The 50,666-nt window shown below is 69.0% G+C and carries 46 protein-coding genes and 1 pseudogene (1 of these 47 running past the window's edge); 45 read left to right on the forward strand and 2 right to left on the reverse strand.

Annotated elements, in window-relative coordinates:
• The 19 genes from OXU32_03660 to OXU32_03750 form a co-directional block, all read left to right on the forward strand.
• A protein-coding gene (locus OXU32_03660; protein MDE0073064.1) for a bifunctional (p)ppGpp synthetase/guanosine-3',5'-bis(diphosphate) 3'-pyrophosphohydrolase crosses the window boundary here: on the forward strand, positions 1 to 1,955 show its 3' portion. 256 nt of this gene lie to the left of the window's left edge; only the last 1,955 of its 2,211 coding nucleotides appear in the window; the start codon falls outside the window, past its left edge; its stop codon occupies positions 1,953 to 1,955.
• Between the two features lie 4 nt (positions 1,956 to 1,959).
• Positions 1,960 to 3,966: an excinuclease ABC subunit UvrB gene (uvrB, locus tag OXU32_03665; protein ID MDE0073065.1), complete on the forward strand. Its 2,007-nt coding sequence runs from the start codon at positions 1,960 to 1,962 to the stop codon at positions 3,964 to 3,966.
• A gap of 36 nt (positions 3,967 to 4,002) precedes the next feature.
• The gene (gene tsaE / locus OXU32_03670; GenBank protein MDE0073066.1) at positions 4,003 to 4,458 is read left to right on the forward strand and encodes a tRNA (adenosine(37)-N6)-threonylcarbamoyltransferase complex ATPase subunit type 1 TsaE; all 456 of its coding nucleotides are present in this window, start codon (positions 4,003 to 4,005) and stop codon (positions 4,456 to 4,458) included.
• Positions 4,455 to 5,216: a tRNA (adenosine(37)-N6)-threonylcarbamoyltransferase complex dimerization subunit type 1 TsaB gene (gene tsaB / locus OXU32_03675; GenBank protein MDE0073067.1), complete on the forward strand. Its 762-nt coding sequence runs from the start codon at positions 4,455 to 4,457 to the stop codon at positions 5,214 to 5,216. The genes tsaE and tsaB overlap by 4 nt, the downstream gene beginning before the upstream one ends.
• Positions 5,217 to 5,345: 129 nt before the next feature.
• Positions 5,346 to 6,068, forward strand: coding sequence for a MotA/TolQ/ExbB proton channel family protein (locus OXU32_03680; protein MDE0073068.1), 723 nt, complete (start codon positions 5,346 to 5,348; stop codon positions 6,066 to 6,068).
• Positions 6,065 to 6,502 carry a biopolymer transporter ExbD gene (locus OXU32_03685; protein MDE0073069.1) on the forward strand — a complete coding sequence of 146 codons (438 nt, stop codon included), beginning with the start codon at positions 6,065 to 6,067 and terminating at the stop codon, positions 6,500 to 6,502. The genes OXU32_03680 and OXU32_03685 overlap by 4 nt, the downstream gene beginning before the upstream one ends.
• A gap of 16 nt (positions 6,503 to 6,518) precedes the next feature.
• Positions 6,519 to 7,277, forward strand: a complete 759-nt coding sequence (locus OXU32_03690) for a TonB C-terminal domain-containing protein (GenBank protein MDE0073070.1) — start codon at positions 6,519 to 6,521, stop codon at positions 7,275 to 7,277.
• A gap of 13 nt (positions 7,278 to 7,290) precedes the next feature.
• Positions 7,291 to 8,721 (forward strand): hypothetical protein, encoded by a 1,431-nt coding sequence (locus OXU32_03695; protein MDE0073071.1) that lies wholly within the window; start codon positions 7,291 to 7,293, stop codon positions 8,719 to 8,721.
• Between the two features lie 128 nt (positions 8,722 to 8,849).
• A complete protein-coding gene (locus OXU32_03700; GenBank protein ID MDE0073072.1) occupies positions 8,850 to 9,434 on the forward strand; it encodes an OmpA family protein in 585 nt (194 codons plus the stop codon).
• A 53-nt stretch (positions 9,435 to 9,487) separates the two neighbouring features.
• Complete coding sequence (locus OXU32_03705; protein ID MDE0073073.1) at positions 9,488 to 10,243, forward strand: tetratricopeptide repeat protein; 756 nt, start codon at positions 9,488 to 9,490, stop codon at positions 10,241 to 10,243.
• A gap of 97 nt (positions 10,244 to 10,340) precedes the next feature.
• Positions 10,341 to 10,838, forward strand: a complete 498-nt coding sequence (gene nrdR / locus OXU32_03710; GenBank protein MDE0073074.1) for a transcriptional regulator NrdR — start codon at positions 10,341 to 10,343, stop codon at positions 10,836 to 10,838.
• Between the two features lie 110 nt (positions 10,839 to 10,948).
• On the forward strand, positions 10,949 to 11,749 hold the full coding sequence (gene tatC, locus OXU32_03715; protein MDE0073075.1) for a twin-arginine translocase subunit TatC: 801 nt from the start codon (positions 10,949 to 10,951) through the stop codon (positions 11,747 to 11,749).
• Between the two features lie 2 nt (positions 11,750 to 11,751).
• Positions 11,752 to 14,706 carry a putative LPS assembly protein LptD gene (locus tag OXU32_03720; protein ID MDE0073076.1) on the forward strand — a complete coding sequence of 985 codons (2,955 nt, stop codon included), beginning with the start codon at positions 11,752 to 11,754 and terminating at the stop codon, positions 14,704 to 14,706.
• Positions 14,707 to 14,908: 202 nt separating this feature from the next.
• Complete coding sequence (locus tag OXU32_03725) at positions 14,909 to 16,033, forward strand: hypothetical protein (GenBank protein MDE0073077.1); 1,125 nt, start codon at positions 14,909 to 14,911, stop codon at positions 16,031 to 16,033.
• A 93-nt stretch (positions 16,034 to 16,126) separates the two neighbouring features.
• On the forward strand, positions 16,127 to 17,029 hold the full coding sequence (locus tag OXU32_03730) for a glutamate formiminotransferase (GenBank protein ID MDE0073078.1): 903 nt from the start codon (positions 16,127 to 16,129) through the stop codon (positions 17,027 to 17,029).
• Positions 17,026 to 17,694, forward strand: coding sequence for a tetratricopeptide repeat protein (locus OXU32_03735; GenBank protein MDE0073079.1), 669 nt, complete (start codon positions 17,026 to 17,028; stop codon positions 17,692 to 17,694). The genes OXU32_03730 and OXU32_03735 overlap by 4 nt, the downstream gene beginning before the upstream one ends.
• A gap of 71 nt (positions 17,695 to 17,765) precedes the next feature.
• Positions 17,766 to 18,764 carry a polyprenyl synthetase family protein gene (locus OXU32_03740; protein ID MDE0073080.1) on the forward strand — a complete coding sequence of 333 codons (999 nt, stop codon included), beginning with the start codon at positions 17,766 to 17,768 and terminating at the stop codon, positions 18,762 to 18,764.
• Between the two features lie 87 nt (positions 18,765 to 18,851).
• Entirely contained in the window at positions 18,852 to 19,133 is a 282-nt protein-coding gene (locus tag OXU32_03745; GenBank protein ID MDE0073081.1) for a hypothetical protein, read from the forward strand.
• A 116-nt stretch (positions 19,134 to 19,249) separates the two neighbouring features.
• The gene (locus OXU32_03750) at positions 19,250 to 19,528 is read left to right on the forward strand and encodes a twin-arginine translocase TatA/TatE family subunit (GenBank protein ID MDE0073082.1); all 279 of its coding nucleotides are present in this window, start codon (positions 19,250 to 19,252) and stop codon (positions 19,526 to 19,528) included.
• 43 nt (positions 19,529 to 19,571) lie between these two features.
• On the opposite strand, the gene OXU32_03755 is transcribed toward OXU32_03750, so the two are convergent.
• On the reverse strand, positions 19,572 to 21,398 hold the full coding sequence (locus tag OXU32_03755; GenBank protein MDE0073083.1) for a peptidyl-prolyl cis-trans isomerase: 1,827 nt from the start codon (positions 21,396 to 21,398) through the stop codon (positions 19,572 to 19,574).
• Positions 21,399 to 21,644: 246 nt separating this feature from the next.
• On the opposite strand from OXU32_03755, the gene OXU32_03760 reads away from it, so the two are divergent.
• The 26 genes and pseudogenes from OXU32_03760 to OXU32_03885 all read left to right on the forward strand — a co-directional run bounded on the left by OXU32_03760 (position 21,645) and on the right by OXU32_03885 (position 50,038).
• Positions 21,645 to 22,580: a tetratricopeptide repeat protein gene (locus OXU32_03760; GenBank protein MDE0073084.1), complete on the forward strand. Its 936-nt coding sequence runs from the start codon at positions 21,645 to 21,647 to the stop codon at positions 22,578 to 22,580.
• Positions 22,577 to 23,014 carry a type II 3-dehydroquinate dehydratase gene (aroQ, locus tag OXU32_03765; GenBank protein MDE0073085.1) on the forward strand — a complete coding sequence of 146 codons (438 nt, stop codon included), beginning with the start codon at positions 22,577 to 22,579 and terminating at the stop codon, positions 23,012 to 23,014. The genes OXU32_03760 and aroQ overlap by 4 nt, the downstream gene beginning before the upstream one ends.
• A gap of 43 nt (positions 23,015 to 23,057) precedes the next feature.
• Entirely contained in the window at positions 23,058 to 23,624 is a 567-nt protein-coding gene (efp, locus tag OXU32_03770; GenBank protein MDE0073086.1) for an elongation factor P, read from the forward strand.
• Positions 23,624 to 24,118 (forward strand): acetyl-CoA carboxylase biotin carboxyl carrier protein, encoded by a 495-nt coding sequence (gene accB, locus OXU32_03775; GenBank protein ID MDE0073087.1) that lies wholly within the window; start codon positions 23,624 to 23,626, stop codon positions 24,116 to 24,118. The genes efp and accB overlap by 1 nt, the downstream gene beginning before the upstream one ends.
• A gap of 69 nt (positions 24,119 to 24,187) precedes the next feature.
• Positions 24,188 to 25,537, forward strand: coding sequence for an acetyl-CoA carboxylase biotin carboxylase subunit (accC, locus tag OXU32_03780; protein ID MDE0073088.1), 1,350 nt, complete (start codon positions 24,188 to 24,190; stop codon positions 25,535 to 25,537).
• A 3-nt stretch (positions 25,538 to 25,540) separates the two neighbouring features.
• Positions 25,541 to 27,946, forward strand: a complete 2,406-nt coding sequence (locus tag OXU32_03785) for a DNA translocase FtsK 4TM domain-containing protein (protein MDE0073089.1) — start codon at positions 25,541 to 25,543, stop codon at positions 27,944 to 27,946.
• Between the two features lie 81 nt (positions 27,947 to 28,027).
• On the forward strand, positions 28,028 to 28,696 hold the full coding sequence (locus tag OXU32_03790) for an outer membrane lipoprotein carrier protein LolA (GenBank protein MDE0073090.1): 669 nt from the start codon (positions 28,028 to 28,030) through the stop codon (positions 28,694 to 28,696).
• Between the two features lie 44 nt (positions 28,697 to 28,740).
• Positions 28,741 to 29,439 (forward strand): hypothetical protein, encoded by a 699-nt coding sequence (locus tag OXU32_03795; GenBank protein ID MDE0073091.1) that lies wholly within the window; start codon positions 28,741 to 28,743, stop codon positions 29,437 to 29,439.
• Positions 29,440 to 29,505: 66 nt separating this feature from the next.
• Positions 29,506 to 30,993 (forward strand): annotated as a pseudogene (gene lnt / locus OXU32_03800) (apolipoprotein N-acyltransferase).
• Between the two features lie 279 nt (positions 30,994 to 31,272).
• Positions 31,273 to 32,388, forward strand: coding sequence for a peptide chain release factor 1 (prfA, locus tag OXU32_03805; protein MDE0073092.1), 1,116 nt, complete (start codon positions 31,273 to 31,275; stop codon positions 32,386 to 32,388).
• A complete protein-coding gene (gene prmC / locus OXU32_03810) occupies positions 32,385 to 33,314 on the forward strand; it encodes a peptide chain release factor N(5)-glutamine methyltransferase (protein MDE0073093.1) in 930 nt (309 codons plus the stop codon). Before prfA ends, prmC begins: the two co-directional genes overlap by 4 nt.
• Positions 33,315 to 33,325: 11 nt before the next feature.
• Entirely contained in the window at positions 33,326 to 33,685 is a 360-nt protein-coding gene (locus tag OXU32_03815) for a YlbF family regulator (GenBank protein MDE0073094.1), read from the forward strand.
• A gap of 61 nt (positions 33,686 to 33,746) precedes the next feature.
• Positions 33,747 to 35,063 (forward strand): inositol-3-phosphate synthase, encoded by a 1,317-nt coding sequence (locus OXU32_03820; protein MDE0073095.1) that lies wholly within the window; start codon positions 33,747 to 33,749, stop codon positions 35,061 to 35,063.
• A 79-nt stretch (positions 35,064 to 35,142) separates the two neighbouring features.
• Complete coding sequence (gene tmk, locus OXU32_03825) at positions 35,143 to 35,790, forward strand: dTMP kinase (protein ID MDE0073096.1); 648 nt, start codon at positions 35,143 to 35,145, stop codon at positions 35,788 to 35,790.
• 13 nt (positions 35,791 to 35,803) lie between these two features.
• The gene (locus OXU32_03830; GenBank protein MDE0073097.1) at positions 35,804 to 37,423 is read left to right on the forward strand and encodes a hypothetical protein; all 1,620 of its coding nucleotides are present in this window, start codon (positions 35,804 to 35,806) and stop codon (positions 37,421 to 37,423) included.
• A 34-nt stretch (positions 37,424 to 37,457) separates the two neighbouring features.
• On the forward strand, positions 37,458 to 38,696 hold the full coding sequence (locus OXU32_03835; GenBank protein ID MDE0073098.1) for a dicarboxylate/amino acid:cation symporter: 1,239 nt from the start codon (positions 37,458 to 37,460) through the stop codon (positions 38,694 to 38,696).
• Entirely contained in the window at positions 38,693 to 39,871 is a 1,179-nt protein-coding gene (locus tag OXU32_03840) for an aminotransferase class V-fold PLP-dependent enzyme (GenBank protein ID MDE0073099.1), read from the forward strand. The genes OXU32_03835 and OXU32_03840 overlap by 4 nt, the downstream gene beginning before the upstream one ends.
• Before the next feature lie 168 nt (positions 39,872 to 40,039).
• The gene (locus tag OXU32_03845; protein ID MDE0073100.1) at positions 40,040 to 41,722 is read left to right on the forward strand and encodes a S41 family peptidase; all 1,683 of its coding nucleotides are present in this window, start codon (positions 40,040 to 40,042) and stop codon (positions 41,720 to 41,722) included.
• A gap of 121 nt (positions 41,723 to 41,843) precedes the next feature.
• Positions 41,844 to 42,863, forward strand: a complete 1,020-nt coding sequence (locus tag OXU32_03850; GenBank protein MDE0073101.1) for an asparaginase — start codon at positions 41,844 to 41,846, stop codon at positions 42,861 to 42,863.
• A gap of 23 nt (positions 42,864 to 42,886) precedes the next feature.
• Complete coding sequence (locus tag OXU32_03855; protein ID MDE0073102.1) at positions 42,887 to 43,507, forward strand: carboxymuconolactone decarboxylase family protein; 621 nt, start codon at positions 42,887 to 42,889, stop codon at positions 43,505 to 43,507.
• Between the two features lie 3 nt (positions 43,508 to 43,510).
• Complete coding sequence (gene obgE, locus OXU32_03860; protein ID MDE0073103.1) at positions 43,511 to 44,503, forward strand: GTPase ObgE; 993 nt, start codon at positions 43,511 to 43,513, stop codon at positions 44,501 to 44,503.
• Positions 44,504 to 44,508: 5 nt separating this feature from the next.
• Positions 44,509 to 45,636: a DNA-processing protein DprA gene (gene dprA, locus OXU32_03865; protein MDE0073104.1), complete on the forward strand. Its 1,128-nt coding sequence runs from the start codon at positions 44,509 to 44,511 to the stop codon at positions 45,634 to 45,636.
• A 6-nt stretch (positions 45,637 to 45,642) separates the two neighbouring features.
• Positions 45,643 to 46,863, forward strand: coding sequence for a radical SAM family heme chaperone HemW (gene hemW, locus OXU32_03870; protein MDE0073105.1), 1,221 nt, complete (start codon positions 45,643 to 45,645; stop codon positions 46,861 to 46,863).
• Positions 46,860 to 47,942 carry a heat-inducible transcriptional repressor HrcA gene (hrcA, locus tag OXU32_03875; protein MDE0073106.1) on the forward strand — a complete coding sequence of 361 codons (1,083 nt, stop codon included), beginning with the start codon at positions 46,860 to 46,862 and terminating at the stop codon, positions 47,940 to 47,942. Before hemW ends, hrcA begins: the two co-directional genes overlap by 4 nt.
• A 13-nt stretch (positions 47,943 to 47,955) precedes the next feature.
• Positions 47,956 to 49,101 (forward strand): molecular chaperone DnaJ, encoded by a 1,146-nt coding sequence (dnaJ, locus tag OXU32_03880; GenBank protein ID MDE0073107.1) that lies wholly within the window; start codon positions 47,956 to 47,958, stop codon positions 49,099 to 49,101.
• Between the two features lie 55 nt (positions 49,102 to 49,156).
• Positions 49,157 to 50,038: a 50S ribosomal protein L11 methyltransferase gene (locus OXU32_03885; GenBank protein MDE0073108.1), complete on the forward strand. Its 882-nt coding sequence runs from the start codon at positions 49,157 to 49,159 to the stop codon at positions 50,036 to 50,038.
• Here the strand turns inward: OXU32_03885 and OXU32_03890 are convergent.
• Positions 49,936 to 50,499, reverse strand: a complete 564-nt coding sequence (locus OXU32_03890; GenBank protein ID MDE0073109.1) for a hypothetical protein — start codon at positions 50,497 to 50,499, stop codon at positions 49,936 to 49,938. The genes OXU32_03885 and OXU32_03890 overlap by 103 nt on opposite strands.
• Positions 50,500 to 50,666: the final 167 nt, after the last annotated feature.

Genomic DNA, 50,666 nt, shown 5'->3' on the forward strand with positions numbered 1-50,666 from the left:
ATGTCGTGGAGGACACCGCCGTCGACCTGACCGATGTGGAAGCCCAGTTCGGCGCCGAGGTGGCGGGGATCGTGGACGGCGTCACGAAGATCGGGCGCGTGCGCTTCCGGTCGAATGCGGAACGGCAGGTCGAGAACTACCGCAAGCTGCTCGTGTCGATGGTGCAGGATGCCCGCGTGATCCTCATCAAGCTCGCCGACCGGCTCCACAACATGCGCACGCTCGAGCACCTGAGGCCGCCCAAGCAGAGGCGAATCGCGCTGGAGACGCGCAACATCTATGCCCCCATCGCCCATCGCCTCGGGCTGGCGGCCATCAAGTGGGAGCTGGAGGACCTGGCTTTCAAGTTTCTCGAACCCGGCGAATACAACCAGCTGAAGAAGAAGATTCAGCAGCGCCGCCGGGAACGGGAGCGGCAGATCATGGAGATGAAGCGTCCGCTGGTCGACATGCTGACCGAAGCGGGAATCCCCTTCGTCGACGTGACCGGCAGGCCGAAGCATCTGTGGTCGATCCACAAGAAGATCCGCGCCAACGACCTTCCCTTCGAGGAGATACAGGATCTGCTCGCACTGCGCGTGATTACGGACTCGGTGCAGCACTGCTACGCGTCGCTCGGGGTGATCCACAACCGCTGGACTCCGGTGCAGGAGCGCTTCCGCGACTATATCGCGACGCCGAAGTCCAACATGTACCAATCCCTGCACACGACCGTGTTCGGTCCGCGCGGCCGCCGCTACGAGATCCAGATCCGCACCGAGGCGATGCACCTGACGGCGGAGCAGGGGATCGCCGCGCACTGGCGCTACAAGGAAGGCGGGGGCGCCAGGAAAGACGAGGTCGGAGAAGCTCTCTCCTGGTTCCGCCAGGTGCTCGAATGGCAGAAGGATACCAGCGAGCCGGAGGAATTCATGGAATTCCTCCGCATGGACCTCTTTCAGGGAGAGATCTTCGTCTTTACCCCCAAGGGCGAAGTCAAGCAGCTTCCCGTCGGCGCGACTCCGATCGATTTCGCGTATTCCGTCCACAGCGAAATCGGATCGCACTGCGCGGGCGCGCGGGTGAACGGCCGCATCGCCCCGCTCTCGCGCAAGCTCAAGAACGGCGACACGGTCGAGATCATCAAGAACGCCAAGCAGCGTCCAAACCGCGACTGGCTCGCGTTCGTCAAGACGTCGCGGGCGCGCGGGCAGATCCGCCGCTGGATCCGCAAGGAGGAATTCGCCTCCGCCCTTCAGCTGGGTGGGGATTTCCTGAAGCAGGAGCTTCGCAAGCGACGCCTTCCCAAGCCGGGCGACGACGCGAAGATCCATGCGGCCGCGCAGCTGGGCTATCCCGACTTCGACCAGTTGCAGGCGGCGCTGGGGCGGGGAGACGTGGGTCCGGCTGCCGCCCTCAGGGCCCTCTTCCCGGACCAGGAGACCACTCCCGGCTCCCAGCGCCCTTCCACGTTGCGGCGCATCGCCGCGAGGATACGTCCTTCCAGCAAAGGCGTGCGCATCCAGGGCGTGGACAACCTGATGGTGCGCTACTCCCAGTGCTGCCAGCCGGTGCCGGGCGACGACGTCATCGGCTACATCACGGTCGGGCGCGGCATCTCGATTCACCGGACCGACTGCGCCAACGTGCTCTATCTGTCCCAGGATCCGGAGCGCAGGGTCGAAATCCGATGGACGGCGGAGAAGGGAGATACCCGGATGGTGAAGATTCAGGCGCGGGCCGTGGATCGCCGGGGGCTCCTGTCGGATATCGCCAAGGCCATCGCCAACACCGGAACCAACATCCAGAATGCGGACGTTCGATCGGACAGGGCGGGCATGAGCGGCGAGTTCGTGGTGGAGGTGGAGGACCTGGCTCACCTGGAAAAGGTGCTCAAGGCCGTGAACCAGGTGAAGGGCGTGCTCACGGTCGAACGGCGCGAGAGCAAGGGCGAGACGGGAAGGATCGAGGCCTGAGTTCGTGCCCCGGTTCGAGATCCACTCCTCCTTCGAGCCCGCGGGAGACCAGCCCTCCGCGATCGAGGAGCTTTCGGCCGGCCTGGAGGATGGCAGCCGCTTCCAGACCCTGCTGGGGGCGACCGGCACCGGGAAGACGCTCTCGATGGCGCACGTCATCCAGCGCCACGGTCGTCCCACGCTGGTGATGTCCCACAACAAGACCCTTGCGGCTCAGCTCTACGGGGAACTCAAGGCGCTTTTCCCCGTCAATGCGGTCGAGTATTTCGTCTCCTACTACGACTATTATCAGCCGGAGGCCTATGTCCCGGCCACCGACACCTATATCGAGAAGGACGCGAGCATCAACGAGGACATCGACCGGCTGCGTCTCCGCTCCACCTCCTCGCTGTTCGAGCGGGACGACGTAATCGTGGTGGCGTCGGTTTCGTGCATCTACGGCCTGGGCAACCCCGCCGACTATCGCTCCCTCATGCTGGAGGCGCGGGTGGGGGAGCTCGTGCCGCGTGACGAGTTGCTGCGGGGGCTGGTCGACATTCAGTACCACCGCAACGACTTCGCCTTCGAGCGCGGCACCTTCAGGGTACGGGGCGACACCGTCGAGATTCTGCCCGCCTATGAGGAGCAGGGGATCCGCATCGAACTGTGGGGCGACGAAATCGAGCGCATCACGCGGTTCGAGCCCCTCACCGGAGAGGCGATCGTTTCCCTGAACCGCACCGCCATCTACCCCGCCAGCCACTATGTCACGCACCGCCGCACCTTGGAGGAGGCGGTGCCCCTGATCCGCGACGAACTGGCCGATCAACTGCACCGCTTTCGCGGGGCGGGCAAGCTGCTGGAGGCGCAGCGGCTCGAGTCGCGCACCAACTTCGACATTGAGATGATGCTGGAGGTGGGAACCTGCCCGGGCATCGAGAACTACTCGCGCTTCATCAGCCGCCGCGAGGCCGGAGAACGGCCATCCTGCCTTCTGGACTACTTCCCGGAGCGCTTTCTCACCATCGTGGACGAATCGCACGTGTCCCTTCCGCAGATCCGCGGGATGTTCAACGGCGACAAGGCGCGCAAGGATACCCTGGTCGAGTTCGGCTTTCGGCTGCCCAGCGCGCTGGACAACCGGCCGCTCCGGTACGAGGAGTGGGAGTCCGTTCTGGATCAGGCGGTTTTCGTCTCGGCCACCCCTGGCGACATGGAGCTGGGGCTGTCGCGGGGCGTCGTGGTGGAACAGATCATCCGCCCCACGGGGCTGGTCGACCCGGAGGTGGAGGTGCGTCCCGTGCGCGGCCAGGTCGACGATCTGCTCGCCGAAATCCACGAACGGGCGGCCCGCGGCGAGCGCATCCTGGTCACCACCCTCACCAAGCGCATGGCTGAGGACCTCTCGGAGTACCTGCAGTCGCTGGGGGTGCGCGTCCGCTACATGCACTCGGAGATCAACACCATCGACCGGGTGGACATCCTGCGCGCCCTGCGGCTCGGCGGAATCGACGTGCTGGTGGGCATCAACCTGCTGCGCGAGGGTCTCGATCTGCCGGAGGTGTCTCTGGTCGCCATTCTGGACGCCGACAAGGAGGGCTTCCTGCGCGATGCCCGTTCGCTGATCCAGACCATCGGCCGGGCCGCCCGCAACGTTCGCGGCACGGCGATTCTCTATGCCGACACCATCACCGAATCGATGGCGAGGTGCCTCGACGAGACCAATCGGCGACGCGAGATTCAGCTCGCCTACAACAGGGAACATCGGATCACTCCGGAAACCATCGTGAAGAGCGTAGAGGAGATCGAGTTCAGCACCCGTGTGGCGGATGCGCGCGAGAAGCCGGTCGCCCTGGTGGCGGAAGCACAGCCGGGCTATTCGGACGAAGTCAACCGCGAAGAGTACGTGAAGATTCTGGAAGAGGAGATGAACCGGGCGTCGGGCGCACTCGAGTTCGAGCGGGCCGCGATGCTGCGGGACCAGCTTTTCGAGCTGCGGGTGTCGCTCGAGGGCGAAGGCGCGAAAAGGTAGGCCGGGATGCCCCCGGACACGGCGGAGACCGCGTCGGTGAAGACGCGGAGGGTGCTGAGCGAGGAAGAGCTGGCGAGGTGGGGCGAGCGCATCGGGTCTTCGGTCAGGCCTCCGGTGTTTCTGATGCTGCGCGGACCGGTGGGTGCGGGGAAGTCGGTGCTGGCGAGGGCGGTGGCGCGAGGGGCCGGGGTGCGCGGGGCCGTGCCGTCGCCGACCTTCAATCTGGTCTTCCGTTATCCGGGCGTGAGGGGAAAAACCATCGTACACATGGATCTGTATCGTCTGAACGACGAATCCGAACTGGCGGAACTGGGCTGGTTCGAGCTTGGCGACAGAGGTGAAATCGTGATCGTCGAATGGCCGGAGAGAGCGCGGGCCCTCCTTCCGCCGGACCGCTGGGAGATATCCCTGACCGCGCCGGCTCCCGGCGCAACCGTGCGCGCGGTCGAGGTCTCCTGCAGCGGAAACCCGCCCGGGTTGCCGGATCGATGAACGGACGCAGCCGCACCATTCTCGCCTTCGACACGTCGTCGCGGCTGGGGTCCGTGATCGTGACCGCGAACGGCAACGTGCTCGCGCGTGCCTTCCTGCGCAGCCCGCGCCGGCACGCCGCCCGCCTTTTGCCCGCCATTCGCGGCGTGCTCGTGGCTTCGGGCGCCCAACTGGGCGATCTGGCGGGTATCGTGGTGGGGAGTGGCCCGGGGTCCTTTACCGGCGTACGGGTGGCGGCGGCGACTGCAAAGGGGCTGACGGAGGGATGCGGGGTGCCGATATGGACCTACTCCAGCCTGGCCGCCGCCGCGGCTTCGGAAGGCGTTTGGCTGCCCGCCGGCTGGTCCGGACCGGCCGGGTGGCGCAAGGGGCACGAGGACCGGGCGGTGGAGCCTCCCGAACCCGGCACTCCCTGCTACGTCCTCTTCGACGCGCGCGCGGACCGGGTGTACGCAGGCTGTTTCCGGGTGGGACCCGCCTCCGTCGATGTCCTGGTCCCCCCGTCCGCCACGCGCCTGGGCGAAGTACTGTCCTCGGCCATTCCGGAAGGGGCGATCTTCGCGGGCGACGGCGCATTTCGCCACGCCGCGGCGATCGGGCGGCGCGGCTGGCGTGTCGTCCCGCCCCCGGCCGGATTGCCCACCGCCGAGGGGCTCGCCCGCCTCTTCACGCTCATGCCCGGGCCGCCCGTGGACAACGCGCGAGCGTGGGAGCCGGAGTACCTGCGTCCCTGGAGGGCCGGGGCTGCCGGTCCGTGATCGCCGCGCCCCAGACGCCAGGATCCCGCGGAGCGGGCGGGGGTAGTGTGTCCCGGATCTCGCCATCGCACGGGCCGCCGTCCATGCCCGGCCCCCGTCACCCTGAAGAGCCGGAGGACTGAACCCCAAATGACCGCGGTCGGGATCCTGGCGCTCCAGAGCCGTCCCTCGGCAACCTTGCTGGAAATGGTCGTCGGGGCGAGCGCCCCTACCCTGGTGGTGCTGGCCGTGCTCGGCGTGTTTTCCCTGGCGAGCTGGTACGTGATCGGCTGGAAGTACCTCCAGTTTCGCAAGGTTCGGACCCAGGGAAACCAGTTCCTGGACGCGGTGTCCAATGCGCGGGGGCTCGAAGAGGCCTATACCGCGATTCTGGCCCTCCCGGAGTCCCCCTACGGCCGCCTCTTTCGACACGGGGTCAACTTCTTCAGCGAGTTGCGGCCGGGGGCGCTGCGCGGAGGCGTGTCCGCAAGGGAAGGATTGACCCAGGTTGAGCTGGAGACGCTTCGGATGGTATTGCAGAAGGAGGAATCCGACGAGCGCGACGACCTCGCCCAGGGCCTTACCTGGCTCGCGGTCATCGGCTCCATCTCGCCCCTGCTCGGGCTGATGGGAACCGTGATCGGCATCATGAACACCTTCCGGGGAATCACCGCGAGCGGCTCGGCGAACATTGCCGCCGTGGCCCCGGGGGTGGCGGAGGCGCTGGTGACCACCGTGACCGGCCTCTTCGTCGCCATCCCGGCGGTCATCGCCTACAACTACTACGTTTCGCGGTTGAACCTGGTCGCGGGTGAGCTCGAGGGGTTCTCGAGCGAGTTCATCGGCACGCTCGCGCGGGAAGGGCACGTTTGAGCCACGAAGGCCGGTCGCGGGGACGCCGCGGGGATCTGCCGCTGCGCGCGGAGATCAACGTGACCTCGCTCGTGGACGTCGCCTTCACGTTGCTGGTGATCTTCATCATCACCGCCCCCATCCTCCAGGGGGGCATCGAGGTGGGCGTGCCGCGAGCCGATGTCGCTGCGCTGACCGCGGACGAAGAGCCCCTGATCGTCGCGGTTCGCGCCAACGGGGAGATCGTGCTCTCCGAGACGGTCGTGCCCTACGAGGACCTCGAGGGCGTGCTATCCCAGGCGGTTAGCGCGCGCAACGTGGGGCAGATCTACATTCGGGGCGACTCCCTTGCGTACCATGGCGACATGGTGCGGGTCTTCGCGAAGGTCCAGGACCTGGCGCGGCAGGAGGGAATCCGCTTCGCGATCGTTGCCGAGCCCGACGCGAGCCGATAGAAGGGGGGGAGTGGCGGTGGGCCGAAGCGCGCGACGGCGAAGGGACCGGCCGGGCAGGTCTCCGGTCTTCTTCTCGGTCGGCCTGCACGGGTTCTTCCTGATGCTGGTCGTGGCGACCAACATCCAGCCCGAACCGGTGCAGCTGGTGACCATCGAGCTTGAACTGGTCGCCATGCCCGCTCCCGCTGCCGAGGTCGAACCCGCGCCGGCTCCGGAGGAGGAGGAACTGACGGTCGACACCCCCGAGCCCGAAGCCCTTCCCGAGGAGGAGCCGGTAGCCGAACTGGAGGACGAAGCGGAGCCCGAGCCCGTTCCTCTCCCGGATGCCCCGGAGCCCGTCCCGGAGGAACGGCCGGTGGAGGAGGAACCCGAGCCGGCGCCGCTGGACGAACCCAGCACGGGCACCGACGATCTCGATGTCCGCATGAGGGGCGTGGAACGGGATTTCCCACAGTATTACGCCAACATGCAGCGGCAGATGCGGCGGTGCTTCCGTCCGCCGGGGATGGCCGATCTTACCGCTTCGGTGGACTTCGTGCTCGACCGGGAGGGCAAGGTGATCGACACGACGGTGCGCATCTCCGAGACATCGAGAAGCGTCGTCTTCGATCTGGCCGTGCGGGAGGCCGTCGAATGCGCCGGAGGTGGACGCTTCGGTCCGCTGCCGCCGGAGATGGGGCTCGAAAACGCACCCTTCCGGTTCACTTTCAGCCCGGCGCGGCGCCGGCCGCCGACGGAGTCCACGGTCCGTCACGGGCCGGGTCCGGCCGCGTAGGGAGGAGCGTCACATGAGGAAAGGCGTCCGGATCGCGAACCAGGTCCGACAGGTCAGCCGCGGCGGCCCCGGGCGGGCCCTGGGCGGAGCCACAGCCCTCCTGCTGGTCCTGCTGTCGGCCACCGCCGGCCGGGCGGCTGCCCAGGTCGACACCATCCCGGGTGCGGTTCGCCACCTGGGGGTGGTCTACGAGAGCTATGTGCCCACCCTGGCGATCAGCCCCTTCACGGGCCGCTTCGGCGGCCTGACGGTCGCGCCCAGGGTCGAGGCCGTGATCGCGCGCGACCTGCGCTACAGCGACCGGTTCGAGATGATGGATTCGATTCCGCTGGCCCCCGGTGGCGGAGGCGTGGATTACGGCCTGTGGGACCAGTTTGGCGCCGATTGGCTGGTGACCGGACAGGTCGAGGGGCTTGGCAACCGCTTCGTGCTCGTCCTGGAACTGCACGACGTCGTCTTCTCGGAGGTGAAGGAGCGGGCCCGCTTCTCACTTCCGCGCCCCGACGCGGAGGACTTCCGCATGGCCATCCACGCGATCTCCGACGATGTCGTCCGATGGATTACCGGGGAGCCCGGGATGGCCGCCACCCGGATCTGCTTTTCCATGGAATCGGCTGCCGGTTCCCAGGAGCTGTACGTGGTCGACTCGGACGGCGAGAACCTGCGGCGGCTCACCAACTTCAACTCCCTCACCATGTCCTGTTCGTGGTCCCCGGACGGCTCGCGCCTGGCGTTCCTGTCCTTCGCAAGCGGGGATCCGGCCATCCATGAAATGGAAATCGCCACCAGGCAGACGCGCGTCCTCGACTTCAACCGCGCCGGCCAGCCGATGACCCCGGTGTACCATCCGAACGGGGAGGAGATCATCTTCTCGCTGGCGGATGGCGCCGAGAGCGGTCTCTTCTCCTGGCGCGTCCGCGAGGACTGCTGCCTCTGGCGCCTCACCGCAGGGCGCTGGAACGACCTTTCGCCTTCGTTCTCGCCGGACGGGAGACGCCTGGCCTTCAACTCCAACCGGCTGGGCGTGGCCATCCCGCAGATCTACGTGATGCCGGCGGAATCCGGCGGTCGGCCGGACCTGGTATCTCCCTACCTCTACGGACAGGGCGGCTACTATACCTCGCCGGACTGGGCGCCCTCCGGCGACCGGGTCGCGTTCCACGGCCGCTACCGCCGCGGCAGCTACCACATCCTCATCGCGGATGTGGCCGCACAGGGACAACGGTTGCTGCAGCTCACCTACGAGGGCAACAACGAGGATCCCAGCTGGGCGCCCGATGGCCGCCATCTGGTGTTCGTGGGAGAGCGGGACTGGGGATTCGGGCTCTTCGTCGTAGACACCGTGAGCGGCAGAATTCGCCCCGTGCTCTCGGGGGTGAGGCCGCGCGTGCCGGACTGGTCGCCCAGTCTGGCTTCCACCGAGGCCCCGACCAGGGAGAACTGAGCCGGCGATCCCCATGCACCTTGCAGCACCACAAGATGTTGCGCTTGGGCGTCCGATTTCTTACGTATATGGCTGATTCGTGCGCACGCCTGATACCGGACACCGACACCCATATTCGAGGAGTAGCGATGTTGCACCGCGGTCTCATTATTTCCGTCGTCGCGGCCGGACTGTTCGTCGCCTCGTGCGGACAGGAGGAACTGCCCCCTCCCCCTCCGCCCCCCGCTGAGGAAGGTCCGAACCAGGATTCCATCGACGCGGCCCGCAGAGCGGCGGAAGAAGCGGCCCGCAGGGCGGCTGAAGAGGAAGCACGTCGTGCTGCCGCGCTCGAGGCTGCCCGCGAGGCGCTGACGGCGATGGTTTTCTTCGACTTCGACATGGCGGAGATTCGCGGCGACGCCGAGGGCGTGCTCCAGCGCAAGGTCCGTGTACTGCGCGCGAGCCCGGCGGTACGGCTCCGCATCGAGGGACACGCGGACGAGCGCGGATCCTCGGAGTACAACCTGGCGCTGGGCAGCCGGCGCGCGGAAGCCGTGCGCCAGTTCTTCGTCAACGCCGGGCTCGCCGAGTCTCGCTTCGACGTGCGTTCCTACGGCGAGGAACAGCCCCGCGAGATGGGCAGCAACGAGCAGTCCTGGGCCCAGAACCGGCGCGACGAGTTCGTGATCACGGCTGGAGGCAATCAGATCCAGGTTCCGGGCGGCGGCCAGTAGCCGCCCCATCCGGGATCGACCGGGCCGGGTAAGTGCGTCCGTACAGGAACGCCGTGCCGCGACAGGTCCTCCTCCCGATCGCCCTGATCGGGGCGCTGGCCGGCGCGGGGTGCGCCACCAAGGGAGACATCCGCGTTCTTCAGGAGGAGGTCAGCTCGGTCGCCACGCGCCAGGCGAGGGAGTTGGCCGACTTCGAGGCGCTGGTTCGCGCCAGCCAGGACACCCTCTCCGGCCAGACCGGTCTCTACCTGGAGTTGCGCCGCGAGGTACTGCAGCGGCTGGATGACCTCCACCAGCAGATTCTGATCCTCCTTGAGGTCGAGGGCCAGAGCCAGCGTGCCCTGGCCTCCCTGCGCGACCAGGTGGAAATGATGCAGCGGGCGCCGGTCGTCGTTGCGGACTCGGGCGACGTCGGGCTTCCGATGGAGGAGATCGAGGGGCCCGAAGCCCTTTTCGAGGCGGCGCTGCGGATGTACGACCGGGGCTCGAACGTCACCGCGCGCCGCAGTTTCGACCTGTTCCTCGCCACCTACCCGAATCACGAACTCGCCGGGGACGCGACCTTCTTCCTTTCCGACCTCGACCTGCAGGAGGAACGCCTCGAGGACGCAATCGAAGGGTTCATGCGCGTGCCCATGATGTACCCGGACTCCCCGCGGGTTCCGGAGGCGCTCTATCGTGCCGCGCTTCTCCACGACGAACTCGGAAACACCGACGAGGCGCGCAATCTGCTTGAACGGGTGATCGGCGGGTTCCCCGACTCCGACGTCGCGGAGCTCGCGGAGCAGAAACTTCAGGAAATCCCCTAGGCCGGGTCCGGGAAGGGGGCGGTCACCGGGCGGCCGCGCTCAGGCTGTCGGGTCAACCGGCGCTGCCCGCCGGCGATGTCCCTGCGGGAGGTGCGGGATGCGGTGTCCTCACTGTGGCTGCCCCGACAATCACGTCGTTGATACGCGCTCGACCGGGCAGGGGCAGGCTGTGCGCCGCCGCCGCGAGTGCAAGGAGTGCCGGGGCCGCTTCACCACCTACGAGTACATCCAGGAGCGGCCCCTCCGGGTGCTGAAGAGCCGCGGCGACACCGAGGACTTCGAACGCGCGAAACTCGTGCGCAGCATTCAGGTGGCGTGCGCCAAGCGCCCCGTCTCCCCGTCCACGATCGACGCCATTGCCGGCAACATCCAGTACACGCTCACCGTGGAGGGGGGTGGCGAGGTCCGGAGTTCGCGCATCGGCGAGATGGTGATGGAAGCGCTCAAGCCGCTGGACCGGGTTGCCTACGTCCGCTTCGCGTCCGTGTACAGGAACTTCCAGGATATCCAAGAGTTCCAAGAGATGATCGCGGACCTGAACCTCCGGCGGGAACGCAGCCTTCGCGCCAGGGACCAGGTCGAGCTTCCGATCTGACGCGCGAGCGGAGCGTCGGCGGAAGCTTTGCGGGTGGCGTTATTCCCCCGCCGCCGAGGCATTATCTTTCGCGATCATCGGTCGGGCCGTAACCCGCGGAGTCGCATCGGATGCCCAGCAAAACCCCGAACCCAGCCGGAGAGATGCCTTTTCTCGACCACCTCGAAGAGCTTCGCTGGCGCATCCTGTGGAGCCTGCTGGCGCTGGCGATCGGGGCGGTGGCGGGGTTCCTGCTGGTGCACTACGGGGACATGCTCCAGGTGCTTTTCAGTCCCTACCGGGCGCTGTTCGGCGAGGATCAGACGCTCATCAACCTGAAGCCCACCGACGCGTTCTTCATCACGCTCAAGTACGGGATCCTGATCGGGTTCCTTCTGGTGTTCCCCATCATCGTCTATCACGTCTGGTCGTTTCTGGCGCCGGCGCTCAAGAAGTCCGAGAAGCGGGTCATCGTGCCCTCGCTCTACATGGGACTGGTTCTGTTCCTTCTCGGCGTGCTGATGGCGTACTACATCGCGCTGCCGATCACCCTGGAGTTCCTCGTCGGGTTCCAGACGGAAATCATGAGCCCGCAGTGGACCGCCCAGGACTACTTCGGATTCACGATTCAGCTGCTCGTGGCGTTCGGCATCATCTTCGAATTGCCGGTGGTCGTCATGATCCTGAGCGTACTGGGCCTTGTGACGCCGAAGTTCCTGCGCACCAAGCGCAGGCACGCAATCCTGCTCATCACGATCGTCGCGGCGCTCATCTCCCCGGGTGACGTCATCATGGTGACGCTGCTCATGATGGTGCCGCTGATCATCCTGTACGAGTTCTCGATCATGCTTTCGGTAATGATCTACCGGAAGCGCGAGGAGCGCGTCGCCGCCGCGGCCGATCCGCCGCCGGACTCCGTTCAGGCGGGATAGGCATGGCCCCGGACCCGCGCCGCCGACGGGCGCGCCTCCCGACCGCCCTGCTCCTGCCGCTGGTCGTGGCGGGTCTGCCCATCCCGGCCCACGGCCAGCAGACCCAGGACTCGATTCCCCCACCGGGGCCGCCCGACACGACCGTTGTCGTTGACTCCGCCCGGGTACAGGTCCTCGAGGTGCTCCAACGTCTGGCCGCCCCGCCGCTGCCGGACTCGCTCCGGGAGCTGCCCGACTCGACGGTACGGGCTCCCCGGCCGGTGGCCCCGGGTCCGGACTCCGTGCTCAACGCCCTGCTCTCGCTGCCGGGATACCAGGCCAGCCAGTACGAGGGCGCCGGGCTCGAGTTCGGGTCGAGCGGCGAGGTGATCCTCTACGGCAACCCGGACGCGCGCGCGCGGTTCTTCCGGGAAGGCGCCGAGCGCATGCAGCTGGAGGCCGATTCGTCCATCACCATGGACGACTCCACGAACCTGATCTGGACCGAGGGGGCCTCGGTGTTCACGGGGCGCGAGGGCGAACCCCTCAACAGCACCTCGATGATCTACAGCCTCGACAGCCAGCGCGGCACCGCCTACAGCGCGCGCACCCGGTTCGCCGAAGGCGGCAGTCCCTGGAACGTGTTCGGCGACCTGCCCTCGGTGACGCCCGAGATCGTCCACGGGGCACACGTCGGTTTCACCTCCTGCGACCTGGAGCATCCGCACTACCACTTCGACACCAGCGAGATCAAGATCGTGGCGGGCAACATGCTGGTGGCGAGGTCGGTGAAGCTCTACTTCGCCGATGTCCCCGTCTTCTGGTTCCCCTTCATGTTCCAGAGCATCGAGCGCGGACGTGCCAGCGGCATCCTGACGCCGCGTTTCAGCGTGAACGACATCGTGCGCAGCTCGGCGGGCTACAGTCGCCGCGTCTCCAATCTGGGCTTCTACTGGGCCATCAACGACTACGCGGACGCGTCGGTGGCGATGGACTGGTGGGCCGACAACTACGTGGGCGTGACCGGGACCCTGAACTACAACTGGCTGCGCCAGTTTCTGCGTGGCAACGTCAACTTCCGCAACTTCTGGCGGGAGGACGGGAGCACGACGCTCGCCTTCAGCACCTCGCACAACTGGGAGCTCGACGAGCGCACCCGCTTCGAGATCCGGTCGAGCTACGCCTCCTCCACCGACTTCGTGCGCCAGAATTCCTTCGACCCGCGCGAGGTCACGCAGTCTATCGATTCGCAGGGCGGGATCAACCGGCGCTTCGACTGGGGCAACGTTTCGATGAGCGCCAACCGGCGCCAGTTCCTCTCCGACGACCGGGTGTCGCTCACGCTGCCGTCGACCAACCTCTCGCTATCGCCGATCACCTTCTTCTCCGCTCCGTCGTCGCGGGCCAGCTGGTACAACAACATCATCTGGACCGGAAGCGGGAACTACACGCGCAGCATCGAGGACCGGCTGGATCAGCCGCCGGGCGAGTTCAAGGAGAGCTTGGCCGACAAGGAGAACACGCGCGGAGGCCTGTCGTCCAGCCTGAGCCTGGGTGCGCTCTCCCTGTCGCACAGCCTGAGCTTCAACGAGGCCGTGACCAGGGACGGGCTGGAGGTCTTCGCGCCCGCCGCCGGCCTGGCGGCGGCGGACCGGCTCGAGGCCTGGTTCGGCAGCGTGGTCGCGCCCGCGGCCGACAGCGCGTCCCCGGAGCGCGTGGACCTGAGCAGCACCGACCTCACCTGGTCCCAGACGCTCAGCTACCAGCAGCGCCTCATCGGGACGACGACCTTCACGCCCAATCTGTCCATGTCGGGGCGGGCGCTGCAGACGAACAAGATCCCGGAGGCGGGGTCGCTGGTGTCGGCGCCCACCCGCATCTCGTTCGGCGCCGGGCTCAAGACCGACCTCTACGGGCTCTGGCCGGGCGTGGGGGGCTTCTCCGCCATCCGCCACAAGCTCTCGCCCGGCTTCGACTATTCTTATGCTCCCGCGGTGACGCAGACGGAGGTTCAGAACGCCGTCTTCGGCCGGGGGGAATTCCGCGCCAAGAACGAGATGCGGATCCGGCTGAACCAGACCTTCGAGGCGAAGCGCGAAACCGGGGAATCCGAGGAGGAGGAAGAAGAAGCTCCTCCCGATCCGAGCGGCGAACCCCGGCGGAGGGAGCGGGCGGAAATAGTTCAGCTGCTGGCCCTGCAGACCAGCGCCGTCAACTATGACTTCGTGCGCGCCGACTCTCTTGGCCAGTTCACGGACGGCTTCACGACCACCACGCTCTCCAACAGCATCAGCTCGGACTTTCTGCGCGGCCTGCAGATCTCCATGGAGCACCTGCTGTTCGACGAGAGCGGCCAGGCAGGGGAGGGAAGGCAGTTTGCTCCCCATCTCTCCGGACTCGATCTCTCGTTCTCGCTGAACGCGGCTTCCCCTCCGCTGCGCTGGATCGGAGGGCTGATCGGGCTGGGGGGCGACGGAGAGGCGGATCCGGAGCCGGAACCGGAAGAGGACGAGCTGCTCGAAGAGGAGGACCCCTTCTCGGCGGCCAGCGGCCTCGACGAGAGCCAGATCGTGCCGGGTTTCGGCGATACCTCGCGCGATTTCGGCAGGCAGAGCGCTCAGGGTCGTCCCCGCGGCGGTGGGGGCGGATGGGACGCGAGCGTCTCCTATTCGCTACAGCGCCCGCGCCAGGCTGACCTGGCCCGGCAGATGGTTCAGCTCAACGTCAGGTTCGAGCCCACCGAGCTGTGGCGCGCGAGCTGGCGTACTTCCTACGACGTGGAGCTGGGGTCCTTCAACGACCACATGATCACGTTCACCCGGCAATTGCATCGCTGGGAAGCCAACTTCGATTTCAGGCGCACGGTCACCGGCAACTGGGCGTTCCGCTTCGAGGTGGCCCTGAGCGACAATCGCGATCTGAAGTTCGACTACCAGCAGTACGACCGCTCCGATCCCCTCGAGAGGCAGTTCCGCTAGCAGTCCGTGGACGAATCGGCCCGGGCACCGCGAGCGGTGAAGCGCCGGGCCGGCGGGGCGCTCCCGAGACCGGCGTTTGGCACACCTCGTGCAGACCAATGGGCGCTGATTGGGCAGGAGACGCCTGCGATGCGCTCCGGGATGCCACGAGGAGGTTCCGATGTTCGGTGACGGGTATGCGTTTGGACGATGTGCTCGCAGCTTGAAGGCGCTCCTTCTGCTGGGCACCCTGACGGCCTGCGACGAGGATGGAGTGCTGCTCACTCTGGAAGATCCGCCCGCCGCGCCGCGCGCGCTGGATGCCCACTATTTCGCGGGGGTGGTCACCGTCACATGGACCCTCGCGCCCGGCTGGAGCGGTGAGACCTTCCGCGTCTACTCCCGGCGCATCACCGACCGGGACTACTTTCTCATCGCCGAGGTGAGCAGCTGCGCGGAGGGAGCCTGCGAATACCGGGACGCCAACGTGGCGGCGGGGGCGACCTACGAGTACTACGTGGCCGCGGTCGGGGCATCGGGGCTGGAAACACCTTCCAGCCACCTGGTGGAGGTGGCCGTGCCGATGCCGGATCCGCCCGCCGTGCCGGTTACGGTCCTGGCGACGGCGCTGGACGGATCCGTCTTCCTCACCTGGAGCGACGACGCGCGCGCCGCCGAGGATTTTTCCCACTACAGGGTATACCTCGAGGACGGCGACGTCTTCCTCCTGGGCGAGACGGACTCCGAGGGATTCCTCGACCTGCGGGCGAGCAACGGCGAGACCTACAACTATTTCGTTTCCGCCCTCGACGATCAGGGACACGAGAGCGGGGGCAGCTCGATGGCGAGCGCGACCCCGCGTCCCGATTACCACGGCGAGCTGATCTACTCCTACCTCGACGCGCCGTCGTCTTCGGGTTTTCGGTTCCCGCTGAATGAACAGGACGGACCCATCGTCCACGGCGACGCGCCCGACCGCCACTTCCGGTTCGAACAGGACCAGGCCGGGTGGTGGCTGGTCCCCGGGCCGGGCGCCGAGATCCACAACCGGGTCTTTTCGACCAGCCAGCTCAAGTGCGGACCCGGGAGCGACGCGGGATGCATCGACGTGACCGTCGCGCCCGCGCGGGACTACACCACCCAGGCGGTGGAGGCGCTGCCCGCGACCACCTACGTGCTTCGCTATTCGGGAGCCGGCGGCAACCACTACGCGGCGGTGCGGATCACCAGCCAGGGCTACCTGGACGATGGCGCGGTGATGGTCTTCGACTGGGCCCATCAGCTTCAGCCCGGCAATGTGGGGCTGGAGCGCCGGGGGCCCGCAGCGCTCGTTCGCTACGGGACTTGACACCGAACCCGGATCTTTTCCGGCAATCGGGGACGGTGCGTCCTCTGACCGGTTCGGGTTGAGAGGGCGCCGCCGCCGGGGTATAATCGCGACATGACCCCGGTCCTTGAAGCGGTCCCCAACTTCAGCGAAGGCCGCGACCTTGCTCTGGTACGCGAGTTTGCCCGGGTCATCGCCTCCGAGGGCGCCGAAGTGCTGGCCCGGAGCGCCGATCCGGACCACCATCGTTCGGTCATCTCCTTCGCCGGCCCTCCCCGGGTCGTGGAGCGGGCGGCCCTGTCGGTCGCGCGGCTGGCGGTGGAAGCCATCGACATGCGGCGGCACGCGGGCGTACATCCGCGCGTGGGCGCCCTCGACGTGCTCCCGTTCATCCCCGCCCGGGGCCTTGGTCTGCAGGATGCGGCTGCGAGCGCCCGCCGGGTGGCGGAAGGGCTGGCCGCGATGGGGATACCCGTCTACCTGTACGGGGCCGCCGGAACCGGCCGCTCCCTGTCCGCTCTGCGGGCCGGAGGCTTCGAGGCGCTCACGGGGGGGTTCCCAGCCGGCCGCGAGCCCGATATCCTGCCTCGGCCCTGGGCTCATCCGGGCGTCCATCCGACGGCGGGCGCGACCTGCGTCGGAGCCCGGCCGCCCCTCCTCGCGTGGAATGTCTGCGTATCGGGGTTATCGTTGGAGCAGGTGAAGGATGTCGCGGGCCGGCTGCGCGAGAGCAGCGGCGGATTTGTCGGGTTGAGGGCGCTGGGGCTATATCTGCCCTCCCGCGACGTATTTCAGATCTCCATGAACCTGGAAGACATGGAACGCACACCGCCCATGCGCGTTTTCGAGGCTATTGAAGCAGAGGTGGACCGGATGGGTGGCCGCATCACACAGACCGAGGTCATCGGAACCATCCCCGGGAGGCTGGTCCTTTCCGCGGCCGCCTCCCGCCTCAACCTGCTGGATCCGGACCCGTCCCGGCTGCGCGAGGCTCTGCTCGCGGAGGTCCGTTCATGACGGCCGACGCGCGCCTGGAGCGGGCCGGGGACGCTCCGGGCACGGACCCGCCCGCCGGTCCCGGGGGGGCGGCCCGCAAGTCCGAATCGCCCCGCCGGTATGTCGACCTCAGGGCGCTGCTCCTGGACGACGGGTCGGCGCCGGAGGCGACCCGGCTGACCGACGAAGATGAGAACACGGAACCCGGCGAGGACTTCCGGGCCGCGTTGTCGCGCTTCCGGGCCCGGTTGGTCCGCAGCGTTCCGGCCGGGGATGCGCGCATCCATCAGGACATGGGCACGGCGTACCGGACCATGGGGCTCGGCCCGGAGGCCATAGCCGAGTTTCAACGTGCGGTCCGCGTGGACCCCGCCAACTCGGCGGCCCGTGAGATGCTGGGTCGCTCCCTTCTCGACGCCGGCCACGCCGAACTCGCGGTCAGCACGCTGGCGAAGGCCCTCGACCTGCCCCTCGAGCGCGAAGACGACTTCCTTGGAATCTACTACTATATGGGGCGCGCTCAGGAGGCGTCCGGCAACCCCGAGGCGGCGTGCGACTTCTACAGGAAGACCCTCGCAATCGACATCGGCTTTCAGGATGTCGAGGCGCGGCTGCGCGATCTCGGCCGGGCGCTGATGGGGACGGCCGGCGAGTCGGCGGATCCTGTTCCCGACGGCCCCTCCTGACCCAGCAACCCCTGGACGAACGGGGACTCATCCACGGACTGCCACGCCAACCCCTTTCAGGAAAGAGGTCGTTGACCCAGCCCGTCACCACCAGCCCATCCACGCTTGCCCACATCCAGGAGCCCGTGCGCGAGGATCTGGACCGCGTGCGCGAGGAGCTCCGGCGCATCGTTCGCGCCAATCTGGGTATGACCGACGAGGTCAACCAGTACCTCCTGCTCATGCGGGGCAAGATGTTCCGCCCCACTCTGGTGCTCCTGGCGGACCGCATATGCGGGGGAGACGGAGATCCCGCCGTCACCCTGGCGGCGGCCGTCGAACTGGTGCACCTCGCGACCCTGGTGCACGACGATGCCGTGGACCACTCCGTGCTGCGCCGCGGCCTGCCCACGGTAAACGCGCTGTGGACGCATCAGGTCGCGATCATCATGGGGGACTACCTGTACAGCCGCTCCGTCACCGAGCTGACGCGCGTCGGCAATCTGGAGGTGCTTCGCTGCCTGGCGATCGCCGCCAACGAGATGAGTCTGGGGGAAATGCGCCAGCTCACCTCCTACGACGCCCTGGACTTCTCCGAAGAGGACTACTATGCCCTTATCGCGGCCAAGACGGCGTCCCTGATGGCCGCATCCTGCGAGATCGGCGCCCTCGCGACCGGGCCGGATCCCCGGTGCTCGGCGCTCAGGCGCTTCGGACACAATCTCGGAATGGCGTTTCAGATTGCCGACGACCTGCTGGACTACACCGGGACCGAGGCCGTGACCGGCAAACCCACGGGCCACGACCTGCGCCAGCGGAAGGTCACACTACCCCTGATCGGAGCGATGAAGGTGGCCGGCGCCAGGGAACGGAAAGGGATTCGCAGGTTCTTCTCCAGCCGCGATCCCTCCGACGAGGAGATCGCCGGGCTCATCGAGCTGGTGGAGGAACTGGGCGGGCTCGAGTACGCTCGCGAACGGGCGGAACGCTACGCGGGCTGGGCGGCGGCGGCGCTCGAGGATCTGGAGGCGGGGTCCGCCAAACAGGCGCTTCTCACCTCGATCGCCTACGTGGTCGATCGGCGTCGATGAGACCTCCGGGAGTCAGGCACGCGACGGGAGGCACGAAGTCGTTACACAAGCTCCGCGGCCGGGATGGCCGCGGTCGGAGGTCGTCAAGTGGCTAAGTTGCTCGAAGCTCGAAGCAGATCGTACTCCCGGGCCGTGGTGGTCGTGGTGGGTGGCTTCATCCTGGGTGCGCTGCTTACCCGCCTCGCCCAGTTCATGCCCGAGAGCGCGACCCGGGAGTTCCTTACCGCGGCGGTGACCGCGAGCCTGGGCCCGGTCTCCGTCGGGCTGGTTGCGCTTGACATTACGCTCGGACCGCTGGCATTTCATTTCAACGTGCTCACGCTGGCGGGCATCGGCATCGTGGCGCCCATCGTCCGCGCCTGGCTCTAGCAGCCCGCGGACGACCCCCACGGACCCGGCGCGCGAGACGCCGGTATGAGTTAGATTGACCACGCACGTCGAACGGACCAGCACGCTTCGCCGGTCTTCAGCGGGAAGGAGCTGTCATGGGATTCAGCGGACTTGGAATGTGGGAGATCATCCTGATCTTCCTGGTGTTCTTGCTTCTCTTCGGCGCCAAGCGCCTCCCGGAAATCGGCTCGTCACTGGGCAAGGGGATTCGCGAGTTCAAGGGTTCGGTGCGCGACATCGAGCGCGAGTTGAAGACACCCCAACAGCCCAAAATGGTCGCGCCCTCTCCCGCGGAGAGTTCCGAAGAGGGTGGAGAGCCGCGTAAACTCGGCAGTCGAACGGAAGCCGGCGCGGAAGCCGGGACGACTGCCTGAGGAAGGAGGTCGAGCCGCCGCCCGGGCGAGTGGCGGCGCCCGTCTACTGGAAGGCCAGCGGTAGCTGCGTCTGGTTCGCAGCCTCCTCCTGGGCCCGGAAGACCTCCCGGCGGCGATCGACGATGTTGGCGCGCTCACGCAGGCTGGTGATCCACTGGTCCAGCCGCTGCTGGCCCAGCGTGCCTCCGATCATCGCGCGCTGAACCACCTTCTGCTCCTCCCACGTGGTGCTGTCGGCGGGAATCCGCTCCGTCAACTCGATGACGAAGGCGCGCCCGTTGGCCTCCACGACGCCGCTCAGCTGGTCCGGCTCCAGACCGAATGCGGTGCCGATGACCGCGTTCTGCCGACCGAGTCCGGGCACGAAATCGCTGCGTGAGAACGGGGGGGACTCCTCGATATCGGCCTCCAGGCGCTCGGCGATCTGTTCCATGGTGCCCCCGTCCCGCGCGGCTTCTTCCGCCTGCGCCAGAGCACGCTCGAGCTTCCTTTCCAGCCGCAGGGTTTGCTCGATGGCCGGACGCGCCTGTTCGAGCGGCAGAACCCCCTCCGGTTCACGGCCGACCAGCTCCAGCGCGTAGAAGGCCTCGGCGTTCTCGAAGACGGGGCTGACGTCCCCTTCCTCCGCTTCCTCGAACGCCCACTCCGACCCCTCGCGCACCTGGCCCGCGCCCAGTACGAAGGGGAACTCCTCGGTGATGTCGACGGGGTTGGCCTCCAGGCCCAGCTCGGCTGCTGCTTCCCTGAGAGGAAGGTTCTCGCCCAGCACTTCGAGGGAGTCGGCCGTGGTCAACAGATCGATTTCGGAGGCGTCGGTACGCTCCACGGGCACCAGGATGTGACGCGCGCTCACGGAGTCCGCGCTACGCGAGGTCACCTCGATGAGGTGCCATCCGAACTGCGTGGCGACCGGCTCGGTAACCGTTTCCAGCGGCGCGCTGAACGCCACCGAATCGAATTCCGGCACCATCATCCCCCGGGGGAAGGTTCCCAGGTCTCCGCCCAGGGCGGCCGAACCCTCGTCCACCGATTCCTCCGCCGCCAGCTCGGCGAAGTCGGCCCCATCGAGGATCTCGCTGCGGATTTCCTCGGCGCGCTCCCGCGCCGCGGCCGTGTCGGCGGCGCTGGGATCCTTGTCGAGCACGACCGCGACCACGGTAGCCCTCGGGGGCACCGCGAACTCGTCCCGGTTCTCCCTGTAGTACGCGGCGACTTCCGCATCGGAAACCTCGACCTCGTCATCGCCGATGCGGGTCGCCGGATCCAGCGACAGGTACCGCACTTCGACCTGTTCGTTCTCGTCCCTGTACGCCGACCAGAGGGCCGCGTCCGGGAGGTAGATGCCCGTGCTCAGCTGCCGCAGGAGCTTCGTGCGGGGGATGATGTCGCGGTAGTAGGCTTCGAGCTCCAGCAGGGCGATCTCCGACGCGGTGGCAAGGTAGTCCTGATACTTCTGCATGTCGAAGACGCCTTCGGTCTGAAAGCCCTCGAGCGCCTGGAACTGCGGCGGAGGGCTGAAGCGCGCCGCCTGGCGGATTTCGTCGTCGCTCACCCGGATGCCGCGCCGCTGGAGTTCGCGCTGGATCAGGATCTGGGTCACGACCTCGTCGAAGGCCGCGTCCTCGATTCCGAGGTTCTGGTCGGACGTGATCGCTTCTTCCTGGGCCAGTTGCGTCTGCTCGTAGAGGTTGCGATAGGCGAACTGGTACTGCTCGTACATGACCGGCACGCCATCGACCTCACCCAGCTCGCTCAACCCGGCGGTGCGCCCGGTAATGTCCATTCCCCACTCGAAGACCATGAGCGCGGCGAACGCCAGCGCGGTGATCATCATGATCCACTTCGTGTTGTCCCGCATGGTCCGCATCATGGCGAGGCGTCTCCTGGCGTGTCCGGGTCCGGCAAGAATGGCGTGATCGCGGGAATCTTCCGCAAGGAACGCAATTTACGGGAATGCCGGATGCCTCTCAAGCGAGGCCCCGGAAAGGGTCCGTTGACACCCTTCGCAGCGGCTCCCTACTTTTCCCGGTTGAGGCGCGAGCGCCTCTCGCGAATTCGACACGCCTTCCCCCGAGCGCGCGGCGCCGGAGTCTTCCCTCTTTCCGAGAGCCTGCCTGTGGATCAGTCGCTTGAGCGGAGGATTCGCAGGCTCTACTCCTGCTTCCACTCTTCGGAGGATCGACAGGGCCGGTCGTTCGTGCCCCTGGCGGACGCCTACAGGCGGGCGGGGGATCTCCTGCGGGCCAGGCTCCTGCTCGACGAGGGCCTGCGGCGTCATCCCGATTTCGCGAGTGCACACGTGGTGGCGATGCGGGTCGCGCGGGATGTTTCGGACCATGCGGGGGCTCTGGCCGCTACCCGGCGCGTGCTCGAGCTCGATCCGGGCAACGTGGAGGCGCGGCAGGTTCTGGCCAGGGTCGGTCCCCTCGTCGAGGACGCCCCGGCGTCCGGTTCCAGGGTTGACGGCGATGCCGAGCTCCCGGACGAGTCGTGGATGGCGGGCGACGCGGGCGTATGGGCTGCCGGAACCGACAGCGGACTGGCCTCGGTCGATCCGGTTGCTCTGGAAGCCGAGGAAGAGCAGCTGGCGGTAGCGGAGCCCGAGGAGCAGCAGCCGGCCGTCACCGAGCCCGCGCAAGAGCGAGCCGCTCCGGCATCCGGGAAGGGAGCCGGAAGAGGTGCCCGTCCCGCCGGGATCCCGATCGAGACGCCTGCCGCCGCTTCCGACGCCGTTGCGGACGCGGGCATCTACACCCGCACCATGGGCCGGCTTTACGAACAGCAGGGGCTCCAGGCCCAGGCGATCGCCGTCTACGAGCAGCTCATCGAATCCGAGCCCGGCGACGAGGCGCTTGTGAGCCGCCTGGAGCGCCTTCGCCGGCAAATCGGGGCCGAAGTGGACGCGACGGGGGAGCCGGAGGCGGTTCGGGGCGGTGAGACGGCGAAGACCCGGGATGTCGTTCCGCTGCGCGGTGGCGAAGCGGAGGTCGTTCCGATCGAGGCGCTGGCGCCCGATGCGCCCATGGCCGGCGCGCGCGAGGGGGTGCCGTGAGGATCGCGATCGTACACGGCGCCAACCTGCGCCTGCTGGGCCGACGCGAACCGGAGGTGTACGGCTCCGACACGCTCGAGGACATCAACCGGCGCCTTCGCGCGCTGGCGGAGGAACTGGGAGTGGAGATCGAAGTCTTCCAGTCCAATTCGGAAGGGGCGATTCTCGACTATCTGGAGGAAGCCGCGCCCCGGATCGACGGCGTTCTGATCAATCCGGGGGCGTTCACGCACACCAGCGTCGCCCTGCGGGATGCGCTCGCGGGGATCGCGAGGCCCTTCGTGGAGGTACATCTGTCGAACCCGGCGGCGCGCGAATCCTTCCGGCGCCGGTCGTACCTGGCGCCCGTTGCCGCGGGCGTGGTCGCCGGTTTTCGCGCGGAAAGCTATCTTCTTGCCCTCAGGGGGCTTCTGGCACACCTGTCCCGGGATTGACCTGCGGCTCCCGGGAGGGCGCTACTCAACCGATCGAGGCTGCATGGCCACTACAGCCGATTTTCGCAATGGCATGATCCTGGACATCGGCGGTGTCCTCTGGGCGATCACGTATTTTCAGCACGTCAAGCCGGGGAAGGGCGGCGCGTTCGTGCGCACGCGGCTCAAGAACGTGCTGGACGGCCACGTGGTGGAGAAGACCTTCCGGGCGGGGGAACGGGTGACGGGCGTTCGCCTGGAGCGCCGTCCCATGCAGTACAGCTACACCGACGGCGCATTCTTCCACTTCATGGACCTGCGCACCTACGACATGCATGCGGTCTCTGGAAGCATGGTCGGAGAAGATCAGTTGAAATACCTGAAAGAGAACATGGAGTGCGAAGTCCTGGTCCACGACGACGACGCCATCGCCGTGGAACTCCCGGCTTTCGTCGAACTCGAAGTGACCGGCACGGAGCCCGGCGTGCGCGGCGATACCGCCCAGGGCGGCACCAAGCCGGCCACCCTGGAGACCGGGGCGGTGGTCCAGGTTCCCCTCTTCGTGGAGGTGGGAGACGTGCTCAGGGTGGATCGCAGGGAGGACAAGTACCTGACGCGGGTGACGTCATGATCGACGCCGAGTTCGTCGAGCGCCTCATCCGCGCGGTGGATGAGAGCGGGATCGACACCGTGGAGATCCGGCGCGGCGGCACGCGCGTGCGGATCAGCAAGACCCCCCCGCCAGCTCCGGTGCCGACCGAAGCGGGGGCCGGACCCGTTGCGGGGGCGGTCGAGTCACCGGCCTCCGGGGACGGTGCCTCGGCTGCCCCGGCGGAATCGACGGTGGCGGGCGATTCGCCCGCAGGGGAACAGCCGGCCACGACGCTGATCGAGATCAAGTCGCCGATGGTGGGGACCTTCTACCGCGCCGGAGCCCCGGGAGCCCCACCCTACGTGGACACCGGACAGAGAATCTCCGAGGGGGACACCCTCTGCATCATCGAGGCGATGAAGCTCATGAACGAGTTCGAGAGCGACATCAGCGGGACCATCGAGGAGATCCTGGTGGAAGACGGCGAGCCGGTTGAGTACGGACAGGTGCTTTTCAGGGTGGCGCCGGTCTGAGCGGGTCGCGGCCCTCTGGCCGGGGCTCCACGGGCCCGACCCGACGCGCGCGATGCGGGAGCTTCACGGGTGTTCGCTAAGGTACTGATCGCCAATCGGGGCGAGATCGCGCTCCGCATCATTCGCGCGTGCCACGAGTTGGGCGTCGAGGCCGTGGCGGTCTTCTCGGAGGCGGACCGGGACTCGCTGCACGTGCGCTTCGCGGATGAGGCGGTCTGCATCGGACCGCCGTCGGTGGCGGAGAGCTATCTGAACATCCCGCGGATCATCGCCGCGGCGGAGATCACGGGCGCGGAAGCGATCCATCCCGGCTACGGGCTGCTTGCGGAGAACGCGGAATTCTCCGAGATCTGCGACGCCTCCGGCATCACTTTCATCGGCCCGACCGCGGACCAGATTCGGGCCATGGGCGACAAGGTCGTGGCGCGCGAGACGATGATGGAGATCGGGGTGCCCACGGTGCCGGGTTCGGAGGGGGCGCTCAGCAGCGTGCGCGAAGCCCTTCGGCTCGCGGACGAGATCGCGTACCCGGTGATGGTCAAGGCCGCGGCGGGCGGCGGCGGCAAGGGGATGCGCATCGCGCGCGACGGCGGCGAGCTGGAACGGGTCTTCGGTTCCACCCGGATGGAGGCGCAGGCGGCGTTCGGGGATTCCTCGGTCTACCTGGAGAAGCTCATCGAGCGGCCGCGCCATGTGGAGATTCAGGTCTTCGGGGACAGGCATGGCCGCGTGGTGCATCTGGGCGAGCGGGACTGCTCCGTGCAGCGCCGCCACCAGAAGCTGATCGAGGAGGCGCCCGCGTACGGACTGTCGCCCGAATTGCGCGAGGAGATGGGCCGCGCCGCCGTGCGGGGGGCCGCGGGCATAGAATACGCCGGCGCGGGCACGGTGGAGTTTCTGCTGGATCCCTCGGGGGCGTTCTACTTCATCGAGATGAATACCCGCATCCAGGTGGAGCATCCGGTGACGGAGGTGACGACCGGCCTGGATCTGGTGAAGGAGCAGATCCGGGTGGCGTTCGGAGTCCCGCTGTCGTTTCCGCCCGAGCCTGCCAGTCATCGTGGGCACGCCATCGAGTTCCGGATCAATGCCGAGGATCCGGACCGGGACTTCATGCCCGCGCCGGGAACGATCGATGTCTTCCATCCGCCCGCGGGCCCCGGGATTCGCCTCGACACGCACGTCTACGCCGGCTACACGGTCCCGCGGTACTACGATTCACTGCTGGCCAAGGTCATCGTCAGCGCGGCCACCCGCCGGGAGGCGATCGACCGGGCCCGCCACAGCCTGGACAACTTCGTGGTGGGCGGCGTGCCCACCACCCTGAGTTTCCTCTCGCGCATCCTGCGGGACCGGCGCTTTGTGGAGGGAGCGGTCGACACCAGCCTGGTGGACCGCCTGATGAGCGAGGCGGCGTAGGCGGTGGCGGCGCGCAGGAAGCCGGGACGAGCAGGCAGGAAGGCGCCTGCGGGCCGTGGGCGCGCGCGGGACAGGGAAGAGGGCGCTTTTCTGTCCAGGAGTCAGAAGTCCGACATCCTGGCTCTGTCCCTGGTGGTCCTGGCGCTGTTCCTGCTTCTGGCGCTCTTCCCGGTATCGGTTCTGGGCGCGCGCGCCCAGGCGTGGTTTCCTTCGGGGAACGCGATCGGCCTGCTGGGTGCGCGGTTCCGGGAAGCGGCAACCGGGGCGCTGGGCGCGGCGGCGTTCGCGCTCCCGGTCCTGCTGACGCTGGGGGGGCTGCGCGCGGGCGCGTGGACGACCACCCGCACCACCGTGCGGGCGGCGATCCTGACGGCCGGCCTGGCCGTGGTCGCGTCCTGCGTGGCCTCGCTGCTGGGGAGCGCCGGCGGTGCGGGATGGCTGGGGGCGACCCTGGCCGGGGGGCTCAGCTCGGTCATCGGCTGGCTGGGGACGACGTTGCTGCTCGCGGGCTTCCTGGTCGGGCTCCTGGTGGCCACCCTCGACTGGAACCCGCTCCGCTGGCTGGGACGCGCGCTCAGGTCGGCATGGTCCGCGATCGATCTGCGCGGAAGGTTGGCTCGCCTGCTGCGGCCGGGACCGCGAAAGGACGGGGACGACCGCGGGACAGCCCGGCGGGGGACGGAGCGGGGCATTCCCGAGGATGTCGCGGAAGTGCTGGACGGGGTTGTGGAGGAGCTGGGGGATGCGGCCGCGGCGCCCGACCCGGCCGGCCACGCGCTGCCGGAACTGCCGCAGGCACCGGACACGGAGTCGGCCGGCACTGGTACGGAGGGCCCCGCGTCTGCGGAGGCTGCGGGCGAGCCGGCGCCGGAAGAGCCGACCGGAGGGGCGTTGCCGTCGATCGACCTGCTGGACGCCCCGGAGCCGAAGGATCCCTTCCGCATGGAACTGAAGCTCTCGCAGCTGGGCGAGGTGCTGGTGGAGAAGCTTCGCTCGTTCGGCGTGCAGAGCCGAATCGGCGGCCGCACCACCGGGCCCGTCGTGACCCAGTTCGAGGTGGTGCCCGCGCCGGGGGTCAAGGTCAACCGCATCGCCAACCTGGAGGCCGACCTCGCGCTGGCGATGAAGGCGAGGAGCATCCGCATCGTCGCCCCGATCCCCGGCAAGGGCGCGGTCGGCGTGGAGATCCCCAATCCCGAGCCGGAAATCGTCTATCTGCGAGACATCCTCGAGTCTCCCGCCTTCCGGTCGTCGAAGGCCGCGCTGCCCCTCGCCCTGGGCAAGGACCTGACCGGGCGCCCCTACGTTTCCGACCTGGCGCGCATGCCCCATGTGCTCATCGCGGGCGCCACCGGATCGGGGAAGTCGGTCTGCCTGAACGCCTTCATCACCAGCCTGGTGTACTCCCACTCCCCGGAGTCGCTTCGCCTGCTGATGGTCGATCCCAAGATGGTCGAGCTGTCGGTGTACGCCGATCTGCCCCACCTGCGTCATCCGGTGGTGACCGATCCCTCCGACGCGGCGAGCGTCCTGAAATGGGCGGTGATGGAGATGGAGCGCCGGTACGCGCTGCTCTCGGCGAACCAGGCGCGCTCGCTGGGGGAGTTCAACCGGATGGTGCGCGACGGGAAGCCCCTGCGCCATCCGCCGCGACCGCCCGCGCCCGGCGAGGAACCCGGGGAGGAAGCCTGGGACGAGGGCATCCTCCCCTTCGTGGTGGTGATCGTCGACGAGCTCGCCGATCTGATGATGACCGTCCAGGGCGAAGTCGAACGCCCCCTGACCATGCTCGCCCAGAAGGCGCGCGCCATCGGCATCCATCTGATGGTGGCGACCCAGCGGCCCAGCGTGAACGTGATCACCGGGCTCATCAAGGCGAACTTCCCATGCCGCATCGCCTTCCGGGTCGCCTCGAAGACCGATTCGCGCACCATCCTGGACCAGAACGGCGCGGACGCGCTGCTGGGCAACGGCGACATGCTGTTCCTGCCGCCCGGCCAGAGCGAGCCCGTGCGCATTCAGGGCGCGTACGTGCCGGGATCGGACACGAACCGGCTCACGGGCTGGTTCCGGCAGCTGGTGCGCCACTGGGAAGATGCGGGCGAAATGCCCGACTTCGCCGGGGAGGAGGACATCCTGGCCGTGGTGCGCAACCGGGAAGGCGAGGGCGACGCAGAAGAGGAGGACGGCCCGGTGGAGCGCGACGACCTGTTCTTCGCGGCTGCAGAGGTGTGCGTCCGGCAGAACCAGGGCTCGACCTCACTGCTGCAGCGGAAGCTGCGCATCGGTTACGGCCGCGCGGCGCGCGTGGTGGACCAGCTGCACGAGGCGGGCGTGCTGGGTCCGCCGGATGGCTCGAAGCCGCGTGAAGTGCTCATGGGTCTCGACGAGATCGAGGCGTTGCGCTAGCCGTCCGCCAAGGGGCCGCGGGGGCCGCCCGACTGCGCGCCGGGCCGGAACGGGGGCGCTCGCCTGCGGGTATGGCGTGCCATGAAAAACACGTGCTTCGTCGTTCTGGCGATGTTGTGCGCGGCCGCCGATCCGGGTGCCGCCCTCGCCATGCAGGAGACCGCGGACCCGTTGGCGATTCTCGAGCGGGCTTCCGCGGAGTATTCCGGATTGACGGGGTTCTGCGCCGACTTCCGGCAGACCCTGACCTCGCCGCTTCTGAACCAGGTGACGCGCTCCCGGGGGCGCATGTGCCAGCAGCAGCCGGACCGCTTCTCCATGCGCTTCACCGATCCCGAAGGCGACCTGGTGGTCGCCGACGGGGAGTGGCTGTGGGTCTACTTTCCGAGCGGCGACGCCGGCCAGGTCATTCGCTCGCCCTTGACCTCCGGGGGACGGGGCGGCTTCGACTTCCACCGCGAATTCCTCTCGGATCCGGGGACCCGCTACGCCCCCGCGTATCTGCGCAGCGAGCAACTCGACGGCGCCCCCACCCACGTCATCCGGCTGATACCGCGCCGGCCGTCCGCCTATCGCGAGGCGCGGGTGTGGATCGATGAGGGGACGTGGTTCATCCGGCGTACCGAGATCGAGGAGGAAAACGGCAACCTGCGCGAGGTGCGGCTGGCCGGATTCGAGCCGAACCCCCAGCTGGGGAGCGAGGTCTTCCACTTCACGCCGCCCCGGGGGGTCCAGGTCATCACGCGATGAGGGCCTGGCGCCGGACGGGGGAGAGTGATCGCGGGAAGGAACGGATGAGGGGCGCTGCGATGGTCCTGATGGCCCTCGTGGCCACGTCCGGCATGGCTACGCGCGCGGCCGCCCAGGACCTCGCGGACTTCGACTACGAACATCTGAGCCTGCGGGGCATCGGCTTCGAGGCCGGCTACCTTCCCGGGTACAGGATCCACGGGGTGCGCGGGGAGATACGGAGCCTGGGCGCGCGGCTCGACCTCGGGTACCTGGGTCCCGGGCTCCGTATTGCGCCTTCGGTCACGTACTGGTCGTCGGAGCTCGAGGCCGAGGAGGTATCCCGCCTTGAGACGCGGCTCGGGCAGCTGATCGCCCGGGAGGTGGGGCCGTCCGGATCCGAAGCCGGACCCGAGGTGGATCTCGGCAGGATCACGTGGAGCGATCTGGTGGTGGGTGTCGACGCCCACGTCGTCTGGAACATTCCCTTCGGATGGCTCAGCTTTCTCGGGCTGGGCGCCTCGGTGCACGTTCTCGACGGACAGGGCGAGGCGGTCGACGACACGTTCATCGAGGATCTTCTGGACACGGCGCGCCCGGGAGTGAACGTGCATCTGGGGCTCGAGTATCCGCTCTGGTCATGGTCCCGGCTCTATTGGCACGGCCGCTACGAGGTGACCGACGACCTGCGCTACTTCAACGTCCGGGGCGGGCTCCAGCTCATGTTCGGTGGCACGGCTCCCGGGGAGATGGAGCCTCGCTGAGGCGAGTTGCGAGGGGCTGCGGGCGTGCGCACCGTGGCTGATCCCCGGCCGGCAAGAGCGGGGATGATGTGGGTCGGGGCCCTCATCGGCCTGGATGCGCGGGAATGGCGGCTGGCGTCGGCCTCCGCCCTCCTGCTCTTCGCCGCCTATCCCCCGTTTCACCTGATCGCGCCTTCCCTGCTGGCGCTGGTCCCGCTGTCGGTCGCGGTTCGGGAGGCGCGCACGCCCCGTCGGGCCGCGCGCATCGGCTTCGTGTTCGGGGTGCTGCACTACGGTCTGCTGCTGCACTGGATGATCCCGGCGCTGGCGCGGCTGACCGCTACGGCCCCGCTGGTCTACGCCACGGCCGTGATGCTGCTGGCGCTGTCACAGGCGCTGGCGTGCTGGATGCTCGCCCTCCTCGGGCGTGGCGGCCGCGTTCCGTTCTGGCTCGCGCTGCCCCTTGTCTGGACGGCCGTGGAGTGGGGGATCGCCCACGCCCCGGGGACGCTGGCCTATCCGTGGCTGGGGCTGGGGACGTCGCTCACGGGATACCCGGAGGCGGTCGGGATCGCCGAGCTGGCCGGAGCGCGCGGAGTGACGTTCTGGCTGGCGCTTGTAAACGGTCTGGTTGCCGAGGCCGTGGTGACCGGCAGGGGCAGGTCGGCGGCCACCGGGCGACCGCGAACGGCGACGCGGAAGGGCGTGTCCGGGCGTTCGCGGCCTCGGTTGGCGCGATGGTTGCGGGGTGGAATCGGGCCGGCCCGCCCGTGGCTGGCGGTCGCTCTGGTCGTGGCGGCCGTCCCCGCCGCCTGGGGAGTGTGGCGCGCCCGTCACCTCGATCTGCGGCCTGGGCCGGTGGTCGCCACCGTGCGCACCACATTGCGCGCGCAGCCGGGCGAGACGGCGACCGACCTGGAGGCGCTCGCCGAGGTTGACGCGCTGCTCGCGGCGCCCGTCGCCGAAGCGCCCGCGCCCTCCCTGGTGGTGCTCCCGGAGGGCACCTTCCGGGACGGGCTGGAACAGCCGGAAGCGGTCGAAGGGCTGACGGATCTGTCGCGGCGGCTGGGGGCGCCCGTCCTGTTCGGCATGGTGCGCACGGAAGAGGCGGGGGCGGGGCGGTACAACTCGGCCGCCCTGGCCGGGCCGGCCGGGCTGCTGGCCGACCCCTACGACAAGCGCCGCCTGGTGCCGTGGGTCGAGCGGATGCCGCTGGCGGGCCTGTTCCCGATGGCCGCCGGGGAGAGTCCGCTGCGCGCGGGCGCCGAATGGACGGTACTGGAGGCCGGTCTCCATGACGTGGGCGCGCTCATCTGCTACGAGGCCGCGTTCGCCGGCGCCGCCAGGGCGCTCCGCCGCGCGGGGGCCGGCGTGCTGCTCAACATCACCAACGACGCCTGGTTCGCGGACGCGGGCGCCTTCGCGGTCGCGCAGCACGAGGCCCACCTGGTCATGCGCGCCATCGAGACCCGCACCGGGGTGGTGCGCTCGGCCAACCTCGGCCCCGCGGGCTTCGTCGAGCCCACCGGGAGGGTGCGCGTGCGTGTCCAGGGCCCGGGCGCGGCCGTGGCGGTCGCCCGGGTGGATGCGGTGGCCGGGCCCACATGGTACGTGCGCGTCGGGGACGTGGCGGGGCCGGGGGCCGTGGCCGCACTGCTCCTGCTGCTCCTCTTCGCCGGCCCCGCCGTCCGCAGCCGACCGGGACGATGGCCCGCGCGCCCGAAACCGGCCATTGAACGCCCTTCGGGCCAAATCTATACTACGGGCTCCCGATCCCGGCCGGCCGCTCGTTGTTCCCGGCGGCCCGGCAGGGCCCTGACTCATCCCGAAGGGACGACCCGGACATCGCTGCGCATGGCGCACGGAACGACGATTCTGGACAGACCCCTGGACCGCCTCGACCAGGTGCGCAAGCGCCTTGAGGGGGCGGAGGAACGCCTGCGCGCACTGGACGCGGAACTGGCCGAACCGGAGGTGGCGCGCGACCCCGCGCGCCTGCGCGTCCTCAGCCGCCGGCGCGCCGAGGTGGACCCGGTCGCCCGCATCTCCCGCGAGATCGAGAGCGTCCTGGAGCAGCTGGAGGCGGCGCGCGACCTCACGGACGATCCGGACGACGCGGAGGTGCGGGAACTCGCGCGCATGGAGGTCGAGGAGCTGGAAGCCCGGCTCGAGGAACTGGCGAGGCAGGCCTGGGAACTGGTCCTCCCCCGCGATCCCATGGACGACCGCGCCGCGGTCGTCGAGGTGCGGGCCGGGACCGGCGGCGACGAAGCGGGGCTGTTCGCGGCCGAGGTGATGCGCATGTATCAGCGCCTGGCGGAGCGCCGGAACTGGAGCATCGAGCTCCTCAGCCTCTCCGAGGGCATCCCCGGCGCCATCAAGGAAGCCGTCTTCACGGTGAGCGGCCGCGGAGCGTACGGCGCGCTGCGCTACGAATCGGGGGTGCACCGGGTGCAGCGGGTTCCGGTCACCGAGAGCCAGGGCCGCATTCACACGTCCGCGGCGTCGGTCGCGGTGTTGCCGGAGGCGGAGCCGGTGGACATCGAAATCGATCCGGCGCACTTGCGCATCGACGTGTTCCGCTCGTCCGGTCCGGGCGGACAGTCGGTGAACACCACCGACTCGGCCGTGCGCATCACCCACGAGCCCAGCGGCCTGGTGGTGACCTGCCAGGACGAGAAGTCGCAGCACAAGAACAAGGCCAGGGCCATGAAGGTGCTGCGCAGTCGTCTTCTCGACCGCGAGATCGCCGAGCGCGCGGCGGAACGCTCGCGGGAGCGCAAGTCGCAGATCGGATCGGGAGACCGATCTGCCAAGATCCGCACCTACAACTTTCCCCAGAACCGGGTGACGGATCATCGTATCGGGCTCACCCTGCACCGCCTGGAATCGATACTTCACGGCGAACTGGACGAGCTTCTGGAAGCGCTTCACCTGGCCGAGCGGCACGAGCGCCTGGAGGACCGGTGAGCACGCTCTCGCTCGAGCGGCCCTCCGGTCGCGTACCGGGAAGGGAAGAACCGTGGACTGTCCTGAACCTGATCCTCTGGAGCGCGCACTACCTGGACGAGAAGGGGGTGCCTGGGGCGCGGCTGGACGCCGAGCACCTGCTGGCCGACACGCTCGGGGTGCCGCGCCTCGAGCTCTACCTGCAGCATGACCGGCCGCTTGAGGCATCCGAACTCGCCGCCTTCAAGCCGCGGCTCCTGCGCCGCGCCCGCCGGGAGCCGCTCCAGTACATCCTGGGCAGGGCGGCTTTCCGGAAGATGGACCTCGCCGTGGACCGTCGGGTTCTCGTTCCTCGTTCGGAAACGGAACTGCTCGCGGGAGAGGTGCTGGCCTGGGCCGCGGGGCGCGCGGGCGCCGGCCTCCGGGCGCTCGACCTGGGAACCGGCTGCGGTGCTCTGGCCCTGGCCCTCGCCACGGAAGGCGACTTCGCCGGCATCGTGGCCACCGACCTGAGCCGCGACGCGCTCGAGGTGGCTTCGCTCAACCATGGGCAATACCATGACGGGGCTCCGCTGGAGTTCAGGGCGGGATCGCTGTACGAGCCCCTCGGACGCGACGAGCGCTTCGACGTGATCGTGTCCAACCCTCCCTACATCCCCAGTGCCGAACTGGAGGGCCTGGAGCCGGAGGTGCGGGACTGGGAGCCCCGACGGGCGCTGGACGCGGGTGCCGACGGCATGCAGGTGCTGGAACCGCTGATCGCCGGTGCGCCGCGGCATCTGGCGCCCGCGGGTCTGCTGGCGCTGGAGGTGGGCGCCGATCAGGCGGCTCGGGCAGCGCGCCGGATCGACGAAACGGGCGCCTTCGCCCGGGTGCGCGTCATCCCCGACCTTGCGGGCCGCGAACGGATGGTGCTGGCACACCGGCACCGGAACGAGGACCGATAACGGGAGGCTGAATGGCGGCGATCGAGGAGATGGCGCGCGAACTGGGTCTGGCCCTGGGCCGGACCGCTCAGTATCAGGATCTGCAACGTGCCGCGCGGCGCGCCGATGACGATCGCGAGCTGGCGACCCTGCGAAGCGAGCTGGCGAAGCTGGAGGAGAGCGTGGCCCGGAGCGTGCGCGCCGGCGAGGAGCCCGCGCCCGAAGTGGCCGAGGAATACGAAAAGGCGTTCGGGCGCCTGCAGGCGAGTCCGGCGTACCAGGGGCTGGTTGCGGCCCAGGCCAACTTCGACCGGGTGCTGGGCCGTGTGAACGAGGGCATCTCGAAGGCCATCGAGGAAGGCGCGAAATCGCGCATCATCATCAGTTCCTGACCGCCCGCCAGCTGTGGCCGGGACGGAAGGCGACGCTCACCCCAGGCAGGGGGCTCGATCAGTGAGAAAACCACAACGGATTCCGCCGGCCAGCGGCCGGCTCGGGGTGCTGCTTCCGGGTTTCGGCGCCGTGGCCACCACCTTCGTCGCCGGAGTGGAGGCAATTCGCAGGGGCATGGCCGAGCCCACGGGAAGCCTCACCCAGATGAATACCATCCGACTCGGAAAGCGCACCGAGGGACGAACGCCGCTCATCAGGGAGCTGGTGCCGCTGGCGGAGCTGGACGATCTGGTCTTCGGCGCCTGGGACCCGATTCCCGACAACGGCTACGAAAGCTCCGTGCGGGCCGGCGTGCTGCACCGTGAACGCCATCTCGACCCGATCAGGGACTTCCTGGCCGGCATCGAACCCATGCCCGCGGTCTTCGACACCGGATACGTAAAGAAGCTGGACGGTCCCAACACGAAGAAGGGCGCCAGCAAGCGCGACCTCGCGGAGCAGCTGCGCGCGGACATCCGCGCCTTCAAGGCGCAGCACGGATGCGATCGCGCGGTCATGGTATGGTGCGGCTCGACCGAGGTGTACGTGCGCCCGGGCGAAGTGCACGCCTCGCTGGCCGCCTTCGAGAAGGGCATGGACGAGAACCATCCCGACATCGCGCCCAGCCAGCTCTACGCTTGGGCCGCTCTCAAGGAGGGCGTGCCCTACGCCAACGGCGCCCCCAACCTGTCGGCCGACTTCGAGGCGCTCGAGGATCTGGCGCGCGAGCGCTCGGTTCCCATCGCGGGCAAGGATTTCAAGACCGGCCAGACCCTCATGAAGACCATCCTGGCGCCGGGCTTCAAGGCGCGCATGATCGGCCTTTCGGGCTGGTTCAGCACCAACATCCTGGGCAACCGGGACGGAGAGGTGCTCGACGACCCGGAATCGTTCAAGACCAAGGAGGTCTCCAAACTCGGGGTGCTCGAGCACATCCTGCAGCCGCAGATGTACCCCGAGCTTTACGGCGACATCTACCACAAGGTGCGCATCAACTACTATCCGCCCCGCGGCGACAACAAGGAAGGCTGGGACAACATCGATATCTTCGGCTGGCTGGGATATCCGATGCAGATCAAGATCGACTTCCTGTGCCGCGACTCCATCCTGGCCGCGCCCATCGTCCTGGACCTCGCGCTCTTCCTCGATCTGGCCTCGCGCTCGGGGCTGGGCGGCATCCAGGAGTGGCTCTCCTTCTACTTCAAGAGCCCTCAGACGGCGCCCGGCCTGTATCCGGAACACGACATCTTCATCCAGCACTGGAAGCTGAAGAACACGCTGCGCTGGCTCGCGGGGGAGGAGCAGATCACCCATCTGGGCGTTGAGTACTACGAGTAGCGGGCCGTCCGCGGCGAACCGGGGTGCCCACTACCCGTCGTGGGCCACCCACTACCGGTAGTAGGTCGGAGAAGGCTCGATGCCGAAGGGGTGCTTCGTGGTGCTGGAGGGCGGGGAGGGTGCGGGCAAGTCCACGCAGGCGGCGCTCCTGGCCCGGTGGCTTCGGGACCGGGGCGTGCCCTGCACCCTGGCGCGCGAACCGGGGTCCACGGGGGTGGGTGAAGCCATTCGCGAGGTGGTGCTGGGGAGAACGGATCTGGAGATGCCCGCGGAATCGGAGCTGCTGCTGATCCTGGCGGCACGCGCGGCGTTCGTGCGCGAGGTGGTGCGTCCCGCGCTGGCGCGCGGCGACGTGGTCGTTGCGGATCGCTTCGACCTCTCCACGCTGGCCTACCAGGGATACGGCCGCGGCCTGGAACTCGCGCGCGTGCGTGCCGCGATGGAGGTTGCGACCGGAGACCTGCGGCCGGATCTCTACCTGGTGCTCGACGTGCCGGTTGAGGAGGGCGTGGCTCGGCGCCGGGCCGCCGGAGGCAGCGAGGATCGCATCGAGCGCGCGGGCGCCGACTTTCTGCGCGCGGTGAGAGACGGGTATCTTGAGCTGGCCGAGGCCGGGGAGCGCATGGAGCTGGTCAGCGGTCTGGGTTCGTCCCTTCGGGTCCAGGAGCGCGTCCTCGGTTGTCTGAGGCGCCGCCTGCCCGACGTGTTCGGTCCCCGGGGGAATTGAATCGGAGAGACATATGAGGACCTTCCCACCGACTCCGTCGATGGTCGCGCTGTCCCTTGCCGCACTCCTCGCCGCCGGCTGTGCCGAGTCCGGTGCCGGGGGCTCCGGGTCCGCTCCAGGGCGCGTCGGCGACGAGAGCATGCGTGCCGCCCTGTTCGAGAGCATTCTCGCCCGCACGGAGGCCCGCGAGGCCTTCTCGCCGGTGAAGAACGAGGCGCTGGGGCTGGATCCGCTCGAAGCGATGCGCGCCCTGCGCGACCGCGTCGTCGCCGCCGACGGCGAGGAGGAGCTCTACTACGCGCTGGCGGCGCTCAGCGCCGCGCGCCGCGACCGCCACCTCGATGTCATTCTGGTGCCCGGCGGCCTGGAGCTGCCCGACAGCGCCGGCGTCGAGGTAAGCAGAGGGGACGCCCCCGAGCCCCGCCAGGCGGGCGTCAGGGTGTTCCCCGATTACGGGAGCGGGGCGCTCGCCTACTTCGTGGGGGAGATCGCGGAAGGAGTCGACGGGCCACCCGTCGGCAGCCGGGTGCTCGAAGTGAACGGCATGCCGGTGCAGGCGTGGCACGACGCGGCCGCGGTCTATGTGCCCCACTCCACCGAGGCCGGGCTGCGCTGGAAGCTGGCCGAGGCGATGACCGTCTCCAGCGCCATCTTCCCGCCCGCGCTGCGCCCGGAACAGCTCACGCTGGTGGTGGCCGGCGGCGACGGGGCCGAGGCGGAGTACCGGTTCCCCTGGCACGAACCCGCGGAGTTGGCGTGGTCCGGCCTCTCCGAGCCGCGCTATCCCGGCACCCGCAACGTGCTCAGCACTCCTACCTACGACTTCCTGGTGCCCGTGGCCCCGGCCGGACACGTGGTCCTGGTGTGGTACGGGTTCCGGGAGACCATGGTCCCCGACGTCGACCGCCTGGTCGAGTACGCCGCCGCCAACGACCTCCTGGACCACACCCTGGTGATGGACGTCACCCGCAGCCGCGGCGGCTCGCTCGGACCCTACGCCATGCAGCGCCTGCAGCCGCGCGCCTTCAGGACCACCTTCGGCAACCTGCGCCTGAGCGACGTCATCCAGCCCTTCATCGACGAAAAGCGGGCCGAAGCCGCCGAGGAGGGCGCGATGGACTCCGGGGTTCCGGAGGTGATCGACGACGGCACCTGGCTGCTCGACTGGCTGGAGACGGACGTGGCGCCCGCCCTGGCGCGCGGCGACGCCTACTCGAACGCGGTGCCCTTCAAGAGCGCGCACGCCCCGCGCGACTCGGACGGGATCCTCGAACCCGCGCCGGTGCACTTCCGCGGGGCGATCGCGATCATCTCCGGGCCGAGCGGGGGGTCGCACCTGGATCAGTTCGTCTCCATCATCTCGGACAACGGGCTTGGGCCGGTGGTGGGCCTGCCCCCCGGCGGCTACTCCAACACCTGGGAGTGGGAGGAGACCCTGACTCTCGAGCCCGGCGGACAGCCGCTGGTCGGCTTCATGTGGAATATCGGCCACACGCTGCGGCCCAACGGCGAGATTCTCGAAGGCAACCCGGTGGAGGTCGACGAGTGGATTCCGCTCACGGCGGACAACGTGGCCGACTACTACGGGATCCTGCTCGACCGGGCGCTGGCGCTTGCCGAATCCTGGAACTGAAGGGCCCGGGCCCGGGGCGCCGGGTTCACCGGGCATGAGTCGGCCGTCGGAAACGGGACGCCGCCGTTTCGGACCCGGCGCGCTCATCTTCGCCGGCATGGCGGTGGGGATCGTGGTCGGCGCCATCCTGGGCGAGCGGGCCGCCGTGCTCCAGCCGGTCGGCGACCTGTTCATCCGGTTGCTGGTGCTGGCGGCGGTGCCGCTGGTCTGCTTCAACCTGCTGGCCGGGCTGGCGGCCCATTCGGGCGTGGGCGCGTTCGGCCGGCTGGCCGCGAAGATCCTGGCCTGGTTCGTCGCCACCGACCTCGTGGCGCTGTGCGCGGGAATGGGGGCGATGACGCTCCTGCGGCCCGGCGCCGGGATGGAGCTGACCACTCCGGTGGACGAGGCCGTGGGCGCGGTTCCCTCGCTCGCGGATGTCCTGCTGGACATGATCCCGGTCAACCTCTTCCAGGCCTTTGCGGAGGGGAACATCGTGCAGGTGGTGGTGGCCTCGCTCGCGATCGGGATGGCCACCCTGATGCTCGGAGGCGGCGCGCGCGCGCGGCTGGAGGCGGCCTACCGCGACCTGGCCGACCTCTTCCGCCGCCTGGTGGACCTGGTGCTCGTGCTGGCGCCGCTGGGGATCGGCGCGCTGATGGCGGTGACCGCCGGCCGCTACGGCGCCGAGCTGCTCGGCGGCCTGGCGCGCTTCCTGACGGGGGTGTGGGGCGCGCAGGCGATCCTCTTCTGCGGGTACATGCTCGTGCTCCGCTTCCTGACCGCGCAGCGTCCCCGGCGCTTCCTGAGCGATACCGGTCCGCTATGGGCGACCACGGCGGCAACCTCCTCCAGCCTGGCTTCCCTCTCGGTCGGTCTGGAGAAGGCGGAGAAACTGGGCATGCCGCGCCGAATCTACAGCTTCACGCTGCCGCTGGGCGCGCAACTCAACAAGGACGGCACCGCGGTTATGCTCGGGGCGGTGCTGGTGTTCACCGCCCAGGCGGCGGGGGTGGAGTTCGGGCCGGAGGCGCTGCTCGCCATCCTGCCGATCGGGCTCCTGCTCGCGCAGGGTTCGGGCGGGATCCCGGGCGGCGGTTTCGTGGTGGCCCTGGTCTACGTGCAGGCGTTCAGCCTGCCGATCGAAATCGCGGCCATGGTGGGGGGCATTTACCGGCTGGTCGACATGGGAAACACGACGTTGAACATCATGGGGGACATGGTCGGGACGGCGCTGGTGGCGGGGCGGGCCGCGGGCGGGACCGAGCCCGCGGTCTCCGGGGCGGGCTCGTGAACCCCGCGGTGCGCGCACTCTTTCCGGGCGCGGGGCGCCGGGCGTATTTCGACATCGCCGCGCGCTGCCTGCTGGCGGAGCCGGTGCGGAACGCCGCCGCCGCCCACCTGGAGACGCGCATGTGCGACGGGGGCGATAAGGACGAGCTGCGGGCGGTGGTCGAAGAGGCCCGCTCCGGCTTCGCCTCCCTGGTCGGGGCCGACCCCGAGGAGATCGCGATCACCAAGAACGTCTCCGACGGGCTCAACCTCTTCGCCGCCAGCCTGCCGTGGCGAGCGGGGGACAACGTCGTCTTTTGCCCCGAACTCGAGCATCCCAACAACATCTACCTGTGGTACAACCTGCGACGCACGCGGGGGGTGGAGGTGCGCCCGGTGGCGCCGGTGGACGGGGAGGTGCCGGTGGAGGCGATGGTGGCGGCCATGGACGGGCGCACGCGCCTGGTGACGGTCCCGAGCATCTCCTTCGCCCCAGGTTTCGTCACCGACATGGAGCCGGTTGCGGCGGCGGCGCGGGAGGTGGGGGCGCTCACGCTCGTCGACGCGGCCCAGTCGGTGGGGGCGGCGGTCACGGATGTGCGCCGCCCGGGGATCGACGCCCTCGCGGTGGCGACCCAGAAGTGCCTGCTGTCGCTCTACGGGTTCGGGTTTCTGTACGTGCGCCGGGAGGTGGCCGACGACCTGATCCCGGGTCACGTGGCCCGTTACGGCATCGAGCTGGACGGCGCCCACGAGACCGCCTTCTCCGCCGACGAGCTTCGCTATCGTCCGGGCGCCATGCGCTTCGATGTCGGCAACTACAACTATCTGGGCGCGGTGGCGGCGCGCGCGGCGCTCGGGCTGATCCGCCGGTGGACGGTCGAGACGGTTGAGACGCATGTCTGCCGCGTGGCGGGCCGGCTGGCCGCGGGCTTCGCCGAGCTCGGACTGCCCGTGGTGGGAGGGGCGTCGTCGCCTCGCCGGGCGCACATCGTGACGGTCGGCGCGAGCGGCGGCGGGCGCCACTATACGGCGGACGATCCGGCGATGAACGCCCTCCATGCGCGCCTGAACACCGATGGCGTCCGCCTCGCCATCCGTAGCGGAGTGTTGCGCTTCTCGGTGGGTGTCTACAACGATGACTCGGACGTGGAGCGTGTCCTGACCAGCGCCCGCGGGTGGATCGAGGACCGGTGACGCGCCAGGCGCGCCGGTCCGGAAACCTTCGGCGCGGGCGGGGTTAGCAACCGGACAGCTCCCGGTTCCGTCCAATGGAGGAGACCCGACGCCGGGAACTGCGGTTCCCGCGCGTGAACCAGCCACGCGGGAAGATCGAAGCCCGCCTTCAGCGGAGTCGTGAAACCCATGCGATTCTCCCGCTCACTGCTTGCTCCGGGCCTCATTCTGGCAGCGGCCCTGCTGTGTGGCGGCTGGTTCCTCCAGCAGGGTATCGCGCAGGATCGCAACGTCTACTTCCAGGCGCGTCTCCTGGAAGAGGTGCTTGACCGGGTGGCGGAGGACTTCGTGGACCCGGTCGAGCTGAATGCGCTCTACGGCACCGCCATCGACGCCGTCATAGAGGAACTCGACGATCCCAACTCGGAGTTCCTGAGCGCCTACGAATGGGACAACCTCCGCATCGATACCGAAGGTGAGTACGCCGGGGTGGGGCTGGAGATCGTGCGCCAGGGAGACTGGATCACGGTGATGAGCGCCCTGCCGGGCACCCCGGGGGAGCGGGCGGGCATCCGCGCGGGGGATCGCATCGTGGAGGTCGAGGGCGAATCCGCGCAGGGCTGGAACCCGGATCGGGCGGCGATGTCGCTGCGCGGCAGGCCGGGCACGGAGGTGGACGTCAGGATCGGGCGCCCGGGGATCGAGGAGCTCATTCCGTACACGCTGGAGCGAGCCACGGTTCAGATCCTCTCGGTGCCGTTCACCCATCTCTTTCAGGACGGCGTGGGATACGTTCCCCTGCGGGTGTTCAGCGAAAACGCCCGCGACGAACTCGAGGCGGCCACCCGAGCCCTGATGGCGGACGGGGCCACCCGGATGATCCTGGATCTGCGCGGAAACCCGGGCGGATTGCTGGATCAGGGCGTCGCGCTTGCCGACCTCTTCCTCGACGAGGACCTGACGGTCGCGGAGACGCGTGGCCGCACGAGGAGCCAGAACTCGGTGCTGCGCACCGGGCAGGGGGAATCCTTCCCGGGGCTTCCCCTGGTGATTCTGATCAATGGACGCAGCGCGAGCGCCTCGGAGATCGTCGCCGGCGCGCTTCAGGATCACGACCGGGCCCTCGTCCTGGGGGCGACCTCATTCGGAAAGGGGTTGGTGCAGACGCTCTACCGGCTGAGCGGGGGCAACGTTCTCAAGCTGACGACGGCGCGCTGGTACACGCCGTCGGGGCGCTCGATTCAGAAGGCCCGGGCGGGTGACGAATCGGCCTTCGAGGATGTCGTGCTGACCCTGTCGGGGGAGTGGGTTCAGCGGTCGGACGGCGAGGACCGGCAGCCGTACCGGTCTCTGGGGGGGCGACGCGTCCTCGGTGGCGGCGGCATCACTCCGGATCTCCATGTCCTTCCCGATACCCTGACCGACGACGAAGAGGCGGCGGTGCTTCGCCTGGACCGGCACGCGCGCGGCTTCAGCAGCGCCGTGTTCGAGTTCGCCGTCCTTTACATTCAGGAGCGGCCGGACGCCCCTCCGGGCTCCGCGGTCGAGGACGCCGACCTCGCGCGCTTCCGGCAGCACCTTGCCGATCGGGGGATCGACGCCGAGGCCGCCACGCTTGAGCGTGCGGAACGCTATCTGCGGTTCCAGCTGGAGCGCGAGATCGCCCGCAGGCGCGCGGGCCGGGAAGGCGAGTTTCTGCGCCTGATGACCGCCGATCCGCCGCTGGCGCGCGCCGTCGAGTTGCTGGCGCGCGCGCGGTCGCAGCAGGACCTGTTCGATCTGGTGGCCGCCGAGAAGTCGCTCGCGAACAGCGCCGTTCAAGCGCCAGGCGGCATCGCCGGAGACGGTTCGCCGGGCGCGGGATCCCGCTGAGGACGCGTCCGCCGGCCCCCGGACGGCGGCCGGCTCATCCCGCCATTCCATCGCCCGGAGAAACGGTGTTCCTTTCTCGTGCGAGTCGCGCACGGCGTCCGCAGCTTTCGTGAGCCGGGATATGAGTGCACCGGCGCGCCGGGCTGGCCGCGGGCCGTGCGTCCGGGTTACGCGCTCTGGTGCCGTCGAGTCTGTGCATCGGGTGCATGTGGCGGTAGCCGATGCCCGCGGGCGGCTGATCGGCGGTTGTGGCGACGCGGGGCGCGTGGCGTTCTATCGGTCGGCCGCGAAGCCCTTCCAGGCGCTTCCGCTGGTGGAGGACGGCGTCCTTGAAAGGTTCGGTTTCACGGAAGAGGAGCTGGCGCTGTGTTGCGCGTCCCACAACGCCGAACGCGGACACCTGGCTCTGGCCCGAAGCATGCTGGCCAGGGCGGGACTGGACGAGCGCGCGCTGGAGTGCGGGCCGCACCCGTCTCTGCGGCCGGAACGGGCGCGCGAGCTGTGGGCACGGGGCGTTCGCCTGGGCGCCGTGCACAACAACTGTTCGGGAAAACACGCGGGGATGCTCGCGCTGGCGGTGGCCAACGGCTGGCCTCCCGAGGGATACCTCGAGCCCGGCCATCCCGTGCAGCAGCGCATGCGCGCCGAGATCGCGCGCTGGACGGGGGTGGCCGCATCGGAACTCGTGACCGGCACCGACGGATGCGGCGTGGTGACCTTCGCGCTCCCGCTGGCGGACATGGCGGCGTCCTTCGCGCGTCTCACGGCGGCGGCGGATGCGGGAGAACCCGCGGCGCGCATCGTGGGCGCGATGACGGGGCATCCGTTCGCGGTCGCGGGCACGGGTCGTGTCTGTACGGCGGTCATGGAACGGCTGGGTGGACGGGTGTTCGTCAAGACGGGCGCCGAGGGCGTGTACTGCGGAGGCGTGCGCGGGCGCGGCCTGGGCTTCGCTCTCAAGGTGGAAGACGGGGCCCGGCGCGCGAGCGACGTTGCGCTTGTCGGGGTGCTGTCGGATCTGGGCGTGGCGGACGCGGACGACATCGCGGCGCTTGCCCGGGGGCGCGTGGAGGTGCTCAATACCCTGGGGGTGGATGTGGGACGGATCGAGAACGCGTTCCGGGTTGAAGTGGATCGGTGAGCGGTACGCCTGGGGATGGGATCGTGCGCGCGCCGGCGCTCACCCCGGCGGAGCGGTCGCTGGTGAGGGTGAGCGCCGCACTGGCTGCGGGACGCGAGGACGCCCTCCGCGCCGCGCTGGCGGAGGCGGCACGCACTGCCGACGCGACCGAGGTGGAGGAGGCGCTGTTGCAGAGCTATCTGTTCGTGGGGTATCCGGCCGCGCTGGCCGCGCTTGCCGCGTGGCGGGAGGTCGGCCCGGCACCACCCGCGGAGGCCAGCCCCGACGACTGGCCGGGTTGGGCGCGCCGGGGCGCGGCGCTCTGCCGGCGCGTCTACTCCACGCAGTACCGCGAGCTGCGCGACAGCGTCCGGAGCCTGCACCCGGACATGGAGCGGTGGATGGTGGTGGAAGGCTACGGGAAGGTGCTCGCCCGCCCCGGGCTGGCCCCGCTCGCCCGGGAGTACTGCATCGCGGCCCTGCTCGCCGTGGCCGACGCGGGTCCGCAGCTCTATTCGCACCTGCGCGGGGGGCTCAACCTGGGAGCGTCGGCGGCTGCGCTGGCGGAGACCCTGGCAGTGGCTGCCCGCTTCATGGACGACGCGCGAAGCGAGGCCGCGCGCGCCACGTTGCGCCGGGTGCTGTCCCGCCGCGGGGAAGGGTAGCAGATGGGGGAGGGGATCTTCGTCGACCGCGCCGTCATCGAGGTCGCCGCGGGAACCGGCGGATCGGGGGCCGAGGCGTTCCGGCGCGAGAAGGGTACGCCGCGCGGGGGGCCCTCCGGGGGAGACGGCGGCCGCGGGGGGGATGTGGTGCTGGTCACGGATCCTCAGCTGTCGACCCTGCTCGACTTCAGCTACCGGCGTCACTACAGGGCGGAGAGGGGGCAGCACGGAGGGGGCAACAACCGCACCGGCCGCAGCGGCGCGGACCGGGTGGTGTCCGTCCCGCCGGGCACCACCGTGCGGGACGCCGGCACCTCGGAACTCATGGGGGAACTGCTCGCGGCCCACGACCGGGTGGTGGTCGCCCGGGGGGGGCGGGGGGGGCGGGGCAACACCCGCTTCGCCTCGTCGCGCAACCAGGCCCCGACGCGATGGGAGCCCGGCGCGGAGGGAGAGGCGCGGCGCATCGAACTCGAGCTCAGGCTGATCGCGGATGTCGGCCTGGTCGGTGAACCCAACGCCGGCAAGTCGACCCTGCTCTCGAGCGTTTCGGCGGCCCGGCCGAAGGTGGCGGACTATCCCTTTACCACGCTCGTCCCCAGCCTGGGGGTGGTTCACCTGCCCGACTTCCGATCCTTCGTGCTGGCCGACATCCCGGGCATCATCGAGGGTGCCCACGAGGGGAAGGGGCTGGGGCTGCGCTTTCTGCGCCACGTCGAGCGCACGCGCACGCTGGTCTACCTGATTCCGGCCGACTCGAGCGATCCCCAGGCGGAGTACGGGCGCCTGCGCTCCGAGCTGCGGAGCCACTCCCGCGCGCTGGCCGCAAGGGAGCATTGCCTTGTGGTGTCCAAGATGGACCTGGTGGATCCCGGCGAGCCGGCGCCCCGCATTGAAGCCCCCGACGCCTGGGGGTGCTTTGCGGTATCGGCGGTGACCCGCCGAGGTCTCGACGAACTGTGCGAAGCGCTCTGGCGGCGAACCCGGCCGAGGTGACCGTCGTGCCCGACGCATCGACCGTCCCCGTGGCGGAGGCGCCGCTCGATGTCATGGACGACGAGGTCATCACCCGGATTCACTGGACTCTCCACGAGGGACTCGGGGCGGTGACCCTGCGGCAACTCATCGACAAGTTCGGTTCCGCCCGCAAGGCGTTCTCCGCAGACAAGAAGAAGCTGCCGCTGAAGGCTCGCCGGGCGCGCGACGCGCGCAAAATCACGCGCCCGCTCGAGGAGGTGCTCGCCATCGCGCGGCGGGCAGGGGCGTTGGCGACCGGATACCGCTTGTCCGGGTTTCCCGAGCGGCTGAAGCACCTGCACCATCCACCGCCGCTTCTCTTTCTGCGCGGAGATCCGTCCCTGCTGCACCCTCCGGCCGTGGCCGTGGTGGGGTCGCGCAAGGCCAGCGAGTACGGGCGCGGCATGGCGCGCAGCATGGGGGAGGGGCTGGCCCGGGCGGGAGTGGCGGTCGTGAGCGGGCTGGCGCTGGGAATCGACGGCGCCGCGCATCGGGGAGCGCTGGCCGCCGGTGGAGGCACCATCGCGGTGCTCGGGTGCGGCCCCGACGTAGCCTATCCGCCCTACCACCGCCGGCTCTTCCGGGACATCCTCGAGAGAGGTCTGGTGGTCTCCGAGTTTCTTCCCGGCGAGGCGCCTCTGCCGCACCACTTCCCCCGGCGCAACCGGTTGATTGCCGGTCTGTCGAAGGCGGTGGTGGTCGTCGAGGCCGCCAGGAGGAGCGGCGCTTTGATCACCGTCGAGCACGCCCTGGAACTCGGCCGCGACGTGTTTGCGGTTCCGGGAACGGTCGGCCGTCCCCGGAGCGAGGGAGCCAACGCCCTGATCCGCGACGGAGCCGGACTGGTTACGAGCGCCCACGACGTGCTCTTCGGAACCGGCCTCGCGGACGCATTGCCGGAGGCGCGCTCCCGCGACCGGATCCCCTCTGGAATGGACGCCCGCCAGCGGGCCCTGTGGGACGCGCTGGAGGCGGAGCCCGACCACATCGACCTCCTGGCCCGAAGGGCCCGCCTGGATATCGCCACCGCGGCGGCGATCCTGTCGGTCATGGAGGTTCAAGGATGGGTGCGGCGAGCGCCCGGGCTGCGCTTTGCCAGATCCCTTACCTGACGGCCCATGGACGAAGTGCCCAGTGCTGCCGGCACCCGGTGCGGGAAGCAAACCCGGGAAGCGCCGTCTTCGCGGGATGGCGCGACATCATCCGTCTACGTGCACGCGCCCTTCTGCGCGCGCCGCTGCTCCTACTGCGACTTCGCCGTAACGGTCGACCGCGAGGGCGGAGACGACGCCTGGCTGCGGGCGATCTCCCGGGAATGGGACCAGATCCTGCGCGAGGAACTGTTCTCATTCCCGGAACCCCTCGATACCCTCTACGTCGGCGGAGGCACGCCGTCCCTCCTGGGTACCGGCGCCATGGACGGACTCGCATCCGTTTTCGGTCCGCGCCTTCTGAGCCACCCCTTCCTGGAGTGGACGGCGGAAGCGAACCCGGAGAGCTTCACTCCCGGCATTGCGCGAGCCTGGCGAGAGGCGGGCGTGAATCGCGTCAGCCTGGGCGTACAGAGCTTCCACGAGGCCTCGCTGCGCTGGATGGGACGCCTGCACGGCTCCGCAGGCGCCGCGGAGGCGGTGCGCAACGCCCGGCGGGCCGGCTTCGGAAATGTGAGCGCGGATCTTATCTTCGGCCTCCCGGGGCACCTGGCGCGGGACTGGGACGACGACCTCGAACGCCTGCTCGACCTTGGCGTCGAACACATGAGTCTCTACGGGCTGACCGTGGAGCCGCGTACGCCCCTGGGGCGTGCCGTGGCCGACGGGCGCGAGCGGGTCGCCTCCGAGGGTCGGTACCGCGACGAGTATCTGGCGGCAGTGGAACGGCTCACCGGCGCGGGCTACCTTCACTACGAGGTCAGCAGTTTCGCCATGCCGGGCCGGGAGTCGCGCCACAACGAAGTGTACTGGTCGGGCCGTCCCTACCTGGGTCTGGGGAATGGGGCGCACAGCTTTCGCAAGCCCTTGCGCCGCTGGAACCTGCGTGACTGGAAGGAATACAGTACATCGGTCGCGAAGGGGGACTCCGCGATCGCGGGACACGAGCTGCTGGACCGGGCCGAGCTGCGCCTGGAACGGATCTGGCTGGGACTCCGCGCACGCAGGGGCGTTTCCCTCGCGTCGATTCCCGCGCGGGCGGCGGCCGTGACGGAGCGATGGATGCGGTGGGATTGGGCCCGGGCCGAAGCCGGCAGACTTCGCCTTACCGTCGAAGGCTGGCTGTTGCTCGACGCTCTCGCCATCGAATTGGACGAAGCAGTGACGAATCGAAGGAACGGGGAATGACGATGCGGACAGGGCGATTGCGCGAGCGCATCGTCGTCCGCGAGGAGCTGACGCCTCGAGAACGACAGGTTCTGGAGGCCGTGGTGCGCACCTACGTGGATACGGCCGGCCCGGTAGGCAGTCATTCGGTGAACCGGCGCTGGAAGCTGGGGGTGTCGTCCGCCACCATCCGCAACACCATGGCGGAGCTGGAGTCGAAGGGTTTCCTGGCCCGGCCGCACACGTCCGCCGGCCGGGTGCCGACCGACACTGCGTACCGGTACTTCGTCGACCGCCTCATCCGCCCCGCGCCGCTGACCAACGCGGAGCGCGACCGCATCGAGGAAGAACTCGACCCGGATGCCGCCTCCCCGATCGAGCGCCTGGTACGGCGAACCACCCGCGCCCTCAGCCTGATCAGCCACGAGCTGGGCCTGGGGCTGGTGCCGAGCCTGGACTCGGCGGTACTCGAGAAGATCGAACTCATCCGGCTGTCCTCGCACAAGGCGCTCATGGTGGCCACCGTGCGCAACGGACTGGTTCGCACGGTCTACGTCGATCTTCCACTGGAGATTCCGCGGGATACCCTGGTGACCCTCACGGTCATCCTCAACGAGCGTCTCGCCGGGCTCACCTTCGCGGACCTGAGGGAGTCGCTGCCCGAACGCCTGCGCGATCCGGGCACGGAGAGCGATACCGCCACCGAGCTGCTGAATATCTTCATGGAGTCCGCCCAGTCGCTGCTGGACTGGCCGGAAGCCGGCGAATCGCCGGTGCTCTTCGGACAGACCTCGGTGCTTGCCAGCCAGCCGGAGTTCACCAGCGGCCAGCGGCTCAAGAGCCTTATCGAATTGACCGAGCGCAACCAGCTGATGGAGAGCGTGCTGAGCAACCGCCGCCACAGCGGCGGACTGCGCATCACGATCGGCCGGGAGCATCAGGACGAAGCGTTGTCCGGCTTCACGCTCGTGACCGCCGAGTACCATGTGGGCGGGCTCAAAGGGGTGGTGGGGGTGATCGGCCCCACGCGCATGCCCTACGAAAAGGTGATCAGCCTGGTGGGCTACACTTCTTCACTCGTGAACGACATTCTGCGCTGAGCGCGGGGTCCGAATGGCAGACTACTACGAGACCCTGGGGGTGTCCCGGGGCGCGGACGTGCAGGAGATCCGGAAGGCGTACAGGCGTCTGGCGATGCAGCACCACCCGGATCGCAATCAGGGTTCGCGGGAGGCGGAGGAGCGCTTCAAGGAGGTCACCCGCGCGTACGAGGTTCTGAGCAATCCGGAGAAAAGGGAGGTCTACGACCGGTACGGGGAGCGGGGGCTGAACCGCGGCCAGGGAGGGGCCGGCTTTGGCGGCTTCGACTTCTCCGACGCGATCGAGATCTTCATGCGGGACTTCGGCAGCGGAGGCACCTTCGGAGACCTGTTCGGCCGCCGTTCCGGGGGCACCCCGCGCAGCCGGAGAGGGAAGGGCATTCGGCTGCGGCTTCCCCTGACGCTGGTCGAGGTCGCGAGCGGGGTCGACAAGCGCTTGCGGGTAAGCCTGCTCGAGCCGTGCGAGGATTGTGGGGCCACCGGGGCGCGCGGTGCCGGACCGACGCTCTGTCCGGGTTGCAGCGGCACCGGCCAGGAGCGCATCAGCCAGCGTTCCCCCTTTGGGCAGTTCGTGAGCGTGCAGCCGTGCCGCAGGTGCGGCGGGGAGGGACAGGTCATCCAGGATCCCTGCCCCGCATGCCGCGGAGAGGGGAGGGTACGCGAGGAATCCACCATCACGGTGGAGGTCCCGGCGGGCGTCTCCTCGGAGAACTACATCACCCTGCGGGGGCAGGGGAACGCCGGACCCCGGGGAGGGCCGCGCGGCGACATCACCGTTCTGATCGCCGTGGAGGATCATCCCGACTTCAGGAGGGACGGCAACGACCTCGTCCACGAGCTTCACGTGACCTTCACCCAGGCCGCGTTGGGCGATCGTCTGGAGGTGCCGACCGTCGAGGGCAGCGCGCCCCTTTCGGTGCCCGCCGGGGTCCAGACCGGCGAGATGTTGCGCATGCGCGGCCTGGGTGTGCCGGATCTGGAGGGCGGCATGAGGGGCGACCAGCTTGTGCGCGTGGTCGTATGGACTCCCGAGAACCTCGACCGTCGTCAGCGGGAGGCGCTGGAACGGTTGCGGGAGGTGGAGGATCCGGTTCCCGAGGATGCGGGGCGCGGGAGGAGGGGGTTCTGGGCCCGCGTGAAGGAAGCCTTCGTCCCGTAGCACCAGTCCCGTGGATGCATCCGCCCGGGCACCGGAGAGCGGCGAAGCGCCTTCCGTGATACCCGACCGCTGGCTCACCGTCGTCGCCGGCGTACCCGACTCCGCCGCGGTCGGCGTGGTGGCCGCGCAACTCGTGCACAGGGGTGCGCGCGCCGTGGTGGAGCAGGCGGACGGGACGCTGGTCACGCATTTCCCGCCCCCCGGCGACGTCCCCGCGTTTCTGGCCGCCCTCGGCAGCGAACTGAACGGGGCAGCCGGCCGGACCGTCGATCTGAGCTGGCGCTGGCAGCCGCACGAGGAGTGGGCGGAGACGTGGAGGCAGGGACTTGGGCCCACGCGGGTCAGTCGCCGCATCACCGTGGCGCCGACCTGGGATGTCCCCCACGAGCCGGACGGAGGCGTGCTGATCACCCTCGACCCCGGCATGGCGTTCGGCACCGCCCGCCACGCCTCGACCCGTAGCGCCCTGCGATTGCTCGACACCGCGGTTCGCCCGGGGACCGACATCGCCGACGTGGGCACGGGTACCGGAATCCTCGCCATAGCCGCGGCCGGGCTCGGCGCCGCTCGCGTGCTAGCCGCGGACAACGATCCCTTCGCGTGTGCCGCAGCCCGCGTCAACGTGGACGCCAACCAGGCCGCGCATGCGGTCGAAATCCACGAACGGAAGGTTTCGCCCGACTGGCTCGCGGCGCACCACCCCCTCGACGGCGTGGCCGCCAACATCGAGAGCGGGGTGCTGACCGCTCTTCTGCCGGGATTTGCAGGCGCCCTGGCGCCGGGCGGATGGCTGGTGGTTTCGGGGCTGCTCGCCGAAGAGGCAGGGGACTTCGCCTACGAGGCCGCGCCCTTCGGTTTCCGTCTGCGGGACGACGATGCCGAGGACGGCTGGTGGGCAGGGACCTTCCGCCTCGTCCCCGGGCCGGCGGACGGGTAGGCAAAGCGCAGCCCGGCCGCGTTGCGCCGCTCCCGCAGGCGCCGATGCTCCCTCAGCAGCCGGAACCAGCGGTTGACGGCGGAGGGTGATTTCACGTCCAGGCTGCGGGCGAGCCAGGCGAGGGTTCGGTGGTTCCAGCGCACCAGCGGGTCGCCGTGCATGTAACGTCGATCGTCGGTCTCAAGAAGGACCACCCATGGGCAGGGCGTGAGATACTGCTCCGAGAGCGCATCGGCGTAGGGTCCCGGCGACTGGTGCAGGTCGCCGGCGCTCCACGCTCCCCGCATGGGATCGAGGAGGCGGTAGCGCTCGGGGTGGTGGAGCACAGCCTCGACAACCTCCCGAGCCCCGGGTTCCGCCTCGCCGTCGCGCCCGAGCCTGTGCAAGAGGGTGTCCAGGCTGGCGGCGATCATCGAGGTCTCCGACATCACTCGGCCGATCCGGTCCGCCATCTCGGTCAACCAGAACCTCCGTCTTTCGAGCAGGTCGCGCTGTCACCGGGAGGTTCCCGGGAATGAGTCCCAGATAGGTTAGGCTCTCGAGGCGGGCTCTCCCATGGCTCGATGGGCGTTAATTTTATAAGCTATTGATATTCATAGCTTTAGATCATATGCGATAACTCTTGTCC

This window comes from Gammaproteobacteria bacterium (assembly GCA_028819075.1).
GTDB lineage: Bacteria > Gemmatimonadota > Gemmatimonadetes > Longimicrobiales > Gaopeijiaceae > BD2-11.

What these genes read in the sequence shown, in the direction of transcription:
- tsaB (MDE0073067.1), top strand. Translation starts at nt 4,455, where the DNA reads ATGAACGGACGCAGCCGCACCATTCTCGCCTTCGACACGTCGTCGCGG.
- OXU32_03680 (MDE0073068.1), top strand. Translation starts at nt 5,346, where the DNA reads ATGACCGCGGTCGGGATCCTGGCGCTCCAGAGCCGTCCCTCGGCAACC.
- OXU32_03695 (MDE0073071.1), top strand. Translation starts at nt 7,291, where the DNA reads ATGAGGAAAGGCGTCCGGATCGCGAACCAGGTCCGACAGGTCAGCCGC.
- OXU32_03700 (MDE0073072.1), top strand. Translation starts at nt 8,850, where the DNA reads ATGTTGCACCGCGGTCTCATTATTTCCGTCGTCGCGGCCGGACTGTTC.
- nrdR (MDE0073074.1), top strand. Translation starts at nt 10,341, where the DNA reads ATGCGGTGTCCTCACTGTGGCTGCCCCGACAATCACGTCGTTGATACG.
- tatC (MDE0073075.1), top strand. Translation starts at nt 10,949, where the DNA reads ATGCCCAGCAAAACCCCGAACCCAGCCGGAGAGATGCCTTTTCTCGAC.
- OXU32_03720 (MDE0073076.1), top strand. Translation starts at nt 11,752, where the DNA reads ATGGCCCCGGACCCGCGCCGCCGACGGGCGCGCCTCCCGACCGCCCTG.
- OXU32_03730 (MDE0073078.1), top strand. Translation starts at nt 16,127, where the DNA reads ATGACCCCGGTCCTTGAAGCGGTCCCCAACTTCAGCGAAGGCCGCGAC.
- OXU32_03735 (MDE0073079.1), top strand. Translation starts at nt 17,026, where the DNA reads ATGACGGCCGACGCGCGCCTGGAGCGGGCCGGGGACGCTCCGGGCACG.
- OXU32_03750 (MDE0073082.1), top strand. Translation starts at nt 19,250, where the DNA reads ATGGGATTCAGCGGACTTGGAATGTGGGAGATCATCCTGATCTTCCTG.
- OXU32_03755 (MDE0073083.1), bottom strand. Translation starts at nt 21,398, where the DNA reads ATGATGCGGACCATGCGGGACAACACGAAGTGGATCATGATGATCACC.
- efp (MDE0073086.1), top strand. Translation starts at nt 23,058, where the DNA reads ATGGCCACTACAGCCGATTTTCGCAATGGCATGATCCTGGACATCGGC.
- OXU32_03790 (MDE0073090.1), top strand. Translation starts at nt 28,028, where the DNA reads ATGAAAAACACGTGCTTCGTCGTTCTGGCGATGTTGTGCGCGGCCGCC.
- OXU32_03795 (MDE0073091.1), top strand. Translation starts at nt 28,741, where the DNA reads ATGAGGGGCGCTGCGATGGTCCTGATGGCCCTCGTGGCCACGTCCGGC.
- prfA (MDE0073092.1), top strand. Translation starts at nt 31,273, where the DNA reads ATGGCGCACGGAACGACGATTCTGGACAGACCCCTGGACCGCCTCGAC.
- OXU32_03815 (MDE0073094.1), top strand. Translation starts at nt 33,326, where the DNA reads ATGGCGGCGATCGAGGAGATGGCGCGCGAACTGGGTCTGGCCCTGGGC.
- tmk (MDE0073096.1), top strand. Translation starts at nt 35,143, where the DNA reads ATGCCGAAGGGGTGCTTCGTGGTGCTGGAGGGCGGGGAGGGTGCGGGC.
- OXU32_03830 (MDE0073097.1), top strand. Translation starts at nt 35,804, where the DNA reads ATGAGGACCTTCCCACCGACTCCGTCGATGGTCGCGCTGTCCCTTGCC.
- OXU32_03835 (MDE0073098.1), top strand. Translation starts at nt 37,458, where the DNA reads ATGAGTCGGCCGTCGGAAACGGGACGCCGCCGTTTCGGACCCGGCGCG.
- OXU32_03845 (MDE0073100.1), top strand. Translation starts at nt 40,040, where the DNA reads ATGCGATTCTCCCGCTCACTGCTTGCTCCGGGCCTCATTCTGGCAGCG.
- OXU32_03850 (MDE0073101.1), top strand. Translation starts at nt 41,844, where the DNA reads ATGAGTGCACCGGCGCGCCGGGCTGGCCGCGGGCCGTGCGTCCGGGTT.
- obgE (MDE0073103.1), top strand. Translation starts at nt 43,511, where the DNA reads ATGGGGGAGGGGATCTTCGTCGACCGCGCCGTCATCGAGGTCGCCGCG.
- hemW (MDE0073105.1), top strand. Translation starts at nt 45,643, where the DNA reads ATGGACGAAGTGCCCAGTGCTGCCGGCACCCGGTGCGGGAAGCAAACC.
- hrcA (MDE0073106.1), top strand. Translation starts at nt 46,860, where the DNA reads ATGACGATGCGGACAGGGCGATTGCGCGAGCGCATCGTCGTCCGCGAG.
- dnaJ (MDE0073107.1), top strand. Translation starts at nt 47,956, where the DNA reads ATGGCAGACTACTACGAGACCCTGGGGGTGTCCCGGGGCGCGGACGTG.